The sequence below is a fragment of the Roseovarius azorensis genome (assembly GCF_900109455.1).
Classification (GTDB): Bacteria; Pseudomonadota; Alphaproteobacteria; order Rhodobacterales; family Rhodobacteraceae; genus Roseovarius; species Roseovarius azorensis.
Genome location: NZ_FOAG01000002.1, coordinates 273,318 through 330,342, shown reverse-complemented (window position 1 = coordinate 330,342; position 57,025 = coordinate 273,318). Strand labels below are relative to the sequence as shown.

Sequence of the window (57,025 nt, the reverse complement as noted above, 5' to 3'; positions counted from 1 at the left end):
CGGCAGCGATCCGTCTGCTGGACGATCAGCAGCGCGTCGTCGCGCAGGTCGGGGCGGTCGCTCAGCTCGTCGGCCAGTTCGGCGCTGGTCAGCTTGATCGTCGCGAGCGGCGTGCCCAGCTCATGTGCCGCCGCCGCCACGACGCCACCCAGATCGGTCAGTTTCTGTTCGCGGGCCAGCGCCATCTGTGTTGCTTGTAGGGCATCCGACATCGCCTGCATTTCCTGCACGATCCAGCGGGAATAGACCCCCAGAAACAGCACCGCGATCACGATTGCCACCCAGTTGCCAAAGCGGAACATGTCCGGCACGCGCAGAATGACGCCCTCTTTGGTCGTGAGCGGCAGGTAGAACTGCATCAGCAACGTCACGATCATGATCGCCATCGCCCCCAGGAACGCGGTCGAGCGCCCCGAGAGCGCCGAGGCCGAAACCGTGACCGGCCCGACGATCAGGATCGAGAACGGATTGTGCATGCCGCCGGTGAGATAGAGCAGCATGCCCAGTTGCAGCATATCGAACAGCACCACCAGAAAGGTGTCCTGTTCCGAGAGCCGCTTGTTCTCGGCAAAGACAAGCCCGGCAACCAGATTGCTGACCACCGAAACGCCGATCACCAGAAAACACAGGCCGATTTCCAGATCGAGGCGATAGACCCGTTCCGCGACCACCAGCGCCGCGGCCTGTCCGACAATCGCCCACCAGCGCAACACGACCAGCGTCCGCAGCCGGATCCAGTTGCCGCGTTCGCGGGATTTGAACAGACCCGGGGAATACTCACTCATTTGTGCTATTGTGTCCCATTGCGTGCAGCGGAAGGGATGTTAGATACTCCGAAAGTTGCATCCAACGGACCCGAACGCAAGGAAATCCCCATGACCCGTCTGATCGCCATTGCCGCCGCCGTCATCGTCTTTCTCGGTCTGGGGGTGACCTATCTGTTGACGACAAGGGACGACGACGGAGACCAGTTCGCCCAGTGCCGCGCCTCGAATGTGGCGGGGGGTGCCGGGCTGATCGGCGGGCCGTTTACCCTGGTCAGCGAAACCGGAGAGACGGTGACCGAAAAAGAGGTGATCGACCAGCCCGCGCTGATCTATTTCGGCTATACGTTCTGCCCCGATGTATGTCCGCTGGACAACGCCCGCAATGCCGAGGCGGTGGAAATCCTCGAAAGCCGGGGCAGCATCGTCAAGCCGGTCTTTATCACCGTCGATCCCAAGCGGGACACGCCCGAGGTGATGGCGGAATTCACCGATTACCTGCACCCCCGGATGCTGGGCCTGAGCGGCAGCGAGGAACAGGTGCGTGCCGCAAGCAAGGCCTATCGCGTGTTTTATCAGGCGCATAAGCCCGCCGAGGGACAAGAGGATCTGTATCTGGTGGACCATTCCACCATGACCTATCTCAGCCTGCCCGAGCATGGTTTTGTCGAGTTCTTCCGCCGCGATGCGACCGCAGAGCAAATGGCGGACAGCGTTCAGTGTTTCACTGATGCAGCCTGAAATATTGCGTTTGTTTGACGCAGCGACAGGCGCGGGCTAGAACAAATCCAGATGCGCGCAACACGAGGGGCGGCTGGCTGTGAACGCACAGGACATAGGCGAGGACAAATCGCTTCTTTTGGTCGATGACGACGAACCGTTCCTGAAACGGCTGGCCAAGGCCATGGAGAAACGCGGATTTGAGGTCGAGACCGCCGGGTCGGTCGCAGCCGGTCGTGCGATTGCCTCGGCCCGACCGCCGGCCTATGCGGTCTGTGACCTGCGGCTCGAGGATGGCAACGGACTCGACGTGGTCGAGGTCATCCGCGCCAAGCGCCCCGACAGCCGGATCGTGGTCCTGACCGGTTATGGCGCGATTGCCACGGCTGTGGCGGCGGTCAAGATCGGAGCGACGGATTACCTGTCCAAGCCCGCCGACGCTACCGACATCACCAATGCGCTGCTGGCCAATGGCGCCGATCTGCCGCCGCCGCCGGAAAACCCGATGAGCGCCGATCGTGTCCGGTGGGAGCATATTCAGCGCGTTTACGAATTGTGCGACCGCAACGTCAGCGAGACCGCAAGACGCCTCAACATGCATCGCCGCACCTTGCAGCGCATCCTGGCCAAGCGATCGCCACGCTAGGCGGTCCGGTCCCGCGCGGCATCCCTGCAACGATCCGGGCAATGCCCCATTGCCGGACGCAACAAATATTGTGTTAAAAGGCTTGAAATAGTCTTAGACGGTCAAAAACGTCTGACAGGGGGCAGTGTATTTGGGTTTGTGGCAGTCATACCGGATGCGTCTGCGGCGACGGCGGGCAAAGGTCCGCGCCTTTCGCAAACATTTCGCGCTGCGTCCGGTTGTCGATCGGACCGCTGGGATTCGTCCGGGAGATGTGCTGCTGTTTTCCACCCTGCGCGACGAGCATATCCGCCTGCCCTATTTTCTGCGCTACTACCGCAATCTGGGCATTTCGCATTTTCTGATCGTCGACAATGACAGTACCGATGGCGGCGCCGAATACCTTGCGGCGCAAGAGGATGTGTCGCTCTGGACGACGAAATCCAGCTACAAGCGGGCGCGGTTCGGTGTCGACTGGCTGAATTGGCTGCTCCAGAAATACGGTCACGGGCACTGGACGCTTGTGGTCGATGCGGACGAGTTTTTCATCTATCCGTTCTGCGATACCCGGCCCATCCGGGCGCTGACCGACTGGCTTGATACCTCTCAGGTCAGGTCGTTTGGCGCGATGCTGCTCGACATGTATCCAAAGGGCCGGATCGACGCGGTGCCCTATCAGGCAGGACAGGATCCGATGGAAATCGCCGCCTGGTTCGATCCGGGCAATTACGTGATCGAGAAGAACCGACTATACGGCAATCTGTGGATTCAGGGAGGTCCGCGGGCGCGGGTGTTTTTCCCCGACAACCCGAAAAAGGCGCCTGCCCTGAACAAGACGCCGCTGGTCAGGTGGGATCGCCGCTATGCCTATGAAAGCTCTACCCACATGCTGTTGCCGCGCGGCCTGAATCTGACCTATGACGAGTGGGGCGGGGAAAAGACCAGCGGTATTCTGCTTCACGCCAAGTTTCTCGACACTTTCACCGCCAAGGCGACCGAGGAACTGACCCGCCGGCAGCACTATTCCGCCAGCGTCGAATACAAGGCCTATGCCGAGGTCGTGCGCCACAATGCCGAACTTTGGTGCAAATGGTCGGAGAGATATATAAACTGGCGGCAATTGGAAATCCTCGGGCTGATGTCCAAGGGGAACTGGGCATGAGGGAAGGGCAGTAAGCGCATGAGCCTGGGCATCATCCTGCTGGTTCATACCGCCTTTCATCGCGCCGAACAGGTGGCGCGGCATTGGGCGGCTTCGGGCTGTCCGCTGGTGATCCATGTGGATCGCGCCGTGCCGCGCAAGACACATGACGCCTTTGTGCGTGCACTGTCGGACCTGCCTGATATTCGGTTTGCCCGGCGTCATCGCTGCGAATGGGGCACCTGGGGTCTGGTGGCGGCGACACAGGGCGCGGCGGAGATCATGCTGGATCAGTTCGCCGATGTGCGTCATGTCTATCTGGCGTCCGGCTCTTGTCTGCCGCTCAGGCCGGTGCAGGAGCTGATTGATTACCTCGCCGCGCGTCCACATACCGATTTCATCGAATCCGCTACCATCGCGGATGTACCCTGGTCGATCGGGGGCCTGGATGAAGAGCGTTTTACCCTGCGGTTTCCGTTTTCCTGGCGCAGGAACCGTTATCTGTTCGACAAATACGTGGCGCTGCAACGGCTGTTGCGGTTCAGGCGGCGTATTCCCAACGGCATAGTCCCGCATATGGGCAGCCAGTGGTGGTGCCTCACGCGGCAGACGCTATCGGCGATTTTGCAGGATCCCGAGCGCGCCACCTATGATCGCTATTTTTCCAGGGTCTGGATCCCGGACGAGAGCTATTTCCAGACCCTCGCCCGGCACTTTTCCCGACAAATCGAGAGCCGTTCGCTGACGCTGTCGAAATTCGACTATCAGGGAAAGCCGCATATTTTCTATGATGACCATTTGCAGCTTCTGCGCCGGTCGGATTGTTTTGTCGCGCGCAAGATATGGCCTTTTGCGGATCGTCTGTATCAGGCGTTCCTGACCGATCAGGCGGGAGCGATGAAGCGGACAGAACCCAGTCCCGGCAAGATCGACCGCATTTTCGCCAAGGCGGTCCAGCGGCGCATGCGCGGTCGTCCGGGCCTCTACATGCAGAGCCGCTTTCCGGTCGAGGGGCGCGAGAATGGTCTGACCTGTGCGCCTTATTCCGTATTCGAGGGGTTTGGCGACCTGTTCGAGAATTTTGCGTCCTGGCTGGCCCGGATGACCGGCATGCGGGTGCATGGCCATCTCTTTGCGTCCGAGCGTGCCGAATTTTCCGACGGGCAGACGGTGATGAATGGCGCGCTGAGCGACAGCGCCGCCTTGCGCGACTATAATCCGCGCGCGTTTCTCGCCAGCCTGATCTGGAACACGCGCGGCGAACGCCAGTGCTTTCAGTTCGGTCCGCGCGATAATATCAAGCAGATCGAGTGGTATATCGCGAAGGATCCCAATGCGCAGATTTCCGTGATAACCGGAGCCTGGGCGGTGCCACTGTTCAAGTCCAGCGCCAATTTTGCCGATATCCGGCGCGAGGCGGCGAGATTGCAGCAGATCGAGGCTGAGCATCTTGAGGTGCTGCGGTCGCGATGGACCGGGGCGCGGGTACGAATCTGGAGCATGGCCGAGTTCATCGAGGCCCCGATGGAGCCGCTGCAAACCATCATCGACGAGATCGGACAACAAAACCTGCGCGGCCCCGCCGAGGCGCCGCGCATGGCCGATCTGACCGGCTTTGGCCAGTTTCTGCAGAACCTCAAGAACCAGGGCATGCATCCCTATCTGATGGGTGATTTTCCGGTGGAACAGGGGCGGCACGACGCGTGGCAGAACAAGCGCAAGCCTTACCTTGTGCGGTAACCGCTGATGACAGGCCCATTTGATTATTTCGTGATTTTCGCGGAAATGCGAACCGGGTCGAATTTTCTCGAGACCAATCTCAACGCTTTTGACGGTATCGAATGCCATGGCGAGGCGTTCAATCCGCACTTTATCGGCTATCCGAACCGGAGCGAATTGCTGGGACTCACGCAGGCGCAGCGCGACGGGGATCCCGCTCGCCTGATCGGGGCGATCAAGGGACAATCGCGGGGGATCGGCGGTTTCCGGTTCTTTCACGATCACGATCCGCGCGTTCTTGACGTTGTGCTCGACGATCCGCGCTGCGCCAAGATCATCCTGACCCGCAATCCGGTGGAAAGCTACGTGTCATGGAAGATTGCGCAGGCCACCGGGCAGTGGAAGCTGACCAACATCAGGGGCCGCCGAGACAGCAGGGCGCGGTTCGATACGGCGGAGTTCGAACAGTATGTCGCGCGTCTGCAAGGGTTTCAGGTTCTGTTGCTCAACCGGATGCAGGCCCGTGGGCAGACCGGATTTTACCTGGACTATGAGGATTTGCAGAGCGTCGAAGTGATGAACGGTCTGGCACGGTATCTGGGCTGTGCGTCGCGGCTCGATACGCTTGATCTGTCGCTCAAGCGGCAGAATCCCGGCCCGCTTTGCGACAAGGTCTCGAATTTCGACGAGATCGAGCGCGCCCTTGCCGGGCTTGATCCGTTCAACCTCGGTCGCACCCCGAATTTCGAACCGCGTCGAGGGGCGGCGGTGCCGGGGTTTGTTACGGGCGCGCAGGCGGCGCTGCTCTACATGCCGGTTCGCTCCGGGCCAGAGGCGGAGGTGCGGCGCTGGCTGGCAAGTCTTGACGGTGTGCCGGAAGAAACATTGCCCACCAAGCTCAATCAGAAGGCGCTGCGCCAATGGATGCGGCGCTCGCCTGGGCACCGCCGTTTCACCGTGCTGCGTCATCCGGTGGCGCGGGCCCATGCAGCGTTCTGCGACAGGATTCTCCTGACCGGGTCCGGATGCTATCATGACATCCGCAAGACGCTGCGGAAATCCCACAAGCTGCCGATCCCGAAGGGCGATCCGGATCACAGTTATGACCGCGCCGCGCATCACGCGGCATTCCTGGCATTCCTGGCATTTCTCAAGGCCAATCTTGCAGGGCAGACGGCAATCCGGGTCGATCCGCATTGGGCCACGCAGGCGGCCGTGATCGAGGGGATGGCGCAGTTTGGTCCGCCTGACATGATCCTGCGCGAGGAAGATATGCCCGACAACCTGATGATGCTTGCCCGTCAGGTGGGTTATGCCAATCCGCCGGCCCCGCCGAAACCGGCAGAGGACCGGCCCTTTGCCCTCGCGGACATCCATGACGCGGACATCGAGCGTCTGGTGCGCGACATATACCAGCGCGACTACACGATTTTCGGATTCGGGGCGTGGCGGTGACGCGTCAGGCGGCCTGTGCCGCCTGCGCCTCGGTCACGATGGTATAGAGCGTCATGGGATCGCTGTTCGAGCGCAGCTTGGCGCAGAGGGATGCGTCGCGCAGCGTGCGCGATACCAGCGCCAGCGCCTTGAGGTGTTCGACCCCTGCATCAATCGGGGCAAAGAGGGCAAAGGCCAGATCAATCGGCTGACGATCCACCGCATCGAAATCTATCGGCCTTTCCAGAAGCGCCAGAACGCCGACCACCTGATCAATCCCCTCGATTCGGGCATGTGGCAGGGCAACGCCATGGCCCACGCCGGTCGGCCCAAGGCTCTCGCGTTCCAGAAGCGCCTCGACAGCGGTGGCGTGCGGCACGCCGTAGGCGGATTCGGCAATCGCGCCAAGCTCCTGCATCAGGCGCTTCTTGCTGGTGGTGCCGGACAATACGCGCACGGCCTCGGGCTTGAGGAGCATAGGTAATTCCATACGTTCTGACAGTAAGACCGGCACGTTCCGCGCCGGTCACCCCATGTTACGGATCAATCCAGCCGATATTGCCGTCATCCCGGCGATACACCACATTGACCACATCTTTTCCTTCATTCCGAAAGACCAGAACAGGTGCTCCTGCCAGCTCCATCTGCATGACCGCCTCGCCAACCGAGAGGGACGGAATCTTGGTTTCCATCTCGGCCACGATGATCGGTTGCAGGCTGTCGGGCTCTGATTCCGTGTCCTCGCCATCCGACGCGAGGATATAGGAAGAAGCACCGAAGAGTTCAACAGGCTCTTCGCGGTCGCGATGATGGTCCTTGAGTCGCCGCTTGTAGCGGCGCAGCTGTTTTTCCATCTTTTCGCGGCAACCCTCGAAGGCGGCATAGATTTCATGCGCCCTGGCGCTGGCCTGTGCCGTCAGGCCGGTGGAAAGATGCACAACGGCCTCGCAGATGAATTCGCTGGCGCTTCGTGAGAAAATGACCTGTGCATCGGTTGGTCGCTCGGCATATTTTGCCACAGCGGTGCCGAGTTCCTCCTTCACATGCGTTTGCAGGGCCTCGCCAATATCAATCTGTTTTCCACTGATTTGATAACGCATCTCGCCTCCTTCGTTTGACAAACCGCGGACAAGCGGGGCGCGCCTGCGCCGCTGACTTCGCTAGTCCCGGATGCTGATATCCGACATTTGTTGAAATTGTCCCAAGACAGGCCCTTGCCGCGGGGGCCATTCAGAGAACAGCACGAGATCAACGCATGTCATGCCTAATTGACGCGCTTTCCGCGTGGCTTGTCAATCCGGTTTGAAGATGAGGGGCATGGATTCGCCATCCGCGGGATTCCGTCATGATATGCGGAAATTATCCCCGAGGTAGACGCGCCGCACGTTCTCGTTTTCCACCACATCGGTCGGACTGCCGGACATCAGAACCTTGCCATCGTGCAGGATATAGGCGCGGTCGACGATTTCCAGCGTCTCTCGCACATTGTGATCGGTGATCAGCACGCCAATGCCGCGTTTCCTGAGATCGGATACCAGATGCCGGATATCGCCGACAGAGATCGGATCGACCCCGGCAAAGGGTTCGTCAAGCAGCAGATAGCGCGGTTCTGCCGCCAGACAGCGCGCAATCTCCACCCGCCGCCGCTCGCCCCCCGAGAGCGCGAGGGCGGGTGCCCGGCGCAGATGCTCGACGGAAAAATCCGACAGCAACTCCTCCAGCCGCTCGCGCCGCTTGTGGCGGTCACGCTCGGAAATATCGAGGATCGCCATGATGTTATCCTCAACCGACAGGCCACGGAAAATCGACATCTCCTGCGGCAGATAGCCGATACCCAGCTTGGCCCGTCGATACATCGGCAGGCTGGTCACGTCACGGCCATCAATCCGGATATGCCCGCCCTCGGGATGGATCAGCCCGGCAATCGCATAGAACGTCGTGGTTTTCCCCGAGCCGTTCGGTCCCAGAAGCGCCACCACCTCGCCCTGCCTGAGCGAGAGCGAGACATCGCGGATCACGACACGCTTCTTGTAGCTCTTGCGCAGGTTCTCGACTTGCAGGCCAGGGGCGTCGCTGTCATGTGCGAGGACGAGATTGAGCCGGTTCATTCGCTGCGCCCCGGTTGCAGGACAGTCCTGACCCGGCCGCTGACCTGTGCCGTGCCTGCGTTCAGATCGACCGACATCGTCTCGCCGGTGATCGCATTGTCCGACTGAATGAGCAGGACATCGCCGCGCAACTCGATCATTCCGCTGACGATGTTGTAATCGGCGCGCCTTGCCTCCGCCGCATCGGTGCCGCTGACCAGCGTCACGCCGTCAGTGGCCTCGAGCGCCGCGATGCCGCTGCGGTCGGCGAGATAGACGACCAGCACCCGCGGCGCGCTTAGCCGCATCCCGCCCTGCGCGATGACGACATTGCCGGTGAAGAGCGCGGTATTGTCGTTCTGATTGACGCTCAGATTGTCCGATGTCACCTCGACCGGCAGGTTACGATCAGCCTGCGCGCTGCCAAAGGCCACCTGCGCCCCTGCCAGGGCCGGCAGACAGATCGTCAAAAGCCCGAGGGCAAACATTCCGAAATGTCGCACTGGTATCATTCCCCCGTTTCACCCGGGCGGTATATCAGTTTGACACCCCCGGTGAAAAGCAATTCCGGCGTACCGGCCCCGGCGTCGTTATGCAATAGCATCTGCCCGGCGGTCAGATCGCCAAGAGGGCCGGTAGCGATGACCTGGCCGGGCGCTTTGGCATAGACCTCATCGAGCCGCGCATGCAGTTGTTGCGTGTCGATCACATAGCCTGTCGAGGTTGTGATATGCACGTGCCCCTGAAGTAGCGCAGTCATTTTCCGTTGCTGCATATCGGCGTGATCCGAGGTGATGTCGATCACCGTGCCCGCAGAAAGACGCAGCTGCGCCTTGATATCCGTGGCGCTCAGGTGCTCGGGCGACGTGCGATCCGGTAGCGCGTTCGCTGCAGCGAACAGGATCTCGTCGCCCTGCCCGGTAACCCCGGCAAAACGGGGATTGGTCGCTCCCAGATCCTGTGCCCGCTGTCCAAGGTCAATGTCTGTCACCATGGCGGACCTGCTCGGATCAACCGTGCGGGAAATGAGAAACAATGTCGACAACAGCCCAAGCGCGGCCAGCGGCAGGATGATCTTCATCCCCGTCACGATCTGCGAATAGAGGTTATCCGCGCGCGCCATAGTCAATGTGCGAAAATGTCGATCTCGGGCCAGCCCGCAAGATCGAGTCGGGCCCGGGCGGGCAGAAAGTCGAAACAGGCCTGTGCCAGTTCTGTCCGGCCTTCGCGCGCAAGCTGCGCATCCAGCCCCTCGCGCAGACGGTGCAGATAGAGCACGTCCGATGCGGCATAATCGAGCTGCGCGGCGGTGAGCGTTTCCGCCCCCCAGTCCGAGGTCTGCTGCTGCTTCGAGATATCGACGCCCAGCACCTCTTGCAGGAGGTATTTCAGGCCGTGCCGGTCGGTATAGGTGCGGATCAGCTTGCTTGCGATCTTGGTGCAATAAACCGGGGCCGCAAGCGCGCCAAAGGCGTGATAGAGTGCCGCGATATCGAAGCGCCCGAAATGAAACAGTTTCAGCACGTCCGGGTTTTCCAGCAGTCGCGCCAGATTTGGCGCGCTGGTCTGTCCTCTGGCCACCTGCACCAGATGCGCATTGCCGTCGCCGCCCGAGAGCTGTACCACGCAGAGCCGGTCGCGATGCGGGTTGAGGCCCATCGTCTCGCAGTCGATCGCCACAACGGGGCCAAGATCCAGCCCATCGGGCAGGTCGTTCTGATAGAGATGGTTTGCCATCGGAAATCCTTGTGCCCGGTGCGGGGCGTGAAATTGGGCGAATTGCCCCGTGATTAGGTGTTTTTGCCAGCTCCCTCAACCCGGATTTAGGTCTGCCGCCGGGGTAAAACCAGCCCTGCCGTTCCATTCGCCCGCCAAACCGGCTTGCGGTTGGAACGGGCCTCGGCCACAAAGTGCCGAAAAGACGAGAGAGGAGCCCGCCCCGTGACCAACAGCCATGAAACCGCGAACCGCGCTGCCGACCATCTGGCGCGGCGTCTGCATGAGGCGGGATGCCGGCACGCCTTTGGCATGCCGGGCGGCGAGGTTCTGACGGTGATGGATGCGTTGGCGCGGGCCGGGATCAGGGTGACGCTGGCGCGGCACGAGAACGCCGCCGCCTTCATGGCCGAGGGCGTCTGGCACCGCACCGGCGCGCCGGGGATTCTGATCGCCACGCTGGGGCCGGGGGTGCTGAACGGTGTGAACGCCATTGCCAACGCCCATCAGGACCGGGTGCCGCTGATCGTGATTTCCGGCTGTGTCGATGCCGATGAGGCGCTGACCTATTCGCACCAGATCCTCGATCACGAGGCGGTTCTGGCGCCGATCACCAAGGCCACGTTTCGTCTGACCGCGCAGGGCGCGGACATCATCGCCGACAAGGCGGTGGGCATCGCCACCGAGGGCCGCCCCGGCCCGGTGCATATCGACGTGCCGATTTCCATCGCCGATATGCGGGTGACACCGCCCCGCCTGCGCCGCCGCCCCAATGCCGCCCCGATGGTTCCCGCCGCGCCGCAAGAGGCCCGCGACTGGCTGGCCGCCGCCGAACGCCCGGTTATGATCGTCGGGCTTGATGCGGTGAACGAGGGCGCAGGAGCCACGATCACAGAGGTGGCCGAACGCCTGAACATTCCCGTCATCACCACCTACAAGGCCAAGGGGATCATCCCCGAGACGCATCCGCTGGCGCTGGGCGGCGCGGGCCTGTCGCCGCTGGCTGATGGTCTGCTCGTGCCGCTGGTGCAAAAGGCCGATCTGATCCTCTGCGTGGGGTATGACCCGATCGAGATGCGGCCCGGCTGGCGCGAAATCTGGGATCCGGCAGAGGTCAGGGTGATCGACATCGCCGCCGAGCCCAATCACCAGTACATGCACCAGGCGACGATGAATATTGTCGGCGCTTGCGCGCCCTCGCTTGCGGCCATTGCCGAAGCTGTGACGCCCCGCGCCACCTGGCCGGGCGGCGAGGTGGCGGAGGTGCAGGCCGCCCTCGCCCTCGCCTTTCCGCGCGACGATGACTGGGGCGCTGCCGCCGTCATCGCCGAGGCGCGCAGGGTTCTGCCCGAGGATACCATCGCCACGGTGGACAGTGGCGCGCATCGCATCCTCTTGTCGCAGATGTGGACCAGCCATATCCCCCGCGCCCTGCTGCAATCCACCGCGCTCTGCACCATGGGTTGTGCCGTTCCGCTGGCCATGGGTGCGAAACTTGCCACGCCCGACGCCACCGTCGTCAGCTTTTCCGGCGATGCCGGGTTCCTGATGGTGGCGGGGGAATTGTCCACCGTCGCCGAACTGAAACTGCCGGTGATCTTTGTCGTGTTTGTCGATGCCAGCCTTGCGCTGATCGAAAAGAAACAGCGCGAGCGGCAGATGGTCAATCTCGCTGTCGATTTCGGCCTTCACGATTTCGCTGCGATCGGGCGCGCTTTTGGCGGGCATGGTGTGCGGGTGACGAACCGTGCCGAGTTGCGCGCAGCCCTTGAGGCGGCGCAGAAGGCCGACACCTTTACCGTCATTGCCGCCGAGATCGACCGCGGCTCTTATGACAACCGTATCTGAGGAGATGCCCATGCCCGGCCCATTGGATGGTCTCGTCGTTCTCGACCTCAGCCGGATTCTGGCCGGTCCCACCTGCACGCAGCTTTTGGGCGATCTGGGGGCCGAGGTGATCAAGATCGAGAGCCTTGCAGGGGATGACACCCGCACATGGGGGCCGCCCTTTGTGCTGGATGCGCAGGGCGCGCCCACCGATCTTTCCGCCTATTTCATGTCCTCGAACCGCAACAAGAAATCCGTGGCAGTGGATCTGACCGACCCGGAGGTGCAGAGGATGCTGCACGATCTGGCAGGCCGCGCCGATGTGGTGATCGAGAATTTCAAGCCCGGCGGTCTAAAGAAATACGGGCTGGATCACGAGACGCTCTGCGCCATGTATCCCGGCCTCGTCTATTGCTCGATTACCGGTTTCGGCCATACCGGGCCGAACCGCGACAAGCCCGGCTATGATCTGATGGCGCAGGGCTATGGCGGCATCATGAGCATTACCGGCGAGGCGGGGCGTGAACCGATGAAGGTGGGTGTGGGCGTGGCCGATGTGGTTTGCGGGCTCTATGCCGCCACGGGCATCCTTGCCGCGCTGCGCCACCGCGATGCCACCGGCGAGGGGCAGCATATCGACATCGCCCTTGTCGATGCCACGATGGCCTGGCTGGTCAATCAGGGGCTGAATTACCTGACCTCCGGCGTCTCGCCCATGCGCGCGGGCAATGCGCATCCAAATATCGTGCCCTATCAGGTTTTTGCCACCTCGGACGGGTATGTGATCGTCGCGGTGGGCAACGACAGCCAGTTTGCGCGGCTCTGCGATTATCTGGGACAGCCCGGCTGGGCCGGCGATCCGCGATTTGCCACCAACACCGCACGGCTCAGGCATCGCGAGACACTGGTGCCGATGATTGCGGGGCAACTGGCAGCACGCACGATGCAGGATGTCATCGACGGGCTTGAGGCGCGCAAGGTGCCGGTGGGTCCGGTGAATACCGTCGAACAGGCGCTCGAATCCGATCAGGCGCAAGCGCGCGGCATGACGATCACCCTGCCCGCGCCCCAGACCGCGGCGGGCGAGGTGCGGCTGTTGGGCAATCCGCTCAAGTTCTCGCGCACGCCGGTCAGCTATCGCTCTGCGCCGCCGTCCACCGGGGCGGATACCGAGGCGGTGCTGTCGCGGTTGAAACGGGATCTGTAACCTCGGCTCTCGGGCAAGTGATTTGCCGCGACTCGGGCGATGGCGTAGCCCTCCGCATGTAACCGGAGGGCTATTTGATGCAGCGATTTACAGGACTTCTCAGCATTTTTCTTTTCATTTCCAGCGCTGCCCATGCGCTTGAGCCGCGCGCGGGATGGGTCGTGCATGACACGGACAAATCCTTTGACGAACTGGTCGAGGCGGTGCGCGAGGCGGTTACGACCGCGCCAATCGCCATCGTCACCCAGGCCAGCGCCTCGGACGGTGCGCGCGCGCAGGGGCACACCATTCCAGGCAATCGCATCTTTGGGCTGTATCGCAACGACTATGCGCGCCGGATGCTCGCGGCCAGCGTTGCCGCCGGGATCGAGGCACCGATTCGTCTCTATGTGACCGAGGATGTCGACGGAACCGCCAGCCTCAGCTACAAAACGCCCACCACCGTCTTTGCCCCCTATTTCGACGAGGGTGGTGATGCGCTTCGCGAACTGGCCGCCGAACTGGACAGCGTTTTCGCAGCAGTTTCAGAATCTGCGCTTGCCGACTGAAATTCGGGCAAACATGACGCCCGGCAGATCACCCTGAGCGGGTTCGTGCCGAAGCGCCATCGCGATAAACGCGCATATCTGCCCCTGGCACGTCACTTTAGTTAAAGTCTGGATAACGTATTGGTGAGGTTCGCTGCTGTGTTGTTGCTGGGGTCATAAATAGCGGGCTAGCTGACTAGAAACTATCGCCGAAAGGATATCGGGTCATGCGTAACGATCAATTCGGGTATGAGATAACCGTATCATCCCCCGCCGCCGCCGAGGCCTGGGACAAGATGGTGCTGGCGTTTCTCGCCCATGCCGCGGCAACGCCCGAGTATCTGGGCAAGGTGCTGGCGGCGGCCCCGGATTTCGCCATGGCGCATGCCACCAAGGGGCTGTTCTTTCTCATGCTGGGTCGGCGCGAGCTGATCGACACGGCGCAGGATGCCTATGCCGCAGCGCTTGCCGCCGCGGATCGCGTCGTTCCGACCTCGCGCGAAATGGGGTATGTCCGCGCGCTTGGCGCCTGGCTGGGGGGGCGCCCGTCCGATACGGTGCGCGAGATGGAGGCCGTTCTGGCCCGCTGGCCCGAGGATGCGCTGGCGATGAAGATCAGCCATGCCACCCGTTTCATCCTTGGCGACGCCAAGGGCATGCGCGCCTCGGTCGAGGCGCTCTTGCCTGCCTATGACGCAAAGAACCCCGCGCGCGGCTATCTTTTCGGCTGTCACGCCTTCTGCCTCGAGGAAACCGGCGAATACGTCCGTGCCGAAACCGCCGGTCGGCTCGGGCTCAGCCTTGCGCCCGACGATGCCTGGGGCCTGCACGCGGTGGCGCATGTGTTCGACATGACCGCCAACGCCCGCGCCGGGCTGAACTGGCTGGCGGGGCGCGAACATGCCTGGGCGCATTGCAACAATTTCCGCTATCATGTGTGGTGGCACAAGGCGCTGATGCATCTCGATCAGGGCGAGATAGACGCGGTGCTTGATCTTTACGATAACGAGGTGCGCCGCGATCACACGGACGATTTCCGCGATATCTCAAACGGCACCTCGCTGTTGATGCGCCTCGAACTCGAAGGGGTCAACGTGGGCGACCGTTGGGAGGAGCTTGCCGAGATTTCCGGGCGGCGGACAGAGGACGCCTGCCTGATCTTTGCCGATCTGCATTATCTCATGGCGCTTATCGGTGGACATCGCGACATGGCGATCAAGCGGATGATAGATCGCCTGCACCGCGACGCGAAACAGACCAATGTTTCCGAGATGATGGCGCGCATGGCAAATCCCGGCCTGTCCGCGGCGACGGGGCTTGAGGCCTTTGGCGAAGGCGACTACAAGACCGCGTTCCTGAACCTCGGGAGAGCGAGGCGGTCGATGCAACTGGCCGGAGGCAGCCATGCGCAGCGCGATGTATTCGAGCGACTCACGATCGATTCCGCGATCCGTGGCGGTTTCCTCGACGAGGCGGAGAGCATATTGCACGAACGCACGACGCAGCGCGCGGGTCGCCTTGATGGCTATGCCAGCAGCCGCCTTGACCTCATCGCCAGCTCTCGTGGCGACTGGAACGAGGCTGACCGCCTGCCTGCGGAATAGGCGCGCACATATTACAAGGGAGCCGACACCGCATGACGAGTGTTGCTGATCCGGCCATGACCCATCGCCGCCCGACCGAAGCCGCTGCCGCGCCCGTCGCATCGACCCGCGATATCCGTCTGGATTTCTTTCGTGGGCTGGCGATGTTCATCATTCTGGTCGCGCATACGCCGCGCAATTTCTTTACCAGCTGGATACCCGCGCGCTGGGGATTTTCAGACGCGACCGAGATCTTCGTTTTCTGTTCCGGCATGGCCTCAGCCATCGCCTTTGGCCGCAGCTTTGACCGGGCGGGCTGGGCGCTGGGCACCGGGCGCGTGGGCTATCGCGTCTGGCAGGTCTACTGGGCGCATATCGGCATGTTCTTTGCCATCGCCACGATGCTTGCGGCGTTTGATATCTATGGCAATTTCGACAAGGCCTATATCGGCACTCTGAACCTGTCGAAATTCTTTGCCGATCCGGGGCCGCAACTGGTCGGGCTGTTTACGCTGACCTATGTGCCCAACTATTTCGACATCTTGCCGATGTACATGGTCATCCTTGTGATGATGCCGATGATGGTGGCGCTCAGCCGCGTCAATCTCTGGGCGGTGGCGGGCGCCATGGGGCTGATCTGGCTGTTCGCGCAGCGCGCGGTGCTGGAGGCGCTGGGTCTCGAGGCATGGCACCTGGGATTTCCCGCAGAGCCGTGGTCGGACCGCAAATGGTTCTTCAACCCCTTCGGATGGCAACTGGTGTTCTTCACCGGCTTTGCCTTCATGCGGGGCTGGCTGCCGAAGCCGCCGGTCAACAAGGTGCTGATCGCGATTGCCGCCGCGATCGTGATCGCCAATATTCCGCTGTCGAACATCGGTGTCCGAGAATTCGGCTTCGAATGGGCGCGTGACTGGCGTATCGCCAACCGGGGTTTGTTCAATAAATCGGATTTCGGCATTCTGAGGTATGTACATTTTCTTGCGCTTGCCTATCTCTGCTGGACGGCGGCGGGCGACGGTGGTAATCGGCTCCGGGCCGTCGGAAACGGCTTTATCGCACATGTGTGGGGAGTTCTTCTCAAAATGATTCTGAAGGTCGGGCAGCAGTCGCTGGCGGTCTTCGTCTTCTCCATGGTATTTGCCCGGTTTTCGGGATTTGTCATGGACCAGATCGGACGCAATACCTGGAACATGACGCTGGCGAACCTGATCGGGTTCGGGGCGTTGATCGCGGTGGCCTATACCGTGGCCTGGTTCAAATCCCATCCGTGGCGGGGGGCTAAATGATCCGCCGTGATGTGCTGAAATCGCTTGCCGCCCTTGTGCTCTGGCCGGGAATGATCCGCGCCGGGGCGGGAGAACCCTTTTCCGAGGCGGCGCTGCACGACCTCGCGCGTGAAATAGCGGGCAGGCCCTACGCAGAACGGCCCTTCATCCCGCAGGCGTGGCGTGATCTGACCTATGACCAGTATCGTGGCATCCGTTTTCTTACGGAGAGGGCGATCTGGGCAGGTACGGATACAACGCTGGAATTCGATCTTTTTCCGCCCGGTCTCTATTTTCCGCATACGGTCGAGGTGAATATGGTCGAGGACGGCATGTCCCGCACGTTGCCCTTCGATTTCTCGCTGTATGACAGGCACGAGATCGTGCCCGACCTGCCGGTTGACGCCGGGCTGGGCTATTCCGGCATCCGCCTGCGCGCCGAGATTGAAAGGCCCGGATTCTTTCAGGAATACGCAGTTTTTCAGGGTGCCAGCTATTTTCGTGTGATCGCGGCCGATCTGGCCTATGGTCTGTCCGCGCGCGGGCTGGCGGTGAACACCGCCGCACCCGAAGGCGAGGAATTCCCCGACTTTACCCGCTTCTGGATCGAAAAGCCCGCACCCGGCGTCACCTCGCACAAGGTGCATGCCCTGATGGAAAGTCCCTCTGTAACCGGCCTCTATCACTTTACCCTCACCCCGGTCGGCGACACCACCGAGGTGGAGGTGCGCTGCACGCTGTGGCCACGCAACGAGCTGGCCAATGTCGGCATCGCACCGCTCACCTCGATGTTCTATTTCGACGAGACCAACCGCAACCGCTTTGACGATTTTCGCCCGGCGGTGCATGACAGCGACGGGCTGTCGATCCTCAACGGCAATGGCGAGATGCTCTGGCGGCCGCTCGCCAATCCCCGGCATGTACAGGTCTCGAGCTTTGTCGACAACAACCCGCAGGGGTTTGGCCTGGCGCAGCGCGAGCGCCGCTATTCCGATTTCCACGATCTCGAGGCGCTCTATCACAAGCGCCCGAGCCTCTGGATCACGCCGGGCGAGGGTTGGGGGCGTGGTGCGGTCACGCTGGTCGAAATCCCGACCGACAAGGAAATCTACGACAACATCGTCGCCTACTGGCGCCCGCGCGAGCCGCTGGCTGCGGGGAGCGAGCACGACTTCAGCTATCGAATGACATGGACCGACCGCATCGCGTCCAAGAAACCCGTGGCACAGGTCCTCAACACCCGAATCGGCAAGGGTTTCGCCCATAACGAGCGCAAGCTGGTGGTGATTGATTTCGCCCCGCATGAGGCGCTGCCCAAGGATTATGACGATCTGGTCGTCTACGTGAACTCCAACCGGCTCGAGGTGTCGGAGGGTCTTGTCCAGCGCAACCCTGAAACCGGCGGGCCGCGCCTGGCGTTTTCCTTTGATCCGGGCGAGGTGACGGCGGCGGAGATGCGCGCGCAGCTGTTTTATCAGGGGCGCGGCGTTTCAGAAGTGTGGCTTTACCGATGGACGGCCTGACGCTTTTCCCCGGTGCGGCGCATATGCCGCCGCCCAGCCCTCTGGCCAACCCGGTCCAGAGCCTGTGGCAGCCGTACAGGGATCCGAATGCACCGCATTGGCGGCCTGTGCTGCAAATTTGGTGGCGGCGCGCGGCGGCCTTTCTGCCGGCTGTGCTGACCACGGCTGTGCTGGGTTGGGTGTTTGCGGACTGGCTCTCGACCGGAGGCATGTGGTGGCTGGAATGGGGGCTGCTGGCGCTGGTGGTGGTCACCTTCTTCTGGATCGCGCTGTCTGTCGGCACGGCGACACTGGGCCTGGCCTGTTACATGATGCGCAAGCGCCGCCATCTTCGCATTTTCGCACCGACGCGGGTGGCGCTGCTGGTGCCGATCTACAACGAGGATACCGCCGAGGTTTTTGGCAATGCCTGTGCGATGATGACGGCGTTGCGCAGCGCCGGAACCGCGCATCATTTCGAACTGTTCATCCTGTCCGATACGCAGGATGCCGGTATCGCCATGGCCGAGAGCCGTGCCTTTGCCACGCTGCGCGCGGCCCTGCCGCTTGATACGGCCGTGTGGTATCGCAGACGTGTTCAGAACACCGGGCGCAAGGTGGGCAATATCGGTCAATGGCTGGAAAACTGGGGCGCGGCGTATGAGGCGATGATCGTGCTCGACGCCGATAGCCTGATGAGCGCCGAGGCGCTGATTGCCCTGACCGATGAAATGGCCGCCGATCCCACCGCCGGCCTTATCCAATCCGCGCCGATGGTGATCGGGTCCGACACGCTCTTTGGCCGGATGCAGCAGTTTTCAGCCGCGGTTTACGGCAGGCTCCTGTCCGAGGGGTTGGCCGGGTGGACCGGCTCCGAGGGCAATTACTGGGGCCACAACGCCATCCTGCGCACCCGCGCATTTGCGGATTGCGCCGGGCTGCCGCGCATGCCGTCGCTGACCGGTGAGGGCGGTCTGATCCTGAGCCACGATTTTGTCGAGGCGGGCCTGTTGCGGCGTGCCGGGTGGGCCGTGCGTTTCATGCCCGCGATCACCGGCAGCTACGAGGAACCGCCCGCGACCCTGATCGACTATGCGCTGCGCGACCGCCGCTGGTGTCACGGCAACCTGCAGCATCTGAGCCTGCTCACCACGCGCGGTTTTCACGCCGTCTCGCGCTTTCACCTGTTTCATGGCGCGATGAGCTATCTGCTGTCGCCTGCCTGGTTCGGCCTTCTGGTGATCTGGGCCCTTCTCGGCAACGGGCCTGACAGCGTGATCACCTATTTCTCGGACGAAAATCCGCTCTATCCGGTCTGGCCGGAAATGAGCCGGGTGAGTTCCGTTCTGATCCTGCTGTTCATGTATGGCATGCTGCTTGCGCCCAAGCTGATGGGGGCCGTGGCGCTTGGCCTGACGGATGTGCGCATCGAGCGGTTCGGGGGCGGCCTGCGCTTTGTGCTGTCGCTCGTCGTGGAAATCCTGCTGTCGATTCTGTTTGCGCCCATCATGATGGTGCAACAGGTGGTCGCGGTGCTGCGCACCATGATCGGTATTCGCCCGATCTGGTCCCCGCAGGCGCGCAAGGGGGGCGATTACAGCCCGCTGACGGTGCTGAAATTTCACGCGCTGGAAACCGTGAGCGGCGTTCTGCTGATGGCGGGCATGGCGGGGGGCGTGGTCTCGCTCTGGCTGTTGCCCATCGCCACCAGCCTGATCGCTGCCGTGCCGTTGTCGATGCTTTCGGGTCTGCGCCTGAACGACTGGCCGGGTCTGCAGTATATCATGGCGACGCCGGACATGGTGGCCACCCCGCCAATCCTGCAACTGGCGCGTTCGCACCGTGTTCTTTTCCGCGCTACAGAACACCCGCTGATCGCGGCGGAATAGGCGCGACGACGCTTGTTCAGACCAGCCGGTCGTGGGGATCTTTCCCGGCAAAGAACGCATCGAGATTGTCGAGCGCGCGAAATCCCATGGCATCACGGGTGGTGCGGGTGGCACTGCCGATATGCGGCAGCATGAAGATGTTTTCGTGGCTGGCAAAGGCGGGATTGCCGCCCGGTTCGACCGCAAAGCAATCAAGGCCCGCCGCCGCCAGATGGCCTGACTCTATTCCCGCCAGAAGTGCGGGTTCATCGACCAGCGCGCCGCGTGCCGTGTTGACCACAACCGCGCCCCTCGGCAGGCGTGCGATGCGGTCGGCATTCAGGAACTGCCGCGTCTCGGGCGTGGCGGGACAATGCAGCGACAGGAAATCCGAGATTTCCAGTAGGCTGTCCACATCCTCGTGAAACACGGCGCCTGCCTCATCCTCGGGGCGCAGGCGGCTGCGGTTGTGATAGTGGATCTCCATATCGAACCCCCGCGCCTTGGCGGCGAAGGCCCGGCCCACCCGGCCCATCCCGACAATGCCCAGACGCGCCCCGGTCACTTGTTTGCCCACCATGAAGGAAGGCGACCAGCTGTCCCACTGTCCCTGTCGAACAATCCTGTCACCACGCACCGCATGTCGCGCCGCGCCCAGCATCAGGAGCATCGCGATCTCTGCCGTGGCATCCGACAGAACATCCGGCGTGTTGGTGACGACGATCCCGGTCTTCCTGAGCGCCGCCAGATCACAATGATCCACTCCGACCGAATGGTTGGCCACGATCCTGAGGCGGGGATCCAGCCGCGCAACGACGTCAGCGCTGAAATGCTCCGAGTGACAGGGGATCATCCCGTCCACCTTTGCACTCATCGCCACGATCTCATCGGCGCTGCCGGGGGTGTCGTTCTCGTTCAGGATGACATCATAATCACGTCGCGCCCGTTCGAGTGTCGCGTCCGACAGACGGCGGGGAATCCAGATAACGGGCCGATCCGGCATATCAGTCCTTGTTCTTGCTGGAGGTCACGAAATCATAACCCGCCAGAGATGCCGTGAACAGGACCACAACCCACAGATCAAGCGATCCGATCTTGTTGGCAAGTATATAAAGGAACGCGGCGAGGACCGCGAATGCGAAAACTGCCAGGAGCCTGTTCATGTCATCATCCTTTTCTCAATTCCCGGCCTCAGCCAGCCAGTTCTGAAACCAGTTTGCAGTCCGAAGAAGCCGCGCGTCATTGCCGCGCGCGGCGACCATCTGCACGCCCATCGGTAGTCCGTTCTCAGCGGTAAACGCGGGCACCGTCACCGCAGGCGTGCCGGTCAACGTCCAGAGCCCGTTGAAGATGGCGTTGCCGGTAAATTCCAGCCCCTCGGGCGCGGGTCCGGTGGCGGCGGGGCAGAGGATTGCATCGCAGCGCTCGAATATCTCGCCCAGCCCGGCATAGAGCACATCGGGCCAGTCAAGCGCCGCCAGATAATCGCGCGCCAGGATAGCGTTGCCCTTGGTCAGCGCCTCTTGCGTGCGGGTCCCGAGCGCATCCAATTCCCGTGCGTAGCGATAATAATACCGCGCCATTTCCGCGAAATTGATCCGCTCGCGAATCTCGGCCGCCTGATCAAAGGCGTTCGGCAGCGGAACCTCGAATACCTGATCGCCCAGCGCTTCGACGAGTTCGTCGAATGCGGCGTGCAGTTGCGGATCGGCAGCATCCCATCCGGGGGGCCTGACAAAGGCAAAGACCGGCCTGAGCGGCGGCGCGGAGGTGGCCAGCCGCAAGAGCGGCGGTACAGGTTCCGGCGATGTCGCCGGATCGCCGGCATCGTGGCCAAAAAGCACCTCTGCCAGCAGCGCGGCATCGGCAGCGGTGCGGGCAAAGACCCCGACCGTGTCCAGCGTCGGTGACTGCATCAGGACACCCGAGCGCGGAATCGCGCCAAAGCTGGGCTTGAACCCGGCGACGCCACAATAGGACGCGGGCCGGATCACCGATCCTCCCGTCTGCGTGCCCACTGCGAGCGGCACCATACCGTCAGCCACCGCCGCCGCAGAGCCGGACGACGAGCCGCCGGGCGTATGCGCCGGATTGTGGGGGTTGCGCGTCTCGCCGGCCTGCATATAGGCCAGTTCTGTCGTGACGGTCTTGCCCATGATCACGGCGCCCGCCGCCTTGAGCCTTGACACGATTGCCGCATCCTTGACCGGCACGCGACCCTGATCCAGCGGACAGCCGTTCTCGGTCGGGATCTTGGCGGTATCTATGACGTCCTTCAACGCCACGGGCAGGCCATGCAGCGGTCCGATGGCGCGTCCGGCCTGCCGGTGCGCATCCAGCGCCCGGGCCTGTTGTCGGGCGAAATCGGCGTCGAACCATGCCCACGCCCGGATTTCCGGATCGCGCGCCGCTATGCGCGCGATACAGGCCTCGGCCAGTTCAAGCGCGGTGAGCGCGCCGTTTGCCAGACGCTCACGCAGCGCGCAGGCGTCCAGCGTCAGGATGTCGACCTTACCTGCCATACATCAACTCTGGCAGATAGAACACGATCTGCGGGTAGATGTACATCAGCGCCATCGAGATGAAGACGCAGAGCAGGAACGGCATCACGCCTGAGAATATCTGCGTCAGCTTGATTTCTGGCGGCGCGATTCCCTTGAGATAATAGGCCGACATTGCCATTGGTGGCGTCAGGAAACTGGTCTGCAGGTTGAGCGCCACCAGGATACCAAAGAACAACGGGTCGATCTGGAAGAACTGTAGGAGCGGCAGAAAGATCGGCACGAAGATGATGATGATCTCGGACCATTCCAGCGGCCAGCCCAGCAGGAAGATGATCAGCTGTGCCAGCAGGAGGAACATCAGCGGGCTGAGATTGAGGCTCTGGACGAACTCGGAAATCACGTGTTCGCCACCCAGGTACGAGAACACCGCCGAGAAGGTATAGGAACCAACGAAGAGCCAGCACACCATCGCCGTCGTCCGCACCGTCAGATAGACGCTCTCACGCATCCGCTGCCATGTCATCGCGCGATAGACGAAGGCCAGGAAAATCCCGCCAAGCGCCCCGATCGAGGCCGCTTCGGTGGGGGTTGCAAGACCAAAGAGGATCGAACCCAGAACCGCGAGGATCAGAAAGGCCAGAGGCACGAAGGATGTGAAGATCATGAACAGAAGCCTGAGCGCAGGCACATCCGGCACCTCTTCCTTCGAGGGCCGTGGCGCAACCGAAGGCTGCAGGATCGACCTCCCGATCACGTAAACCAGATAAAGCCCCACAAGCGTCAGGCCGGGCAGGAGCGCCGCCGCATAAAGCCGTACGATGGACACACCCGAGGCCGCCGCATAGACGATCAGCATGATCGACGGTGGGATCAGAATGCCCAGCGTGCCGCCCGCGCAAATGATGCCGCTGGCAAACGAAGGGTTATACCGCGCCTTGAGCATCGCAGGCAGCGCGAGAAGTCCCATCAGCGTCACCACCGCACCCACGATGCCCGTGGCCGTGGCAAAGAGCGCGCAGGTGATCAGCGCCGCGACGCCCATGGATCCCGGCATGTTCTTGGCCGCAACATTCAGCGTCGAGAACAGACGGTCCACGATATTGGCGCGTTCTACGATATAGCCCATGAAGAGAAACAGCGGAACGGCGGTCAGAACCTCGTTCGACATCACCGTATAGGTCTGGTTTATGAAGAGATCGAATATTCGATTGTTGAAAAACCCCTGAAGCCAGAGGCTGATCTGATCCCAGGAACCGGCCTCCTCCGCCAGCCGGTCAAAGCTGCGCCACATGCGGCGCGCATCGAAATAGGCATAATAGCCGAAACCGATCCCCATCGCCATGAGCGTGAATGCAATCGGAAAGCCAAGAAAGACAAAAATCAGGAACAGGCCCAGCATCATCAGGGCGACTTGAGGATCGGTCATGGATGGGCGTCCTTTTCGGCCTCTGCGGCCTTTTTCATCAGAAGATCTTCTGTCTCGAACACGTCTTCATCGGCGGGCAGCCATTCATTGGTGCGCATCGCCAGAAGGCAGCGGCAAACCTGGGCCATGCCCTGAATGAACAGCAATAGCCCGGCGGCCACAAGCACGGTCTTGAACTGGTAGATCGGCACACCGGCTGGGCTGTTGACCGATACTTCTCCATAGGACCAGGACCGCGCGGCATACTTCCAGCCTGTGAAAATCAGCGCGGTCACGCCGGGAAAGAAGAACAGGATATATAGCGCGAGATCGACCTTGGCCTGATTACGCGGCTGCCACAGACGATAGAGAAAGTCGCCCCGCACATGCCCGCCGCGTGACAGGGTGTAGGCGCCGCCCATCATGAACAGCGTGCCGTACATGATGAATGACACATCCAGCGCCCATGCGGTCGGGCTGTTGAAGACATAGCGCACGACCACCTCATACCCGGTGCCCACCGCCATCAGGACGATCAGCCAGGCAAAGCCCTTGCCGAACCACGCCGACAGGTTGTCGGCAAAGCGAATGAACCCAATCAATCTAGCCCCCTATTAGTTGGAAATCGGCCCCGGCGACACTCGCGCCGGGGCCTTCGTTCGGTCTGGATCAGATCGCCTTTACATCTTCAGCTTGCCGGGGAAGAAGTGATTGTAGGCCAGCGCCAGATCGGGCGAGTTCATCAGTTCATAGTAACCGACTTTCTCGATCCAGTCGCGCTGGCTGTCCATGACACGTTTCATGAATTCATCTTGGCTCAGATCTTCGATCAGCTGATCCCAGGCCTTGAGCTGTGCCGACAGGATATCCTGCGAGGTGCGGTGCACGGTGACGCCGAACTCTGTCTCGATGCGCTCGAGGTCGTTGGAATATTCCTTCATCGAGAGCGCTGTGTTCGACGTCGAGGCGGCCTCGACGCCATACTTCAGGATTGCCTGCAGGTCTTCGTCGAGATCGTCGAAGAAATCCTTATTGAAGAGAAACTCGAAGCTCTCAGATGCCTGATGGTAGGACGACAGGTAGTAGTGTTTCGCCACGTCGGGCGAGCCAAAGCGCAGGTCCGACGAGGGGTTGTTGAACTCGAAGGCGTCAATCACGCCGCGTTCCATCGCGGGCACGATTTCACCGCCCGGAAGCTGGGCCACCGACATGCCCATCGCCTGCAGCAGGTCGGCCGCAAGACCAACGGTGCGATACTTGAAACCGTTCAGATCGGCAGCCGTGTTCACCTCGTTCTTGAACCAGCCAAAGGGCTGCGCGGGCATCGGAAAGCCCATGAAGCCATAGACATCGAGCCCGAGAATGTCCTGAGTCAGTTCGCGATAGAGCTCCGCGCCGCCACCCTGATAGAACCAGCCCAGCATGGTGTTGGCATTGCCGCCCCACACGGGTCCGGTGCCAAAGAACGATGCACCCTTGTGCTTGCCGTACCAGTAGACCGGAACTGTATGGGCGGCATCAAGCACACCGTCATTGACCGCATCCATCACCTGGAACGCTGCCACGACGGCACCTGCCGGCAGCAGGTCCACACGAATGCGTCCACCCGACATCTGCTCAACACGGTCGATGTATTCGCGTGCAAAGTCCATCCAGATATCCGAGGCAGGCCAGGATGTCTGCATTTTCACAACGATTGGCGATTGCGCCAACACCGCCGGGGCGGCCAGCGTGCCTGCTGCTGCAACGGGGCCGGCAATCGCCGCACGCCGCAAAAATGACCGCCGGTCCAGTTTTGCCTTGTCTGTCATAATTTCCTCCCAATTCCTTATTTCAGTGTCAGGTCACACTCGGATGGCGTGCCGAGAATAGCCGCATAGGCGATTCGAAGCCATGCAATGCGCCATGCCACCGGATGTTAATCGTTCCGGCACCAAAGACAAGCAATTTGGTAAGAAAGATTGACCACCTTGGGCGAATTCTCTGTGGCAGGACCGATTTCGCCAGAGTTCGTCACTTGTGATCCAAACTGTCACACGACATCAACCGAATATAAGGGAATTTGCGGTAGAGGCGGTTCCGCGCCCGAACACAAGGGACGGGACGGACCGCACGTTACGGGGTACGGTTGAGCGTCACTCAGATCTGACCCGGCATTGCCTTCCGTGAGATTGTGCATTTAAGTCCCCTCCGGCACAGTTTGTCGGCAACAGCCGTATCATCGGAAACGCAGGGAGCAGGAAAATGGCACGCACGGTTATCATCGAAAAGGCAGGCGGTCCTGAGGAGTTGAAGCTGGTTGATCTGGACGTGGGCGAACCGGGCCCCGGTGAGATCCGCATCCGACACAAGGCCTGCGGCCTGAATTTCATCGACGTATATCAACGCAGCGGCCTTTATCCGCTGTCGCTTCCGCATGCGCTTGGCATGGAGGCGTCAGGCATCGTCGAGGCCGTGGGCGAGGGGGTGACGCATCTCAGACCCGGTGACCGGGCCGCCTATGCCGCGACACCGCCGGGCGCCTATTGCGAGGCGCGCGTCATGCCCGCCGCGCAGGTCTGCCCCCTGCCGGATGACATCTCGTTCGAGGATGCGGCCTCGATCATGTTGCAGGGGATGACGGTGGAATATCTCTTTCACCGCGTCTGGCCGCTGGAGGCGGGTCAGACGGTGCTCTTTCATGCCGCCGCCGGTGGGGTCGGTTTGCTGGCCTGTCAATGGGCGCGGTCCGAGGGGATCACGCTGATCGGCACGGCGGGGACGGATGAAAAGTGTCGGCTTGCGCTGGAGAATGGCGCGTCGGCCTGCATCAACTATCGTGACAGGGATTTCGTGGCCGAGGTCAAGGCGCTGACCAACGGTGCGGGCGTCGATGTGGTGATGGACGGTGTCGGCAAGGACACGTTCACGGCGTCGCTGGATTGCCTCAAGCCGCTCGGGATGATGATGTCCTTTGGCAACGCCTCCGGCCCGGTAGAGCCGGTGAGCCTGCTGACGCTGGCCGCCAAGGGATCGCTCAAGCTGACGCGCACCACGCTTTTCACCTTTCTCGCCGATCACGCGCGCTGTCAGGACATGGCGCGCCATCTCTTCGACAAGGTCGAGAGCGGCGCGGTCAAGGTCAATATCGGGCAGACCTTTCCTCTGGAACGGATCGCCGACGCGCACCGCGCACTGGAAGCGCGGCAGACGACCGGATCGACGATCCTGACGCTCTGAGGGGCCGGATCGTCGCTATCGCATGTGCCCCGTTCGTGCATCGGGCGGGGCGCAAGGACCATGACGGGATTGAAACACGGCCCCTTGAGGAAAGGGGGGTGGTGCCCAGGAGAGGCACCAAGCTATTGTTTTTACGTGTTTTTATTTGTCCGCTTTTGCCAATATCCCCCTTAAAACTTGGGTGAACATGCCCAACTGTGTCTTGCCTTGTCCGGCCCTATCCACTAGCTTAGGGTGGATATTTAGGGGGATACGAAATGCGGGCAAAAAACAGACTGACGGCGGGCTTTCTGAAATCGCCTCCGGTGGGCAAGCATTGCGACGGTGCCGGGCTGTGGCTGGTGCAGCGCGAAGATGGCGGGGCGCAATGGGTGCTGCGCGTGACCGTTCACGGGCGGCGGCGCGAAATGGGCTTGGGTGGTTATCCATCGCTCGGGCTGGCGGAAGCGCGCAAGATTGCCGGGCGCTGGCGCGATGTGGCGGCGGCGGGCCGTGACCCGGTGAAGGAACGCGAGAAAGAGGAACGGGCCGCGCGGCGCGAGGATATATCGCTGGCAATCCTGACCGCTGATGCTTTCGAAGCCCGCAAAGCCGAATTGAAAGGCGATGGCACGGCGGGGCGGTGGCTTTCGCCCCTGACCCTTCACGTTCTGCCAAAGCTGGGCAAGTTGCCCGTCACTGACCTTGACCAACGCGACATTCGCGACACATTGGCCCCCCTCTGGCATACCAAAGCCGACACGGCGCGGAAGGCATTGAACCGGCTTTCAATCGTGCTGAAACATGCGGCGGCGCTGGGCCTTGATGTGGATTTGCAAGCGACCGACAAGGCAAAGGCGCTGCTGGGGAAATCGCGGCATGTGGCAAAGAACATTCCCGCGATGGCTTGGGCTGATGTGCCGGGCTTCTATGCCAGCCTTGAAGAACCAACCCCGACGCATCTTGCCTTGCGGCTTCTAATCCTGACCGGGGTGCGCTCGAACCCGCTGCGCCATATCCGGCTTGACCAAATCGAAGGCGACGTGTGGACCGTGCCAGCCGACGCCATGAAGGGCCGCAAGGGCGCAACCGAAGCTTTCCGCGTGGCCCTGTCGCGTGAAGCCCTGCGCGTCATCGACCTTGCACGCCCGCACGCCCGCAACGGCTTTCTGTTTCCGAACAATCAGCAAGGCGTGATTAGCGACATGACGCTTTCGCGGCACATGGAGCGGCGGGGGCTGGAAGCCCGCCCTCATGGCTTCCGCACAAGCCTGCGCACATGGCTGGCCGAAGCAACCGACGCCCCGCATGAAGTCGCAGAGGCGATGCTGGCGCATGTGGTGGATGGTGGCGTGGTGCGCGCCTATCGCAGAACCGATTTTCTGGAACAACGGCGCAAGCTGGCTGAACGCTGGGCCGACCATGTGACCGGCGGCGCTGGGCAGGTGGTGAAGCTGGCAGGGGCGCGCTGATGGCTCGATTTGAGCCAAGAGCAGCGGCGTTTCTTGAGTATGGGTGAAGCTGGCAGGGGCGCGCTGATGGCTCGGGACAGAACTGACGGATCGCCACCCAACTTTCAGGAGGCTGTCTCGGCATCGCTGACCCGGCTACAAAATAACCGGATTGGAGAGGTTAAGCATTTTACACGTTCGTTAATGACTCTGAACCTTGCAAGCCAAGCAGAACGTTGGTCCTTGAACGACATGCAGTTAGGAACGCGTAGCCTTTTTGGGATGAAGGTGGGCGAAGAAGCTGATTACATTCCGCAACTTATCAAGGCAGCGGAATGGCACCCAGTGGCTTTCGAAGCGGCGGGGATTTTGGCGGCCCGGTTTCTCAAGAGGCAAGAAACTATGCCTGATGATTTGAGGGTTTGGGCTATGGAAGCGCTTAGTGGAAAGGAAAAGCCACCAATGCCTAAGAATGAAAGAAAAGGGATTCAGGGAGAAACTTGGTGGCGTGATTTCTATGTTTGGAGCGCTGTATGCGACCTTGTGGAAGAAGGAATGTACCCAACCCGAAACGCTGCGAGCGCACCGCATAGCGCTTGCGATGCTGTTGCAGCCGCAATGAAAAAACTTGGTTTAAATCCAATGTCTTATAGCGCCGTCTATAGCATCTGGCGCAAGTATCAGAGAATGGATGACCGTTCTTTGGATTAGCTCTGTTAATTCCAGATACGACCAGCAAGACACAAACCGTCACCTTTGCACCATCCAAGACCAAAAAGGATGGTTCAAAAATGCAAACCTATCTCACCCTGACCGAATTGCGCGCTAAGCTTGGCGGGCGTTCACGCTCTGCGATTTATCTCGACCTCGCGGCGGGCCGACTGCCCCAGCCGATCAAGTTGGGCGGGCGGCTTTACTGGCCCGAGGGCGACGTTGACGCCCATCTGCGCGATATGCGCGACAAGGCCGCTTGATATGGGCGGCGGGCAAGGATTGACCCGGAACCTGCGCCAACAGGAACCGGGCCGGGGAAGCCGTCAAGCGAATGCGGCGGGCACCCCGAATATAGCACAAGGCAAGGGCCGCGCAAAGCGGGCTGGCCTGTATCACGTCACGCCCAGCGCGGGCGAACCCTTTAACATTGTCGTATCTGGCCGCGATGCTTGGGCACTCGAAAGGCTTATGGCGGCGGGCTGGAAGGGATGCACACCAATTTGCGAACCTGCGCCAAGGTGGTCTGCATATGTTTTCAATCTGCGCGAATTGGGCGTGGAAATTGAAACCCTGACCGAGAAGCACGGTGGCGAATTTTCAGGCTGGCATGGGCGCTACATGTTGCGCTCTGATGTGCGGAAAGGTGGTGCTATATGACCCGGCATCACCTCGCAACCTTCGCGGCAATCCTCGACCCCGCAACGCTGGCCGCGCTTGGGCTGGCAGGGGCGCGCATCTGGGGGGCGCTGGCATGACTGATGCACGCGACCTAACACAAGCGCTGGGCGGGCGCTGGCATGGCCGCTACGGCGCTGCGCCTTGCCCTATTTGCCAGCCGGAACGCAAACGCACACAAAACGCCCTGACCCTTGCTGATGGGCGCAACGGGCGGCTGGTGCTGGATTGCAAGAAAAGCGCTTGCGCCTTTCTCGACATACTGGCGGCGGCTGGGCTGCACTCGGGGGATTATTCGCCCCCCGATGCTGCAATCCTTGCCCAGCGCGAACGCGAAGCCAAGGCTGAAGCCGTGAAGCGGGCGGAACAAGCGAAGCGGCTTTGGCTGGAAGCCCAGCCGATAGGGGGCACGGCGGCGGAAGCTTATTTGCGCGGGCGGGGTATCACCTGCCCATTGCCCCCGACCCTGCGCTTTCATGCGGCCTGCTGGCACGGGCCGACTGCAAAGCGCTACCCGGCAATGGTGGCGGCAGTGCAAGGCGTGGGCATGGCCGCTGTGCATCGCACCTACTTGCGCGCTGATGGCTCGGGCAAGGCTGCAATCGAACCTGACAAGCTGATGCTGGGGGCAACCGCTGGCGGCGCTGTGCGGCTTGCTGATGGGCCTTCGCGGCTGGTGATAGCGGAAGGCATTGAAAGCGCGTTGTCGCTGCTGTGCGGGCTTCTGAATGGCCCAGCAATGGTATGGGCGGGCCTTTCAACTGCTGGCCTGCGCGGGCTGCGCCTTCCGGCACAAGCGGGGCGGCTGACAATCGCAACCGATGGCGATGGGCCGGGCCGTGAAGCCGGGCACGCTCTTGCAGATCGGGCGCACGGTTTGGGCTGGCAAGTTTCAATTCTCGACCCCGGAACCGGGCGCGACTTTAACGACATTTTGCAGGAAAGGGCGGCGGCATGAACGCGCAACCCCATATGAAAGAAACCGCATATGCGCCCGAAGGGCCGGAGCCTCTGGTGCGCGAAATCGCCCCCGGTGCAGCCTATCCGGTGCAAGCGCTCGGGCCGCTGCGCCCGGCTGTGGAAGCGGTGCAAGGCGTGACACAAGCCCCCGTAGCAATCCCGGCGCAATCTGCGCTGGCGGTGGCTTCGCTGGCGGTGCAAGGCTTTGCCGATGTGGAAACACTTGGCGGGCCTCGCCCGACGTCACTTTATGCGCTGACCATAGCGCGAAGCGGCGAACGCAAAAGCGCTTGCGACGCGCCCCTTATGACTGCGCTGCGCGCCCATGAACGCGAACAAGCCAAAGCCCAGCGCGAAGCAATGGAAAGCTGGCGCAATGCACACGCGCTCTGGAAGGGGGCACGCGACAAGATACTTGCCGAAGCCAAATCCGGCAAAGGTGAAAAGCGCACGGCGGCGCAAGCTGACCTAGAAGCGCTCGGGTCGGAACCCGAAGCCCCGCCTTCCGCTGACCGAACCGTGACCGAACCGACCTTTGAAGGGCTGACAAAGCTTTTCGCGCACGGACAACCGAGCCTTGGGCTTTTCTCGGATGAAGGCGGGCAATTCCTGGGCGGGCACGCCATGAACTCGGAAAACCGGCAAAAGACGCTGGCCGCTTTCAATGACCTTTGGCAAGGCAACCCTATAAGGCGCACGCGCTCGGGCGATGGGCACGCGACGCTATTCGGGCGGCGGCTGGCGGTGCATCTGATGGTGCAACCGACTGTGGCGCGGGGCTTCATGGCTGACCCGCTGGCGGCGGATACAGGCTTTCTGCCCCGCTTTCTGATATGTGAACCGCCCAGCGCAATCGGAACCCGGATGCAGGCGAACGCGCGGTGCGATGAAATGGCGCTGGCAAGCTTCGCGGGGCGGCTGCGCAATATTCTCGACACTCCCCTGCCAATGGACCCGGAAACCCGCGAACTGGAACCGCGAACGCTGCAACTGGCACCGGAAGCCCGCGCGCTGCTGGTGGCGTTTTCCGACGCTATCGAGGCTGCGCAAGCCCCCGGTGGCGACTTGGTGCATATCACGGGCACGGCTTCCAAGGCGGCGGAACAGGCTGCGCGTATCTCTGGTGTGCTGACGCTCTGGCGCAACCTTGACGCTGTGAAGGTGCAGGCGGGCGACATGGCCGATGCAATCGACCTTGCGCAATACTACCTTTCCGAAGCTTCACGACTGGCAAGAGCTGCTAGTGTATCGGCTGAAATCGATCGGGCCGAAGCCTTGCGGCGGTGGCTGCTGGAAAGCTGGCCGGAAGCCGAAATCACGGTGCGCGATGTAGTGCGGTTAGGGCCAAACGCCTTACGCGAAAGCCCGAAGGCAAGGGCAGCGCTGGGCATGCTCGAAAAGCATGGGTGGCTTGTGTCGCTGGAAGCTGGAACCTTGGTGCGAGGTGCAGCGCGTGCCGAAGCCTGGCGCATCGTGAAAGGGGCGGGCGATGTGGTGTGATGCACGCGCCAAGTTGGCGGAAATTGAGGGGCAACCCCCTGCGACTTCTGCGACAACTGCGACACAAGCTCAGGCTGCGGCCCCCGTGTCGCAAATGTCGCAAGTGTCGCAAGCCTCTAACGCCCGGAAACCCACTTTTCGTGTCGCAAATGTCGCGGTTGTGGCGACGCCCTAGCCAAGCGCAAAGCCCGATAAACCCGCTCTGGCAACCTACGGCGAAAGCCTCGGCGGATAGGTAGGCGCTAACCCAGACGGGGCGGTTATATCGCTTGACGGATGGCGCGCACATTGGGAGTGTTAAACGTTGCTCGCGAATGGTGGCGGTGGTGCATGACGTCATTAGGTGTTTGGATATGAAAAATAACCAAAAAATTGTAATGTCGGTTGCTGTATTCATTACTATTAGTTTAGGGCTAAGCACTATGAGCCGGGCAAGTTCTGTATGCTTTCAAAACGAATATCTGAAACTTGTGGCGGACCGCATTAATTACACAGGTGATATCGATTTTGAGTTTTTAGATAATCTTGAGTTTTTAGATAATGAAAGAAAAAGAGCGCGTAGTGTGAAAGATGCAATAGTTAACATATACGACGACTTCATGGACTTGGCGCTAGAGGAAGAAAGCGTGGAAGTTGCATTTGAAAAGTTTTTTGATGTTCATTGGAATATTGAGGCATATCACGCTGGGATACCCGGTTATGACTTAGTGCCAGTGGCACTTCGCGAATGTCTTAAATGGATTTGGGAATAAGACACGCAAATTGCGTTTTCCTGTTCAGCGTCGTTATTCTTCAATAACTTTGCTATATTGTAGATCTATGACCATTAAAACACGCATCGCCAGATTGGAACAATCCCGCCCAGCGCGCGGGTCTTGCATGCCGGACCTCGATCTGCCCCCGGACATATGCACCCGCATCGCGGCTGCGCAAGCGGCGGGCACCTTTCCGCAAAGCCTGCCCGACGCTGACCTTCTGGCAATCCTTAACGCCCATGACGCAGCACGGGGGCAGCCATGACCAGCCGTAAATTCGGGCGAAATACGGATGGCACATTCGGCCCCGGCAACCCCGGAAAGCCAAAGGGCACCCGCCACAAGGCCACACAGGCGGCGCTGGCGCTGCTGGATGGCGAAGCTGAATCCCTGACCCGCAAGGCGGTGGAACTGGCGCTGGGTGGCGATGGCGCTGCGTTGCGCTTATGCCTTGAACGCATCGCGCCGTCCCGGCGTGACGCCCCGGTGCAATTCGACCTGCCCAAAATGCAATCGGCGGCCGATGCCGCCAAGGCGGCGGGAGCGGTGCTGGTGGCGGTGGCGGATGGCGACCTTACCCCGCAAGAGGGCGCGCACATTATGGCACTGGTGGAAACCTACCGGCGCACGCTGGAAACGACCGAACTGGAAGCCCGCTTGGCGGCGCTGGAAGGCGATGCTGCATGACCCTGCACAAGCGACTTGACCGACTGGAAGGCAAGCGGGGCGCGGCGGGCGCTGGACCTTCCGTCATTTTGATTTGCGACGCTGTGACGGGCGAACCCGGCGGGGCGCTGCTAATGGGCGGTGGCGGCTTGACCCGTGAAGCTGGCGAATGTGCCGAAGCCTTCATGGCGCGGGCAACGGCTGGGGCTTCACTGGCGTTTCATTTGCCCGAAACTGGGCGCTGACTTCGCGGCTCGAGTGTCAGGTTAAGCGCGGCACATAGGGTGTATAATTGGGGGGATACGGTCAACGTGCCAACCTAATTTCCCAATATAATTCAAACACTTACCATAAAAATATGGTGCCCAGGAGAGGACTCGAACCTCCACGGCCTTGCGGCCACTGGCACCTGAAGCCAGCGCGTCTACCATTCCGCCACCTGGGCAGGTGTCGTGAGGCAGGCGTTTATCGCCCGGCCCCGGCCATGTCAACGCCGATTTCAGCCAAAGTGATGCAACCACCATATCGTCTTGTCCCGACGGTCCCGGAGCGCTAGGAAAGGCGGCGAAGGCGCAGAGTCCGGAGAGCATCATGTCCAAGCTTGTCACCATTTACGGCGGATCGGGATTCGTGGGGCGCTACATCGCGCGGCGCCTGGCCAAGGCGGGCTGGCGGGTGCGCGTGGCGGTGCGTCGCCCGAACGAGGCGATGCATGTCAAACCCTATGGTGTCGTCGGTCAGGTCGAGCCGGTGTTCTGCAACATCCGTGACGACGCCAGCGTGCGCGCCGTGATGCAGGGGGCCGATGCAGTGGTCAATTGCGTCGGCACCTTCGACCGCAAGGGGCGCAACAATTTTCAGGCGGTGCAGAACCAGGGTGCCACCCGCATCGCGCGGATCGCGGCGGAGCAGGGTGTCGAACGGCTGGTGCATCTGTCGGCAATCGGCGCGGATGCCGATGCGGCCAGCGCCTATGCGCGTTCCAAGGCCGAGGGCGAAGCCGGTATCCTTGCCCATTTTCCCGATGCGATGATCCTGCGGCCTTCGGTGATCTTTGGGCCCGAGGATCAGTTCTTCAACCGCTTTGCCGGGATGTCGCGTCTGGGACCGATCCTGCCCGTGGTGGGCGGCGACACGCGGTTTCAGCCGGTCTATGTCGATGACGTGGCTCGGGCGGCGGCAATGGGTGTCATGGGGCAGGCTGTGCCGGGCATCTATGAATTGGGCGGCCCCGAGGTGGCAACGTTCCGCAATCTGATGCAGATGATGCTGCGGGTGATCCGCAGGCGGCGGCTGATCGTCAACATTCCCTTTGGCATGGCTACCGCCATGGGTTGGGGGATGGAACTGATCCAGACCATCAGCCTGGGCCTGATCCCGCCGCAGATCACCGTCGATCAGGTCCGTAGCCTGCGGGTGGACAATGTCGTGTCGGACGGGGCCAAGGGATTTGCCGATCTGGGCATCACGCCCGTCGCGCCCGAGGCGGTGCTGACTGACTATCTGTGGCGTTTCCGCCCTTCGGGCCAGTATGAGGCGATCAAGGAATCGGCGAGCAAACTGCGCCCGCACTGACCGTCAGCCATAGGCAATCGCCAGAAGGGTCACGCCGAGGATCATGCGGTAGATCACGTAAGGCGTGAAACTGACCCTTCGCAGCAGCCGCATCATCACGCTCAGTGTCAGGAGGGCGGAAATGAATGCAAAGACAGCCGCGATCGCACCGTCGCGCAGGAGCGCAAGATTGGCCTCCAGCGCGGCCTCGCCGCCAAGAAACACGGCGCTGGCGATGATCGTGGGCACTGACATCAGCATGGAAACCCGCGCCGCATCTTCGCGCGCATAGCCCAGGAATCGTGCGCCGGTGATCGTGATGCCGGAACGCGACGTGCCGGGAATGAGCGCGATCGCCTGCCAGACACCAATCACCATCGCGTCGGTCATGTTCCAGTCTGTGCTGGACTTGCTGTTTTCGCCGACCTGATCCGCCCAGTAGAGCAGAGCCCCGAAGATCAGCGTTGTCCAGCCGATCACGGTCATTGAACGCAGACTGACATCCAGTCCGGTGAGCTTCAGCAGAAGGCCAAAGGCAACGGCCGGAATCGACGCGACCAGCAAGAGCAGCGCCAGGCGTGAGCCAGGCGTATCGGCGCGTCCCGTCATCAGGCGGGGCAGGCCCATGATCGCGCTGCGCATGTCGCCCCAGAAATAGATCAACACCGCCAGCAGGGTGCCGACATGCACGGCCACGTCGATCAACTGTCCCTGATCCTGGAACCCGGCGACGTGTGGCAGGAGAATCAGGTGCCCGGACGAGGAGATCGGCAAAAACTCGGTGATCCCCTGTACGATAGCCACAAGGAAAATATGAAAAAGTGCCATAATATGAATCCTGCCTGCATTTTGCAGAAGCTATAAACCATTGTGTTTCAATGGCAAAGTTGAATATATATCCGAATCGGATCCATTATATTTCGATTTTATCAACGAGCCGGGCGATCTGGAGAGAATTATTTGACAATAGGTCATAATTTATGACTTTTAATGAGGGGGGGAATACGATAAACAGTTGCTGCGGAACTGACTCGGGAGGGAATGCCGTGGCGAAACAGCCCATGCTGAAATTCGTGACCGTGGGACGGGACATGCCCGAAAAGCGCAGTGCAGAGGCGCGGCGGCGGGATTTTCACGAGATCTATGCCGAGTATGCCGATACCAAGGCCAAGGAACAGGCGGCGCGGTGCAGTCAGTGCGGCGTGCCGTATTGCCAGAGCCATTGCCCGCTGCACAACAACATCCCTGACTGGTTGCGTCTGACGGCAGAGGGTCGGCTGAAGGAAGCGTATGAAATCAGTCAGATGACCAATACTTTCCCCGAGATCTGCGGGCGTATCTGTCCGCAGGACAGGCTGTGCGAGGGCAACTGCGTGATCGAGCAATCGGGTCACGGCACGGTGACGATTGGCGCGGTCGAGAAATACATTACCGACACGGCCTGGGACGAAGGCTGGGTCGAACCGATCAAGCCGGTCAGAGAACGTGTTGAATCTGTTGGGATAATCGGTGCCGGTCCCGGCGGTCTCGCGGCGGCGGATGTGTTGCGGCGGGCCGGGGTGCAGGTCACGGTCTATGACCGCTATGACCGGGGCGGCGGATTGCTGACCTATGGGATTCCCGGTTTCAAGCTGGAAAAGGACGTGGTGATGCGCCGGGTCGAGCAGCTGGAGCAGGGCGGGGTTGAATTCGTGCTGAACTGCGATGTCGGCACGGATATCAGCTTTGACGAAATTCGTAACAAACACAATGCAGTAGTGATCGCCACCGGGGTCTACAAGAGCCGTGATCTGGAGGGTCCGGGGGCCGGTGCGGACGGTATCGTGCGGGCCATCGACTATCTGACGGCGAGCAATCGAGTGGGATTTGGCGACCAAGTGCCGGAATTCGAGAGCGGCGCGCTGAGCGCCGAGGGCAAACAGGTTGTTGTGGTTGGCGGCGGCGACACCGCTATGGATTGTGTGCGCACGGCGATCCGGCAGGGAGCGAAATCCGTGACCTGCCTCTATCGCAGGGACCGGGACAACATGCCGGGCAGTCAGCGCGAAGTGGCCAATGCCGAGGAAGAAGGCGTTGTATTCGAATGGCTTAGCGCGCCAAAGGGGTTTCTTGGTGATCCGGTGAGCGCGGTCAGGGTACAAAGGATGCGCCTTGGCGCGCCGGATGCGACGGGCCGCCAGAGCCCGGAATCCATCGAAGGGTCCGAATATGACGCGCCCGCCGATCTGGTGATCAAGGCGCTGGGATTCGAGCCGGAGGATCTACCAACCCTCTGGAATCAAAAGGAATTGGAGGTCACCCGCTGGGGCACGATCAAGGCCGAGTTCACAACCGGGCAGACCGCGATGGAGGGGGTTTTCGCCGTGGGCGATATCGTGCGCGGGGCCTCGCTGGTGGTCTGGGCGATCCGTGACGGACGCGATTCCGCCGCGGCGATCCTCGATTATCTGAACGCCGCACAGGCGGTGGCCGCGGAGTAAAAAGTGGACAGCATGTTCAGTGTGTACGCGGGTTTGGTACGCAAGGGGACGTGCGAGGCGACAAGACGACAAGGTCCGGGTCATGCCGAGATAGGGCACCATGACTGACCTTCATCGTAACGAAAGGGTTAACACCGATGACGACATATGATGCCGACTGGGCCGCGCGGGAAGAGGCCAGGCGCAAGTGGCTGGCCGAGAACGGGATGTATGCCGAGGAAGAGGAACATTCCTCTTGCGGCGTGGGCCTTGTCGTGTCGGTCAACGGCAAGCCGAGCCGCAAGGTGGTGCAGGCGGGCATTGATGCGCTCAAGGCGATCTGGCATCGCGGCGCGGTCGATGCCGACGGCAAGACCGGCGATGGCGCAGGTATCCATGTGCAGATCCCGGTGCCGTTCTTTTACGATCAGATCCGCCGCACCGGGCATGAACCGTATGAGGATCGGCTGATCGCTGTCGGACAGGTGTTCCTGCCGCGCACCAATTTCGGGGCGCAGGAGGTCTGCCGCACCATCGTGGAAACCGAAGTGCTGCGTATGGGGCATACGATCTATGGTTGGCGGCATGTGCCGGTCGATGTGACCTGTCTGGGTGAAAAGGCCAATGCGACCCGGCCCGAGATCGAGCAGATCCTGATTTCCAACGCCAAGGACATCGACGAGGAAACATTCGAACGCGAACTGTATGTCATCCGCCGCCGCATCGAAAAAGCGGTCGCAGCGGCCGGGATCGCCGGGTTCTACATGGCGAGCCTCAGTTGTCGCAGCATCATCTACAAGGGGATGATGCTGGCCGAACAGGTGGCGGTGTTCTATCCCGATCTGATGGATCCGCGGTTCAAGAGCGCCTTTGCGATCTATCATCAGCGCTATTCGACCAACACATTCCCGCAATGGTGGCTGGCACAGCCGTTCCGCATGCTGGCGCATAACGGCGAGATCAACACGCTCAAGGGCAACACCAACTGGATGAAGAGTCATGAAATCCGCATGGCAAGCGGCGCGTTTGGCGATCTGGCCGAGGATATCAAACCGATCATCCCGCAGGGGTCATCCGACAGCGCGGCGCTTGACGCGGTGTTCGAGGTGCTGGTGCGCGCCGGGCGCAACGCGCCGATGGCGAAAACCATGCTGGTCCCCGAAAGCTGGTCGAAACAGGCAGAGGAACTGCCCGTCGCCTGGCGCGACATGTATTCCTATTGCAACTCGGTGATGGAGCCCTGGGACGGGCCTGCCGCATTGGCCATGACCGACGGGCGCTGGGTCTGTGCGGGGCTGGATCGCAACGGGCTCAGGCCCATGCGCTATGTGGTCACTGGCGATGGCCTGGTGATTGCCGGGTCCGAGGCCGGGATGGTGCCGATCGACGAAGCAAGGATCAAGGAAAAAGGCGCGCTTGGCCCCGGTCAGCTGCTGGCCGTGGACATGGCCGAGGGGCGGCTCTATCACGACGCCGAAATCAAGGACAAGCTGGCCAATGCCCAGCCGTTCGGCGAATGGGTCGGCAAGATCAACGAGCTGGACGAAAAGCTGGCGGTCGTCAGCGAGGCGCCGATCTTTACCGGCACGGAGCTGCGCCGACGGCAGATCGCCGCGGGCTACAGCATCGAGGAGCTGGAGCAGGTTCTGGCGCCGATGGCCGAGGATGGCAAGGAGGCGATTGCCAGCATGGGCGACGACACGCCAAGTGCGGTTCTGTCGCGTCAGTATCGCCCGCTCAGTCACTATTTCAGGCAGAATTTCAGCCAGGTGACCAATCCGCCGATCGACAGTTTGCGCGAATACCGGGTGATGAGCCTGAAAACCCGGTTCGGCAACCTCAAGAACGTGCTGGATGAATCGAGCGCGCAGACCGAGATCCTCGTGCTGGAAAGCCCCTTTGTGGGCAATGCGCAATGGCAGGAGATGATCCGCCAGTTCAACGTCGATGTGACCGAGATCGACTGTAGTTTTGTCCCCGGTCCCAACGCGCTGCACGAGGGGCTGGAGCGGATCCGGGCCGAGGCGGAGGATGCGGTGCGTTCGGGCACCGGGCATCTGGTCCTGACCGATCAGCATCAGGGCGAGAACCGTGTCGGAATGCCGATGATTCTGGCAACATCGGCGGTGCACAGCCACCTGACGCGCAAGGGGCTGCGCACGTTCTGCAGTCTCAACGTCCGTTCCGCCGAATGTATCGACGCGCATTATTTCGCGGTGCTGATCGGCGCAGGCGCCACGGTGGTCAACGCCTATCTGGCCGAGGACAGCATCGCCGACCGGATCGCGCGCGGGCTGATCGACGGCAGCCTGACCGAGGCGGTGGCGCGCTATCGCGCGGCGATTGATCAGGGCTTGCTCAAGATCATGTCCAAGATGGGGATCTCGGTGATTTCCAGCTATCGCGGCGGTCTGAATTTCGAGGCCGTGGGCCTGAGCCGCGCGATGTGTGCGGAATATTTCCCCGGCCTTACCAGCCGGATCAGCGGCATCGGCGTCAGCGGCATTCAGGCCAAGACCGAAGAGGTGCATGCCCGCGCCTGGCGCGGCGGGCAGGATATCCTGCCCATCGGCGGGTTCTACAAGGCGCGCAAATCCGGCGAGACCCATGCCTGGGGCGCGCAGACCATGCACATGATGCAGATGGCCTGCAACAAGGCAAGCTATGAGCTGTGGAAGCGGTATTCGGCGGCGATGCAAGCCAATCCGCCCATTCATCTGCGCGATCTGATGGCGATCAAGCCGCTGGGCAAGGCAATCCCCATCGAGGAGGTCGAGAGCGTGACGGCGATCCGCAAGCGGTTCGTCACACCCGGCATGAGCCTTGGCGCGCTCAGCCCCGAGGCGCACAAGACGCTGAATATCGCGATGAACCGGATCGGCGCGCGCTCTGACAGCGGCGAGGGCGGCGAGGATCCGGCGCATTTCTCGCCTGAACCGAATGGCGACAACCCGTCGGCAAAGATCAAGCAGGTGGCCTCTGGCCGGTTCGGGGTGACGGCGGAATATCTCAACAACTGCGAGGAACTGGAAATCAAGATCGCGCAGGGCGCCAAGCCCGGCGAGGGCGGTCAGTTGCCGGGGATGAAGGTGACCAAGCTGATCGCGCGGCTGCGGCATTCGACTGAAGGTGTCACGCTGATTTCCCCGCCGCCGCATCACGATATCTACAGTATCGAGGATCTGGCGCAGCTCATCTATGACCTCAAGCAGATCAACCCGACCGTCAAGGTCTGCGTCAAGCTGGTGGCGCAGTCGGGCGTGGGCACGATTGCCGCCGGGGTCGCCAAGGCCAGGGCGGATGTGATCCTGATCTCTGGCCATAATGGCGGAACGGGCGCGTCGCCCGCGACATCCATCAAGTATGCCGGTCTGCCGTGGGAGATGGGCCTGACCGAGGCGCATCAGGTGCTGAGCATGAACAACCTGCGCGAACGGATCACGCTGCGCACCGATGGCGGGCTGCGCACCGGGCGCGACATTGTCATGGCGGCGATGATGGGGGCCGAGGAATACGGTATCGGCACCGCCGCGCTGATTTCCATGGGCTGTATCATGGTGCGTCAGTGCCAGTCGAACACCTGCCCCGTGGGCGTCTGCACGCAGGACGAGGCGTTGCGCGCCAAGTTCACCGGCAGCGCCGAGAAGGTGGTGAACCTCATCACCTTCTACGCGCAGGAGGTGCGCGAGATTCTGGCCAGCATCGGGGCGCGGTCTCTGGATGACGTGATCGGACGCGCGGACCTGCTGACGCAGGTGTCGCGTGGTTCGGCGCATCTGGATGATCTCGATCTCAACCCGATGCTGATCACGGTCGATGGGGCCAAGGATCAGCGCTATGATCGGCTGAAACCGCGCAACGAGGTGCCCGATACGCTGGACGCGGAGATTGTGCGCGACGCGCAACGGTTCCTGAACGACGGCGAGAAGATGCAGTTGCATTACGCGGTGCAGAACACGCACCGGACCGTGGGCACGCGGGTGTCCTCTCACATCGTGCGCAAGTTCGGGATGCGCAACAGCCTGCAACCCGATCACCTGACGGTCAAGCTGACAGGGAGTGCGGGGCAATCGTTGGGCGCGTTCGCCGCGCCGGGCCTCAAGATCGAGGTTTCGGGTGATGCCAATGACTATGTGGGCAAGGGCCTGTCGGGCGGCATCGTCGTGGTGCGTCCGCCGATGGCCAGCCCGCTGGTGGCCGCCGAGAACACGATCATCGGCAACACGGTGCTCTATGGTGCGACCGACGGCTATCTCTTTGCCGCGGGGCGCGCAGGCGAGCGCTTTGCCGTGCGCAACTCGGGCGCCAAGGTGGTGATCGAGGGCTGCGGCAGCAACGGCTGCGAATACATGACCGGCGGGGTCGCCGTGATCCTGGGCGATATCGGGGCCAATTTCGGCGCGGGCATGACCGGCGGCATGGCCTATGTCCACGATCCCGAGGGTCGCGCGCCGACGCTTGTGAATGGCGAAACACTGGTGCGTTGCGCTGTAACAGAGCCGCATTGGGAGGCCGAGCTGAAAGGCCTGATCGAGCGGCACCTGGCCGAGACCGGCAGCCGCAAGGCGCAGGATATCCTGCAATACTGGGACCGGGAACTGCGCAACTTCATTCAGCTCTGCCCGAGGGAGATGCTGGACAAGCTGGAGCATCCGCTGGGTGCCGAGCCAAAGGCGATTCCGGCGGAATGACGGATGCGGGCCGGGCATCTGCCTGGCCTGCCCGCAATGCCGTGCGAAAGGCGGGTTTTGCCCGCCAATCGCAGGCGCTATAGCTGGGCCATGGCACGCGCGCGCAAATCCTCATCCGCTCGGGGCAGGGCCCGAATCAACCCGCTGGCGTGGCTGGCGCGGTGGGGGTTGCGGCTGTCGGTCATATCGGTTCTGGTGGTTCTGGGGGTGATCGCCGCGCATCGCGAGATCGATCCGCCGCGCACCTTCTACATGGGGCAGGAGGCGCGGCGTCTGGGCGGAATCAGGCACGACTGGGTGCCGACCGAGCGGATTGCGCCGGTGATGGCGCGGTCGCTGGTGGCGGCGGAGGATGCCAATTTCTGCCAGCATTGGGGCTTTGACATGGCCGCCATTCGCACCGCGATTTCCGAAGGATCGGGGCGCGGGGCCTCGACCCTGAGTCAGCAGGTGGTCAAGAACGTCTATCTCTGGCATGGCCGCAATTGGGCGCGCAAGGCGCTGGAGGCGGTGATGACGCCGGTGGTCGAGACGTTCTGGCCCAAGCGGCGCATCATCGAGGTCTATCTGAACGTGGCCGAATTCGACGAGGGGGTTTTCGGTGTAGAAGCCGCGGCAAGGCACTATTTCGGTGTCAGCGCACGAGATCTGAGCGATGTGCAGGCCGCGCGACTGGCGGCGGTCCTGCCGGGACCCAAGGACCGCTCGGCCGCCAACCCCACTGCCGCGCTGCGCAAGCGGGCGGCCGGTATCCTCGACGGCGCGGCCACGATTCGCCGCGACGGGCGCGCCGCCTGTTTCGAGGATTGAAAACCGCCCGCAAAGGGGGCATTGAGGGACAATTCACTGACGAAGGTAAATTGCCCGATGGCCAGGCTCTATCATGTTCCACTGTCACCCTTTTGCCGCAAGGTGAGGCTGAGCCTTGCCGAAAAGCGGATCGAGTGCGAACTGGTCGAGGAACGCTACTGGGAGCAGGATCCCGATTTCATGCGCCGCAATCCGGCGGGCAAGGTGCCGGTGCTCAAGATCGACGGCAAGACCATGGCCGAGAGCGCCGCAATCTGCGAATACCTTGAGGAGAAATATCCGGAACCTTCCCTGATGCCGAAAGCCGCCGATGCGCGCTACGAGGTGCGTCGGCTGGTGGCGTGGTTCGACGACAAGTTTCATCACGAGGTGACCGGCAAGCTGCTCTATGAGCGGGTCAACAAGAAGGTAATGAAACAGGGATTTCCCGACAGCCGCAACGTCAAGGACGGGGCAAAGGCGATCAAGTATCACCTTGATTACATGGCCTGGCTGCTGGATCATCGCCGCTGGCTGGCGGGGGATGTGATGACGCTGGCGGATTTCGCCGCCGCCGCGCATCTGAGCGCGCTGGATTACATCAGCGATGTGGACTGGACCCGCAGCGAGGCGGTCAAGGACTGGTATGCCAAGATCAAGTCGCGCCCTGCCTTTCGCGGCATTCTGGCCGATCAGGTGCCGGGATTCCCGCCGCCTGCGCATTATGCCGATCTGGATTTCTGAGACAGGCGGCACCCCCCGGAGCATGGGGAGAGATGGAAAACGGGCTGAAACAGAGACTGGTTGAACAGGCGCGGGCAGAGGGATTCGATGCCTGCCGGCTGTGCCGTCCCTGGGACGTGGGGCATGTGCCGGAGCGGCTGGCGGCGTTCCTGGGGCACGGCTATCACGGGCAGATGGGATGGCTGGCGGAGCGCAGCCATTGGCGCGGCGCGCCGCAGGTTCTGTGGCCCGAGGCGCGCACGGTGATCGTGCTGGGCGAGAGCTATACGCCCGAGGACGATCCGCTGGCCGTGCTGGGGCAGAAGGATCGCGGCAATATCTCTGTCTATGCGCGGGGGCGGGATTATCACGACACGGTCAAGAAGCGGCTGAAGCGGCTGGCGCGGTGGCTGATCGCGGAAGGCGGCGGCGAGGTGAAGGTGTTTGTCGATACAGCCCCCGTGCCCGAAAAACCGCTGGGTCAGGCGGCGGGGCTGGGTTGGCAGGGCAAGCACACCAATCTGGTCAGTCGCGATCTGGGCAGCTGGTTCTTTATCGGGTCGGTGTTCACGACGCTGGAACTGGAGACTGATCCGGCGGAAAGCGATCATTGCGGGTCATGCCGGGCCTGTCTGGACATCTGCCCGACCGATGCCTTTCCGGCGCCCTATCGACTGGATGCGCGGCGCTGCATTTCCTATCTGACGATCGAGCATGACGGGCCGGTGGACGAGGCATTGCGCCCCCTGCTGGGCAACCGGATCTATGGCTGCGACGATTGCCTGGCGGTCTGTCCCTGGAACAAGTTTGCTGTCGCGGCGCGCGAGGTGAAATATCACGCACGCGAGGATCTGATCGCGCCGCGGCTGGCGGAACTGGCGGCGCTGGATGATGCGGCATTCCGGGCGCGGTTTTCGGGATCGCCCATCAAGCGGATCGGTCGGAACCGATTTCTGCGAAATGTGCTCTATGCGATCGGCAATTCGGGCGATATGTCGTTGCGGGAGGTGGCGCAGCGGCATTGCGGCGACCCGGACGCGACCGTGGCGGATGCGGCGCGCTGGGCGGTTGGCCGACTGGCCTGAGGCGGTCAGAGAGAAAGGCGGGCGCATGGCGTTGTTGTTGGGCGTGGATACGGGCGGCACCTATACGGATGCGGTGCTGATCCGCGACGAGCGCGACGTGGTGGCAAGCGCCAAGGCGCTGACCACGCGGCACGATCTGGCGCTGGGTATTGGCGAGGCCGTGGCCGCGGTTCTGGCGAAAAGCGGGGCGGATGTGGCGGACATCGGACTTGCCTCGCTGTCGACCACGCTGGCCACGAATGCGCTGGTCGAGGGACAGGGTGGGCGCGCCGGTCTGGTCTATATCGGGTTTGGCCGGGCGGATTTGCAGGCGAATGGCCTGGCCGAGGCGCTGGGTGGCGATCCGGCGATCGTGCTGGGTGGCGGGCACAATCATGCGGGCGGTGAAGCGGCGGCGCTGGATAAAGAGGCGCTTCTGGCCTGGCTGGCGGCGGATACCGGGGCCTCGGCCTATGCGGTGGCGGCGCAGTTCGCAACGCGCAATCCGGGGCATGAACTGGCGGCCGCAGAGATGATTCGCGCGGTGACGGGCAAGCCGGTGAGCCTGTCGCATCATCTGTCGGCAAAACTGAACGGGCCGAAACGGGCGCTGACGGCGCTGCTCAATGCGCGGCTGATCGGGATGATCGCGCGGCTGATCGACAAGGCCGAGGGCAAGCTGCGCGATCTGGGCATTGACGCGCCGCTGATGGTGGTGCGCGGTGACGGCGCGCTGATTTCGGCGGATCAGGCGCGGGAGCGGCCGATCGAGACGATCCTGAGCGGTCCGGCGGCAAGCATCGTCGGCGCGCGCTGGCTGACCGGGGCGGATCATGCGCTGGTGTCGGATATCGGCGGGACGACCACCGATGTCGCTGTGCTGCGCGCAGGCAAGCCCGCGATCGACCCCGAGGGCGCACGGGTCGGGCCGTGGCGCACCATGGTCGAGGCGGTGGCGATGCGCACCTTTGGTCTGGGTGGTGACAGCGAGGTGAATGTGCGCGACGAGGGTCTGGAGGGCGGTATCAGCCTGGGTCCGCGCCGGGTGGTGCCGGTGAGCCTGATGGCAGCCGAGGCCGGCGAGGTGGTGCATGCGGCGCTGGAGGCGGCGTTGCGCGCAAGCGCGCCGGGGGAACATGACGCGCGGTTCGTGCGCGCGGTGCCGGGGATCGAGGCCGGGGGGCTGGCGGAGCGCGAGGCGGCGCTGCTGGAGCGGATCGGCGCGGCGGTCTGTCCGGTGGGGCAGGTGCTGCGCACCCGCATGGATGGCGCGGCGCTGACCCGGCTGGTGCGGCGCGGATTGGTGCAGGTGGCGGGGGTGACGCCCTCGGATGCCGCGCATGTTCTGGGGCGGCTCGATGCCTGGGACACCGAGGCGGCGCGCATGGCGCTGGAACTGGTGGCGCGCAAGCGCACCGGATCGGGCAACCGGGTGGCCGAAGGACCCGAGGCGCTGGCGCAGATGATCGTGGACCGGCTGACCTATCAGACGAGTCTGGCCTTGTCAGAGACTGCTTTTGCCGAGGAAGAGGTGGATTTCGGCCTGCCGCCCGCGGCATTGGCGGCGCATGTCCTGATGCAGAAGGGGCTGGACCGGCATCACGGTCTGGTGCGGATCGAAAGCGGACTGGCGGTGCCGGTGATCGGGCTGGGGGCCTCGGCGGCGAGCTATTATCCGGCGGTGGGCGCAAGGCTGGGCGCGCGGATGATCCTGCCGGAACACGCGGGCGTGGCCAATGCGATCGGTGCGGTGGTCGGGCGGGTGACGATCCGGCGGGGCGGCACGGTGACATCGCCGTCAGAAGGCAGATACCGCGTGCATCTTGAGACCGGACCAGAGGATTATGCGGCGTCCGAGGTGGCGATGGCGGCGCTGGAGGATGTCCTGAGCGCCGAGGCTCGCAGAGAAGCCGAGGCAGCAGGGGCGGTTGATATTCATGTGACCGCGCGGCGCGAGGTCAGGGAGGCGCAGGCCGAGGCAAGGCGGGTGTTTCTGGAGGCGGAAATCGTGGTAGAGGCGAGTGGACGGCCACGGATCGCTGTATAAGGGATTTGGGGGCGCTGCCCCCGTCGCCGCAAGCGGCGACTCCCCCGAGGTATTTTCGGCCAGATGAAAGGGAGGGTGGCATGACGGCAGCGGATCGGTTTGACGCGGACATGGCGGGGTGGCTTGAGGGTCTGCGCGAGGAGGGACTTTACAAGTCCGAGCGGGTGATCGCCTCGATGCAGGCGGGCGAGGTCCGGCTGGCGGACGGGCGCGAGGTGGTGAACCTCTGCGCCAACAACTATCTCGGGCTGGCGGATAACGCGCAGGTCATCGCGGCGGCACATGCGGCGCTGGATCGCTACGGGTTCGGCATGGCGAGCGTGCGATTCATCTGCGGCACGCAGGAAGAGCACAAGGCGCTGGAGGCGCGGATCGCCGGGTTTCTGGGCAAGCAGGATGCAATCCTTTATGCCGCCGCCTTTGATGCGAACACGGGCCTGTTCGAGACGATCCTGGGGCCGGAGGATGCGATCATCTCTGACGCGCTGAACCATGCCAGCATCATCGACGGCGTGCGTCTGTGCAAGGCGCAGCGGTATCGCTATGCCAACCGGGACATGGCCGATCTGGAGCGGTGCCTGAAGGAGGCGGCGGGCGCGCGGCACCGGCTGATCGCCACCGACGGCGTGTTCTCGATGGATGGGTATTACGCACCGCTCGACGAGATCTGCGATCTGGCAGAGCGCTACGATGCGCTGGTGATGGTGGATGACTGTCACGCCACCGGGTTTGTCGGGCCGACCGGGCGCGGCACGCCCGAGCGGTTCGGGGTGATGGATCGGGTCGATATCCTGACCGGCACGCTGGGCAAGGCGCTGGGCGGTGCCTCGGGCGGGTATACGGCGGCGAGCGCGCGGGTGGTGGACTGGCTGCGGCAGCGGTCGCGGCCCTATCTCTTTTCGAACACGCTGGCGCCGGTGATCGCGGGGGCATCGCTCAGGGTGTTCGACATGCTGGAGGATGGGGCGGAGCGGCGGGCGCGGCTGTGGGAGAATGCGGATTATTTCCGCGAGGGGATGGGCGCGCTGGGGTTCGAGCTGTTGCCCGGAGAGCACGCGATCATCCCGGTGATGCTGCGCGATCCAAAACTGGCGCAGGAGATGGCGGCAAGGTTGAATGACCGGGGTGTCTATGTAACGGCGTTCAGTTTTCCGGTGGTGCCCAAGGGGCAGGACCGGATCCGCACGCAGATGAGTGCCGCGCTGAGCCGCGACATGCTGGACCGGGCAATCGGGGCGTTTGGCGCGGTGGGGCGCGAGTTGGGGGTGATCTGATGCAGAACGAGATGAAGGCGCTGGTGAAACTGCGACCCGAGCCGGGGCTGTGGATGGATTATGTGCCGGTGCCCGAGGTGGGGCCGGGCGATGTGCTGATCAAGGTGAAGAAATCCGCGATCTGCGGCACCGATGTGCATATCTGGAAATGGGACGAATTCAGCGCGAAAACCGTGCCGGTGCCGATGGTCGTGGGGCATGAATTCGTGGGCGAGATCGTCGATTGCGGGCCTGCGGCGGTGAAATACCGCATCGGGCAGCGGGTCAGCGGCGAGGGGCATATCGTCTGCGGCACCTGCCGCAACTGCCGCGCCGGGCGCGGGCACCTGTGCCGCAACACCAGGGGCGTCGGGGTCAACCGCCCCGGCAGCTTTGCCGAGTATCTGTGCATCCCCGAGAGCAACGTGGTGCCGATACCGGCGGATATTCCCGACGAGATCGCGGCGATTTTCGATCCCTTGGGCAATGCCGTGCATACCGCGCTGAGTTTCGATCTGGTGGGCGAGGATGTGCTGGTCACCGGCGCCGGGCCGATCGGGATCATGGGGGCGCTGGTGGCGCAGAAGGCGGGCGCGCGCAAGGTGGTGATCACCGATATCAACCCTTACCGTCTGGATCTGGCGCGCCGGATGGGCGTGCAGCATGTGGTCGATGTGGGCACCGAGCAGTTGCGCGATGTGATGGCCGCGATCGGGATGACCGAGGGGTTCGACGTGGGGCTTGAAATGTCCGGGGCCGCGCCCGCGATGCAGCAGATGATCGCACGGATGAACAATGGCGGGAAACTCGCGCTGCTGGGGATTGCGCCGACGGAATTTGCGGTGGACTGGAACGCGGTCATTTTCAAGATGCTGCATATCAAGGGCATCTATGGTCGCGAGATGTACGAGACCTGGTACAAGATGATCGCGTTGGTGCAATCGGGGCTGGATGTATCGGGCCTTGTCACCCACCGGATCGGGATCGACGATTTCGAGAAAGGGTTTGCCGCGATGATCTCGGGGGATTCGGGCAAGGTGGTGATGGACTGGTAAGGCTCGGCGCGCGTATTTGATTTTCTGCGACTCGTCCCATCTGATAGCATGGATGACGCAACAGGAGACATGCAGCGTGACCGCATATCGCAAAGACCCCGACAGAATAGCAGCACTCTCGCCCGAGGAATACCGGGTGACGCAGAAGAACGGCACCGAACGCCCCGGCACCGGCAAGTATCTGCACAATCACGAGCCGGGGATTTACGTGGACGTGGTGAGCGGCGAGCCGCTGTTTGCCAGTTCCGACAAGTATGAATCGGGTTGCGGCTGGCCGAGTTTCACGAAGCCGATCGAGCCCGCGCATGTGAAAGAAATCAACGATTTCACCATGGGCATGATCCGCACCGAGGTGCGCAGCCGCGATGGTGACAGCCATCTGGGCCATGTCTTTCCCGACGGGCCGCGCGACCGGGGTGGCCTGCGCTATTGCATCAACTCGGCAAGCCTGCGATTCATTCATCGCGACGACATGGAAGCACAGGGATACGGCGCGTATCTCGATCAGGTGGAGGACGTGAGATGACCGAACGGGCGGTATTGGCGGGGGGCTGTTTCTGGGGCATGCAGGATCTGATCCGCAAGCTGCCGGGCGTGATCTCGACCCGTGTGGGCTATACGGGTGGCGACGTGCCGAATGCGACCTATCGCAACCACGGCACCCATGCCGAAGGCATCGAGATCATGTTCGATCCGGCCAGGATCAGCTATCGGCGGTTGCTGGAATTCTTCTTTCAGATCCACGACCCGACCACGGTGAACCGGCAGGGCAATGATATCGGCATCAGCTATCGCTCGGCGATCTATTACGTCGATGAGGCACAAAAGGCCGAGGCGCTGCGCACCATCGCCGATGTCGAGGCAAGCGGATTGTGGCCCGGCAAGGTGGTGACCGAGGTCGAGCCGGCGGGCGATTTCTGGGAGGCGGAGCCGGAGCATCAGGACTATCTGAAACGGTTTCCGCAGGGCTATACCTGTCATTTCCCGAGGGCCGACTGGGTATTGCCGCGCAAGGAGGCAGAAACCGACGCCTGAGCCGGAACAGAGACTGAATTGACAGCCAGAGGGGCAAAGGACCCGATAGAATGCGCCCCCTGACCGGCATCGCGCTCAAGCTCATCTCGGTGATGCTGTTCATCACCATGTCCTCGCTGATCAAGGCGGTGGCGGATCATGTGCCGCCGGGGGAATCGGTATTCTTCCGGTCGTTCTTTGCGATTCCGGTGATCCTGGTCTGGCTGGCGCTGCGCGGCGATCTGCGCACCGGGCTGAGGGTGCGCTCGCCGATGAGCCATTTCTGGCGCGGTTTCGTGGGCACGGCGGCGATGGGGATGGGGTTTGCCGCGCTGGGGCTCTTGCCGCTGCCCGAGGTAACGGCGCTGAGCTATGCCGCGCCGCTATTGGTGGTGATCTTTGCGGCGATGTTCCTGAACGAGCAGGTCGGCGCATTCCGCATCGGCGCGGTGGCGCTGGGTCTGATCGGGGTGCTGATCGTGCTGGCCCCGCGCCTGACGGCGCTGAGCGGGGCTGTGGTCGAGACCATGCAGGCGGTGGGCGCGATGCTGGCGCTGACCGGCGCGATCTGCGCGGCGCTGGCGCAGATCTATGTGCGCAAACTGGTGCAGTCCGAGGAGACGAGCGCCATCGTGTTCTATTTCTCGGTCACCGCGACGCTGTTGTCGTTGCTGACCATCCCGTTTGGCTGGGTCATGCCCTCGGGGCCGGAATTCGGGCTGCTGGTTCTGGCCGGGCTGCTGGGCGGGCTGGGGCAGATTTTCCTGACCTCATCCTATCGCTTTGCCGATGCCAGCGTGGTGGCGCCGTTCGATTATGCCTCGATCCTGTTTGCGCTGGGTATCGGCTATTTCATCTTTGACGAGGTGCCGACCGGCGCGATGCTGTCGGGGGCGGCGCTGGTGATCGTGGCGGGCATCATCATCATCCTGCGCGAGCGGCAGCTGGGCATCCGGCGCAACAAGGCGCGTGCGGCACGGACGCCGGAATAGGGCGGGGTATTCGCGTGCTGTGGAGGGTGAGGGCGCTACGCGCCTTGTTGCGCGCGTGTGGCAAACTCAACCTTCGCAGCAATTCTGCCGCACCTCTCGTCACCCCCCGGTCAGCGTTGCAATCGCGTAGGGTGGCCAGAGCATCGCGCGCCGCAACCGGCCCAGGGGCCAGCGGCGGGGCGGCTTGCGCAGGATTTCGGGATAGGGATGGCGCGGCGTGCGGTCCATCGCCAGATCGGCGAGAAGGGCACCGGCATAGGTGCCCATCGACACGCCGTTGCCGTGGTAGGACAGCCCCGTAAAGGCCCCCGGCATGTCGGGGATCGGCCCGGCATAGGGCGTGAGATCCGGGGCCAGCGACAAGAGGCCATTCCAGCTGTGCGGCGTCTCGACATGCGCCCATGCCGGGAACATTGCCTCGAAATGCCGCCGGATGGTGCGGTGCATCCGGGCATCGAACCGGGGCGAGCTGAACAGCCCGCCGCGCATGCCAAAGAGCAGCCGGTTGTCGGGCATCAGCCGGAAATAATGCAGGAAAAAGCGGTGGTCATAGCACATCTGGCGGCTGGTCCAGCCCTGCGCGGCAAGCTCGTCATCGGTCAGCGGGCGGGTGACGATCACGTTGGATTGGGTCGGGATATACCGTGCGCGCATCCAGTCGGGCAGATCGTCCGAGGAATAGCCGTTGGTGGCGACGATCAGGCGGCGGGCGATGATCCGCGCCTGTGGCGTGGTGAGGTGGAACCACCCGTCCTGCCGGATCGCGATGACAGGCGAATTGGCATGGATGCACGCGCCCGCACGGGTGGCGGCCTGTGCAAGGCCAAGGGTGTATTTCAGCGGGTTGAGGGCGATGCCGATGGGCGTGGTGAGGGCGGCGTGGAACGGGCCACGCATGCCCATCCGGGCCAGTTCAGAGCCTGAAATCAGGGTTGGTGTCACGCCGTAGTCGGATTTGATGCGCGCGGCGCGGTCCGGGAAACCCTCGGCCGCCCTTGACGTATGCGCCAGCACGGTTTCGCCCTCGGAATGGGTATCGGCGCTGATCGCGTGATCCGCGATCAGGGATTTCACCGTGGTGACCGCCTCGATCTCGGCGCGGCGGTAGGCGCGGCGGGCGTCTTCGCCATGCATCCTGCGCAGCATCGCGTCAGAGGCGGCAGAGCCGCCCAGGCAGCAAAAGCCGCCATTGCGCCCGGAGGCGCCCCAACCGGGTGTCTCGGCCTCGAATACGCGCACATCCTGACCTGCCTCGGCCAGATGCAGCGCGGCGGACAACCCGGTATAGCCCGCGCCGATCACCGCCACGTCGCAGGTTATCTGCCCCTCGGCGGCAGGGTGGTCGGGCAGCGGCGCGGTATCGTTCCAGTAACACCGCGCGCGTGGGCCGTTCCCGTAGGTATGGGCCGGAAAGACCCGCCTCATGCGTGCACGGCGGCGCGTTCGTCGGCCTGCTGGCGCAGGCTGGCGCGTTTGGTGATCAGCGAGGCGGTGATCACGCCCACCGCCACGATGCCGATCATGATGGTGGAGAGCGCGTTGATCTCGGGACTGACACCCAGCCGGATCGACGACCAGATCTTGATCGGCAGCGTGGTGGCCGAGGGCCCGGCGGTAAAGCTGGCGATCACCAGATCGTCCAGCGAGAGCGTGAAGGCCAGAAGCCAGCCCGAGATCACCGCAGGCGCGATGATCGGCAGGGTGACGAGGCGGAAGGCGTCGAAATGCGAACAGCCCAGATCAAGCGCCGCCTCTTCCAGCGAGCGGTCGAAGGTGACCAGACGCGAGGACACGACGACCGAGACGAAGCACATCGAGAATGTCGTATGCGCGAGGATGATGGTGAAAATTCCCCGGTCCAGCCCGATGCCGATGAACAAGAGCAGCAGCGAAAGGCCGGTGATCACCTCTGGCATCACCAGCGGCGCGTAGATCATGCCGGAAAACAGCGTCCGCCCGTAGAACCGCCCGGCGCGCACCAGCACGAGGGCAGCCATGGTGCCAAGGATCGTGGCGATGGTCGACGAGGCCAGCGCCACCTTGAGCGTGACCCAGGCCGCATCGAGAAAGGCCTGGTTCTGCACAAGCGTGCCATACCATTTTGTCGAGAATCCGGCCCAGACCGTCACCAGTTTCGATTCGTTGAAACTGTAGACGATGAGGATGATCATCGGCAGGTAGAGGAATGCGAATCCCAGCGTCAGCGAGGTGGTGTTGAACCATGTGAGACGTCTCATTGGTCGGCCTCCCGGCTTTTCTGCTCGTTCATCTGAAAGAGCACGATGGGCACGATCAGGATCAGCAGCAGCACCACGGCGACCGCAGAGGCGACGGGCCAGTCGCGGTTGTTGAAGAATTCCTCCCAAAGCACCTTGCCGATCATCAGCGTCTGCGAACCGCCCAGAAGTGAGGGGATGACGAATTCGCCGATCACCGGGATGAACACCAGGAAACACCCCGCGATGATGCCGGTTTTCGACAACGGCACGGTGATGAGCCAGAATGCCTTGACCCGCGAACAGCCCAGATCCTCGGCCGCCTCAAGCAGCGATCCGTCCATCCGTTCCAGCGCCGAATAGATCGGCAGGACCATGAAGGGCAGGTAGGTATAGACGATGCCGATATAGACCGCCGTTGGCGTGTTGAGGATGGTCAATGGTGTGGAAATCACCCCGAGCCAGAGCAGAAGCTGATTGAGATAGCCCTCGGTCGAGAGGATCCCCATCCACGAATAGACCCGGATCAGGAACGAGGTCCAGAACGGCAGGATCACCAGCATCATCAGGGTCGGGCGCCAGTGATCGGGCGCATTGGCCATGCCGTAAGCGATGGGATAGCCCACGAAAAGCGTCATCAACGTGGCAAGAAAGGCGATCTGAAGCGAGGAAATGTAGGATTTCCAATAGAGATCGTCGGTGGCGAGAAAGCGGAAATTGTCAAAGTCCAGTGCGCTGAAGAATGCCCTGATCCCCTGCCAGCCCGCTGAAAGATCAAGCGTCGGCGTATAGGGTGGAATCGCAAGTGCGATGTCACTGAGGCTGATTTTCAGGACGATCAGGAACGGCACCAGAAACAGCGCCAGAAGCCAGGCGCAGGGCAGGGCGATCAGGGCAAAGCGGCGCATCACGTCACCCTTTCAGCAGCACGGCGGCGGTGTCGGTCCACGACAGCCAGACCGTGTCTTCCCAGCTGAAGTCGCGGCGCGAGAGGCGGCGGGTATTGGCCGCCTGCGCCTTGATCATCTGGCCGTTGGGCAATTGCACATGATAGGTCGAGAGATTGCCCAGATAGGCGATGTCGATGATCCTGCCCTGCACGGTATTGGTGCGATCGGCGGGCTTTTCCGCTGAAATAGAGACTTTCTCGGGGCGCAGCGCCAGATAGCAGGTCTGACCGTTGTCAAGTGCCGCGTCGGTCTCGGAATGGAGGGTGGGCTGGCCCTCGGCAAAGGCGATGTCATAGCCATTGCCGCGCTTGTGTGCCTTGCCGGGGATGATCGTCACCTCGCCGATGAAATCGGCCACATAGACCGAATTGGGCATCTCGTAGATATTGGCAGGGGTGTCGGCCTGAATGATGCGGCCGTGATCCATCACCGCGACGCGGCTTGCCACGGTCATCGCCTCTTCCTGATCGTGGGTGACGATAACGAATGTGGTGCCGGTCTTTTCCTGTATGTCCATCAGCTCGAATTGCGTGGCCTGCCGCAGCTTGGCGTCGAGCGCGCCCATCGGTTCGTCCAGCAAGAGCAGCTTTGGCGCCTTGGCCAGACTGCGGGCGAGCGCGACGCGCTGACGCTGGCCGCCGGAAATCTGGTGCGGCTTGCGCCTGGCGAACTGTTGCAGGCGCGTCAGTTTGAGCATCTCGTCGACACGGGCGGCGATCACGTCCTTTGGCTTGCCGTCGCGCTTGAGACCAAAGGCGATGTTTTCCCAGACCGACAGGTGCGGAAACAGCGCGTAGGACTGGAACATCATGTTGACCGCGCGCTTGTTGGGCGGGATCGGGGCCATGTCCTGACCGCCCAGAAGGATCGTGCCCTCGGTCGGTTTCTCGAACCCGGCGAGCATGCGCATCATCGTGGTCTTGCCACAGCCCGAAGGACCGAGAAGGGCAAAGAATTCGCGTTCGTAAATGTCGAAGGTCTGGTTGTCGATTGCGGTAAAATCACCGAAACGCTTGGTTACACCCTTGAATTGAATGAGCGGCTTTGCCTCTGGATCGTTCCAGGGTTCAAAAACAGTCTGTGCCATACCAGTTCCCGGCCATATCTGAAAAAGCCCGCGCAGGCGATGTCCTGCGCGGGCGGGCGTCCTGTGCGGTCAGGTGCCAGACTTGATCTTGGTCCAGAGCCGGGTCACCACCCGCTGCACCTGGGCGTCGTAGGGCGTGGTGGTGAACAGGTTGTCGATCGCCTCTGCCGAGGGGTAGATCGCCGGATCGCCGATCACGTCCTCGGCCAGGTATTCCTGAGAGGCGAGGTTCCCGTTGGCGTAATAGACATAGTTCGACGCGGCGGCCATGTTTTCGGCATCCATGATGAAATTCAGGAATGCATGCGCGCCGTCGGGATTGGGCGCATCGACCGGAATCGCCATCTGGTCGAACCACATCTGCGCGCCTTCCTTGGGCGCGTTATAGGCGATTTCGACGTCATTGCCGGCCTCTGCCGCGCGATCACGCGCCTGCAGGATATCGCCCGACCAGCCAACCGCGACGCAGATGTCGCCATTGGCCAGCGCGTTGATATATTCCGAACTGTGGAATTTCTGGATATAGGGACGCACGGCCATCAACACCTCTTCGGTCCTGCCAATCACGTCCGGGTCGTGGCTGTTGGGATCCTCGTTGATGTATTTCAACGCCATCGGGATCATCTCGGCGGGCGCATCCAGGAAATGCACGCCACATTCGGCCAGCTTCGCCATGTTGGACGGGTTGAGCACCAGCTCCAGACTGTCGATCGGCGCATCCTCGCCAAGGATCTCGGTGACCTTGCCCACATTCACGCCGATGCCGGTGGTGCCCCACATGTAGTTGATCGAATAGGCGTTGTCCGGGTCGTACTGCGCGGTCCGGCTGCTGACCACGTCCCACATGTTCTCGTGATTGGGCAGCTTGGACATGTCGAGTTTCTGAAATGCCCCCGCCTGAATCTGACGTTGCAGGAAGGTGCCCGACGGCACAACCACGTCATAGCCAGAGCCGCCCGCCAGCATCTTGGTTTCCAGAACCTCGTTGCTGTCAAAGACGTCATAGACCAGCTTTAGCCCGGTTTCCTCTTCGAATTTGGTCAGCAGGTCCTCATCAATGTAATCGGACCAGTTGTAGACCCGCACCTCCTGCGCCTGCGCGGCAAATGCGCCGAGCGCCAGTGCGGCGGTGGTGGTCAGTATAAGATTTCGCATAATGATCTCCCGTTGGTCTGCTGTGGTCTGTTGTTTCTCGCCCCGTGCGGAATTTGATCAAAAAAATCCGCACAACGCAATATGGTAATGTTTTCATGCAGGCGCTAAACTCGCAAGACCAGACATTGAGAGCTACGGTTGAGGCGCCCCGCAGATGAACAAG

Annotated in this window: 54 protein-coding genes and 1 tRNA gene (2 of these 55 only partly in view); 35 read left to right on the top strand and 20 right to left on the bottom strand. The window is 62.2% G+C overall.

Features of this window, described 5'->3' with window-relative positions:
• On the bottom strand, positions 1–785 hold the 5' portion of the coding sequence (gene regB, locus BSG08_RS04885; RefSeq protein ID WP_093032914.1) for a sensor histidine kinase RegB. 610 nt of this gene lie to the left of the window's left edge; 785 of the gene's 1,395 nt are visible here — the first part of the coding sequence; its start codon is at positions 783–785; its stop codon lies off the left edge, out of view.
• Positions 786–875: 90 nt separating this feature from the next.
• Here regB and BSG08_RS04880 point away from each other — a divergent pair, with 90 nt between their 5' ends.
• The 5 genes from BSG08_RS04880 (at position 876) to BSG08_RS04860 (ending at position 6,424) form a co-directional block, all read left to right on the top strand.
• Positions 876–1,505 (top strand): SCO family protein, encoded by a 630-nt coding sequence (locus BSG08_RS04880; RefSeq protein ID WP_093032911.1) that lies wholly within the window; start codon positions 876–878, stop codon positions 1,503–1,505.
• Positions 1,506–1,578: 73 nt separating this feature from the next.
• The gene (locus BSG08_RS04875; protein ID WP_093032908.1) at positions 1,579–2,130 is read left to right on the top strand and encodes an ActR/PrrA/RegA family redox response regulator transcription factor; all 552 of its coding nucleotides are present in this window, start codon (positions 1,579–1,581) and stop codon (positions 2,128–2,130) included.
• A 154-nt stretch (positions 2,131–2,284) separates the two neighbouring features.
• A complete protein-coding gene (locus tag BSG08_RS04870; protein WP_093032904.1) occupies positions 2,285–3,271 on the top strand; it encodes a glycosyltransferase family 2 protein in 987 nt (328 codons plus the stop codon).
• Positions 3,272–3,289: 18 nt separating this feature from the next.
• Complete coding sequence (locus BSG08_RS04865) at positions 3,290–4,990, top strand: DUF5927 domain-containing protein (protein ID WP_093032901.1); 1,701 nt, start codon at positions 3,290–3,292, stop codon at positions 4,988–4,990.
• A gap of 6 nt (positions 4,991–4,996) precedes the next feature.
• Entirely contained in the window at positions 4,997–6,424 is a 1,428-nt protein-coding gene (locus BSG08_RS04860; protein ID WP_093032898.1) for a sulfotransferase family 2 domain-containing protein, read from the top strand.
• Positions 6,425–6,428: 4 nt separating this feature from the next.
• Here BSG08_RS04860 and BSG08_RS04855 read toward each other — a convergent pair whose 3' ends face one another.
• The 6 genes from BSG08_RS04855 to BSG08_RS04830 all read right to left on the bottom strand — a co-directional run bounded on the left by BSG08_RS04855 (position 6,429) and on the right by BSG08_RS04830 (position 10,227).
• Entirely contained in the window at positions 6,429–6,893 is a 465-nt protein-coding gene (locus BSG08_RS04855) for a PTS sugar transporter subunit IIA (RefSeq protein WP_093032895.1), read from the bottom strand.
• Positions 6,894–6,939: 46 nt separating this feature from the next.
• The gene (gene hpf / locus BSG08_RS04850; RefSeq protein WP_093032893.1) at positions 6,940–7,503 is read right to left on the bottom strand and encodes a ribosome hibernation-promoting factor, HPF/YfiA family; all 564 of its coding nucleotides are present in this window, start codon (positions 7,501–7,503) and stop codon (positions 6,940–6,942) included.
• Between the two features lie 243 nt (positions 7,504–7,746).
• A complete protein-coding gene (gene lptB / locus BSG08_RS04845) occupies positions 7,747–8,511 on the bottom strand; it encodes an LPS export ABC transporter ATP-binding protein (protein ID WP_093032890.1) in 765 nt (254 codons plus the stop codon).
• Positions 8,508–9,002, bottom strand: a complete 495-nt coding sequence (locus BSG08_RS04840) for an LptA/OstA family protein (protein ID WP_093032887.1) — start codon at positions 9,000–9,002, stop codon at positions 8,508–8,510. The genes lptB and BSG08_RS04840 overlap by 4 nt, the downstream gene beginning before the upstream one ends.
• Positions 8,999–9,613 (bottom strand): LPS export ABC transporter periplasmic protein LptC, encoded by a 615-nt coding sequence (gene lptC / locus BSG08_RS04835; protein ID WP_093032884.1) that lies wholly within the window; start codon positions 9,611–9,613, stop codon positions 8,999–9,001. The genes BSG08_RS04840 and lptC overlap by 4 nt, the downstream gene beginning before the upstream one ends.
• A 2-nt stretch (positions 9,614–9,615) precedes the next feature.
• Positions 9,616–10,227, bottom strand: coding sequence for a ribonuclease D (locus tag BSG08_RS04830; RefSeq protein ID WP_093032881.1), 612 nt, complete (start codon positions 10,225–10,227; stop codon positions 9,616–9,618).
• 204 nt (positions 10,228–10,431) lie between these two features.
• Between BSG08_RS04830 and BSG08_RS04825 the strand changes: the two genes are divergently transcribed.
• From BSG08_RS04825 to mdoH, 7 genes are all read left to right on the top strand, one after another.
• Positions 10,432–12,054 (top strand): thiamine pyrophosphate-binding protein, encoded by a 1,623-nt coding sequence (locus BSG08_RS04825; RefSeq protein WP_093032879.1) that lies wholly within the window; start codon positions 10,432–10,434, stop codon positions 12,052–12,054.
• Positions 12,055–12,064: 10 nt separating this feature from the next.
• Entirely contained in the window at positions 12,065–13,240 is a 1,176-nt protein-coding gene (locus BSG08_RS04820) for a CaiB/BaiF CoA transferase family protein (RefSeq protein WP_093032876.1), read from the top strand.
• Between the two features lie 77 nt (positions 13,241–13,317).
• Complete coding sequence (locus BSG08_RS04815) at positions 13,318–13,788, top strand: DUF302 domain-containing protein (protein ID WP_093032873.1); 471 nt, start codon at positions 13,318–13,320, stop codon at positions 13,786–13,788.
• A gap of 206 nt (positions 13,789–13,994) precedes the next feature.
• Positions 13,995–15,371, top strand: a complete 1,377-nt coding sequence (locus tag BSG08_RS04810; protein WP_093032870.1) for a tetratricopeptide repeat protein — start codon at positions 13,995–13,997, stop codon at positions 15,369–15,371.
• 32 nt (positions 15,372–15,403) lie between these two features.
• Positions 15,404–16,636 (top strand): OpgC family protein, encoded by a 1,233-nt coding sequence (locus BSG08_RS04805; protein WP_093032869.1) that lies wholly within the window; start codon positions 15,404–15,406, stop codon positions 16,634–16,636.
• Positions 16,633–18,138 carry an OpgD/OpgG family glucan biosynthesis protein gene (locus BSG08_RS04800; protein WP_093032866.1) on the top strand — a complete coding sequence of 502 codons (1,506 nt, stop codon included), beginning with the start codon at positions 16,633–16,635 and terminating at the stop codon, positions 18,136–18,138. The genes BSG08_RS04805 and BSG08_RS04800 overlap by 4 nt, the downstream gene beginning before the upstream one ends.
• A complete protein-coding gene (gene mdoH, locus BSG08_RS04795; protein ID WP_175544692.1) occupies positions 18,126–20,006 on the top strand; it encodes a glucans biosynthesis glucosyltransferase MdoH in 1,881 nt (626 codons plus the stop codon). Before BSG08_RS04800 ends, mdoH begins: the two co-directional genes overlap by 13 nt.
• A gap of 16 nt (positions 20,007–20,022) precedes the next feature.
• Here mdoH and BSG08_RS04790 read toward each other — a convergent pair whose 3' ends face one another.
• From BSG08_RS04790 to BSG08_RS04770, 6 genes are all read right to left on the bottom strand, one after another.
• A complete protein-coding gene (locus BSG08_RS04790) occupies positions 20,023–20,988 on the bottom strand; it encodes a 2-hydroxyacid dehydrogenase (RefSeq protein ID WP_093032863.1) in 966 nt (321 codons plus the stop codon).
• Between the two features lies 1 nt (position 20,989).
• Positions 20,990–21,148, bottom strand: a complete 159-nt coding sequence (locus BSG08_RS19420; protein ID WP_175544691.1) for a hypothetical protein — start codon at positions 21,146–21,148, stop codon at positions 20,990–20,992.
• Positions 21,149–21,163: 15 nt separating this feature from the next.
• The gene (locus tag BSG08_RS04785) at positions 21,164–22,507 is read right to left on the bottom strand and encodes an amidase (protein ID WP_093032860.1); all 1,344 of its coding nucleotides are present in this window, start codon (positions 22,505–22,507) and stop codon (positions 21,164–21,166) included.
• The gene (locus tag BSG08_RS04780; RefSeq protein ID WP_093032857.1) at positions 22,497–23,915 is read right to left on the bottom strand and encodes a TRAP transporter large permease; all 1,419 of its coding nucleotides are present in this window, start codon (positions 23,913–23,915) and stop codon (positions 22,497–22,499) included. The genes BSG08_RS04785 and BSG08_RS04780 overlap by 11 nt, the downstream gene beginning before the upstream one ends.
• Positions 23,912–24,496, bottom strand: coding sequence for a TRAP transporter small permease subunit (locus BSG08_RS04775; protein WP_093032855.1), 585 nt, complete (start codon positions 24,494–24,496; stop codon positions 23,912–23,914). The genes BSG08_RS04780 and BSG08_RS04775 overlap by 4 nt, the downstream gene beginning before the upstream one ends.
• 78 nt (positions 24,497–24,574) lie before the next feature.
• A complete protein-coding gene (locus tag BSG08_RS04770) occupies positions 24,575–25,705 on the bottom strand; it encodes a TRAP transporter substrate-binding protein (RefSeq protein ID WP_093032852.1) in 1,131 nt (376 codons plus the stop codon).
• Between the two features lie 433 nt (positions 25,706–26,138).
• Between BSG08_RS04770 and BSG08_RS04765 the strand changes: the two genes are divergently transcribed.
• The 10 genes from BSG08_RS04765 to BSG08_RS19200 all read left to right on the top strand — a co-directional run bounded on the left by BSG08_RS04765 (position 26,139) and on the right by BSG08_RS19200 (position 34,058).
• A complete protein-coding gene (locus tag BSG08_RS04765) occupies positions 26,139–27,113 on the top strand; it encodes a quinone oxidoreductase family protein (RefSeq protein WP_093032849.1) in 975 nt (324 codons plus the stop codon).
• A gap of 257 nt (positions 27,114–27,370) precedes the next feature.
• Complete coding sequence (locus BSG08_RS04760) at positions 27,371–28,564, top strand: tyrosine-type recombinase/integrase (protein WP_093032846.1); 1,194 nt, start codon at positions 27,371–27,373, stop codon at positions 28,562–28,564.
• A 66-nt stretch (positions 28,565–28,630) separates the two neighbouring features.
• Positions 28,631–29,254: a hypothetical protein gene (locus tag BSG08_RS19205; protein ID WP_139274534.1), complete on the top strand. Its 624-nt coding sequence runs from the start codon at positions 28,631–28,633 to the stop codon at positions 29,252–29,254.
• A gap of 80 nt (positions 29,255–29,334) precedes the next feature.
• Positions 29,335–29,517, top strand: coding sequence for a helix-turn-helix transcriptional regulator (locus tag BSG08_RS04755; protein WP_093032843.1), 183 nt, complete (start codon positions 29,335–29,337; stop codon positions 29,515–29,517).
• Position 29,518: 1 nt separating this feature from the next.
• The gene (locus tag BSG08_RS19890; protein WP_425439260.1) at positions 29,519–29,914 is read left to right on the top strand and encodes a winged helix domain-containing protein; all 396 of its coding nucleotides are present in this window, start codon (positions 29,519–29,521) and stop codon (positions 29,912–29,914) included.
• 238 nt (positions 29,915–30,152) lie between these two features.
• Positions 30,153–30,890 (top strand): DUF7146 domain-containing protein, encoded by a 738-nt coding sequence (locus tag BSG08_RS04745; protein WP_245770593.1) that lies wholly within the window; start codon positions 30,153–30,155, stop codon positions 30,888–30,890.
• Entirely contained in the window at positions 30,887–32,392 is a 1,506-nt protein-coding gene (locus BSG08_RS04740; RefSeq protein ID WP_093032837.1) for a YfjI family protein, read from the top strand. The genes BSG08_RS04745 and BSG08_RS04740 overlap by 4 nt, the downstream gene beginning before the upstream one ends.
• 353 nt (positions 32,393–32,745) lie before the next feature.
• The gene (locus BSG08_RS04735) at positions 32,746–33,144 is read left to right on the top strand and encodes a hypothetical protein (protein WP_139274533.1); all 399 of its coding nucleotides are present in this window, start codon (positions 32,746–32,748) and stop codon (positions 33,142–33,144) included.
• Between the two features lie 264 nt (positions 33,145–33,408).
• The gene (locus BSG08_RS04730; RefSeq protein ID WP_093032831.1) at positions 33,409–33,834 is read left to right on the top strand and encodes a hypothetical protein; all 426 of its coding nucleotides are present in this window, start codon (positions 33,409–33,411) and stop codon (positions 33,832–33,834) included.
• The gene (locus BSG08_RS19200; protein WP_139274532.1) at positions 33,831–34,058 is read left to right on the top strand and encodes a hypothetical protein; all 228 of its coding nucleotides are present in this window, start codon (positions 33,831–33,833) and stop codon (positions 34,056–34,058) included. The genes BSG08_RS04730 and BSG08_RS19200 overlap by 4 nt, the downstream gene beginning before the upstream one ends.
• Before the next feature lie 114 nt (positions 34,059–34,172).
• On the opposite strand, the gene BSG08_RS04725 is transcribed toward BSG08_RS19200, so the two are convergent.
• Positions 34,173–34,258 (bottom strand) — tRNA-Leu (locus BSG08_RS04725).
• Positions 34,259–34,404: 146 nt separating this feature from the next.
• On the opposite strand from BSG08_RS04725, the gene BSG08_RS04720 reads away from it, so the two are divergent.
• Entirely contained in the window at positions 34,405–35,388 is a 984-nt protein-coding gene (locus BSG08_RS04720) for a complex I NDUFA9 subunit family protein (protein ID WP_093032828.1), read from the top strand.
• A gap of 3 nt (positions 35,389–35,391) precedes the next feature.
• Here the strand turns inward: BSG08_RS04720 and BSG08_RS04715 are convergent, their stop codons facing one another.
• Complete coding sequence (locus tag BSG08_RS04715; RefSeq protein ID WP_093032825.1) at positions 35,392–36,195, bottom strand: undecaprenyl-diphosphate phosphatase; 804 nt, start codon at positions 36,193–36,195, stop codon at positions 35,392–35,394.
• Between the two features lie 218 nt (positions 36,196–36,413).
• On the opposite strand from BSG08_RS04715, the gene BSG08_RS04710 reads away from it, so the two are divergent.
• The 11 genes from BSG08_RS04710 (at position 36,414) to BSG08_RS04660 (ending at position 51,454) form a co-directional block, all read left to right on the top strand.
• Positions 36,414–37,847: an NAD(P)-dependent oxidoreductase gene (locus BSG08_RS04710; protein WP_175544690.1), complete on the top strand. Its 1,434-nt coding sequence runs from the start codon at positions 36,414–36,416 to the stop codon at positions 37,845–37,847.
• Positions 37,848–37,984: 137 nt separating this feature from the next.
• Positions 37,985–42,517, top strand: a complete 4,533-nt coding sequence (gene gltB, locus BSG08_RS04705; protein WP_093032819.1) for a glutamate synthase large subunit — start codon at positions 37,985–37,987, stop codon at positions 42,515–42,517.
• Between the two features lie 90 nt (positions 42,518–42,607).
• The gene (gene mtgA, locus BSG08_RS04700) at positions 42,608–43,327 is read left to right on the top strand and encodes a monofunctional biosynthetic peptidoglycan transglycosylase (protein WP_093033322.1); all 720 of its coding nucleotides are present in this window, start codon (positions 42,608–42,610) and stop codon (positions 43,325–43,327) included.
• A gap of 57 nt (positions 43,328–43,384) precedes the next feature.
• Complete coding sequence (fzlA, locus tag BSG08_RS04695; RefSeq protein WP_093032816.1) at positions 43,385–44,050, top strand: FtsZ-binding protein FzlA; 666 nt, start codon at positions 43,385–43,387, stop codon at positions 44,048–44,050.
• Between the two features lie 32 nt (positions 44,051–44,082).
• Positions 44,083–45,114 (top strand): tRNA epoxyqueuosine(34) reductase QueG, encoded by a 1,032-nt coding sequence (queG, locus tag BSG08_RS04690; RefSeq protein ID WP_093032812.1) that lies wholly within the window; start codon positions 44,083–44,085, stop codon positions 45,112–45,114.
• Between the two features lie 25 nt (positions 45,115–45,139).
• Positions 45,140–47,140: a hydantoinase/oxoprolinase N-terminal domain-containing protein gene (locus BSG08_RS04685; RefSeq protein ID WP_093033319.1), complete on the top strand. Its 2,001-nt coding sequence runs from the start codon at positions 45,140–45,142 to the stop codon at positions 47,138–47,140.
• A gap of 80 nt (positions 47,141–47,220) precedes the next feature.
• Positions 47,221–48,414 carry a glycine C-acetyltransferase gene (locus BSG08_RS04680; RefSeq protein ID WP_093032809.1) on the top strand — a complete coding sequence of 398 codons (1,194 nt, stop codon included), beginning with the start codon at positions 47,221–47,223 and terminating at the stop codon, positions 48,412–48,414.
• 11 nt (positions 48,415–48,425) lie between these two features.
• The gene (tdh, locus tag BSG08_RS04675) at positions 48,426–49,448 is read left to right on the top strand and encodes an L-threonine 3-dehydrogenase (RefSeq protein WP_217649877.1); all 1,023 of its coding nucleotides are present in this window, start codon (positions 48,426–48,428) and stop codon (positions 49,446–49,448) included.
• A gap of 52 nt (positions 49,449–49,500) precedes the next feature.
• Positions 49,501–49,974 carry a peptide-methionine (R)-S-oxide reductase MsrB gene (gene msrB, locus BSG08_RS04670; protein ID WP_093032803.1) on the top strand — a complete coding sequence of 158 codons (474 nt, stop codon included), beginning with the start codon at positions 49,501–49,503 and terminating at the stop codon, positions 49,972–49,974.
• Positions 49,971–50,483 carry a peptide-methionine (S)-S-oxide reductase MsrA gene (msrA, locus tag BSG08_RS04665; RefSeq protein WP_093032800.1) on the top strand — a complete coding sequence of 171 codons (513 nt, stop codon included), beginning with the start codon at positions 49,971–49,973 and terminating at the stop codon, positions 50,481–50,483. Before msrB ends, msrA begins: the two co-directional genes overlap by 4 nt.
• Before the next feature lie 50 nt (positions 50,484–50,533).
• Positions 50,534–51,454 carry a DMT family transporter gene (locus tag BSG08_RS04660; RefSeq protein ID WP_093032797.1) on the top strand — a complete coding sequence of 307 codons (921 nt, stop codon included), beginning with the start codon at positions 50,534–50,536 and terminating at the stop codon, positions 51,452–51,454.
• A gap of 99 nt (positions 51,455–51,553) precedes the next feature.
• On the opposite strand, the gene BSG08_RS04655 is transcribed toward BSG08_RS04660, so the two are convergent.
• The 5 genes from BSG08_RS04655 to BSG08_RS04635 all read right to left on the bottom strand — a co-directional run bounded on the left by BSG08_RS04655 (position 51,554) and on the right by BSG08_RS04635 (position 56,862).
• On the bottom strand, positions 51,554–52,879 hold the full coding sequence (locus tag BSG08_RS04655) for an NAD(P)/FAD-dependent oxidoreductase (RefSeq protein WP_093032795.1): 1,326 nt from the start codon (positions 52,877–52,879) through the stop codon (positions 51,554–51,556).
• Complete coding sequence (locus BSG08_RS04650) at positions 52,876–53,691, bottom strand: ABC transporter permease (protein WP_093032792.1); 816 nt, start codon at positions 53,689–53,691, stop codon at positions 52,876–52,878. Before BSG08_RS04650 ends, BSG08_RS04655 begins: the two co-directional genes overlap by 4 nt.
• Positions 53,688–54,578 carry an ABC transporter permease subunit gene (locus BSG08_RS04645; RefSeq protein ID WP_093032789.1) on the bottom strand — a complete coding sequence of 297 codons (891 nt, stop codon included), beginning with the start codon at positions 54,576–54,578 and terminating at the stop codon, positions 53,688–53,690. Before BSG08_RS04645 ends, BSG08_RS04650 begins: the two co-directional genes overlap by 4 nt.
• Positions 54,579–54,582: 4 nt before the next feature.
• On the bottom strand, positions 54,583–55,707 hold the full coding sequence (locus BSG08_RS04640; RefSeq protein ID WP_093032786.1) for an ABC transporter ATP-binding protein: 1,125 nt from the start codon (positions 55,705–55,707) through the stop codon (positions 54,583–54,585).
• A gap of 69 nt (positions 55,708–55,776) precedes the next feature.
• Positions 55,777–56,862 (bottom strand): polyamine ABC transporter substrate-binding protein, encoded by a 1,086-nt coding sequence (locus BSG08_RS04635; RefSeq protein ID WP_175544688.1) that lies wholly within the window; start codon positions 56,860–56,862, stop codon positions 55,777–55,779.
• 154 nt (positions 56,863–57,016) lie between these two features.
• Between BSG08_RS04635 and BSG08_RS04630 the strand changes: the two genes are divergently transcribed.
• Positions 57,017–57,025: the beginning of a GntR family transcriptional regulator gene (locus tag BSG08_RS04630; RefSeq protein ID WP_093032780.1), read on the top strand. 687 nt of this gene lie beyond the right edge of the window; only the first 9 of its 696 coding nucleotides appear in the window; its start codon is at positions 57,017–57,019; the stop codon falls past the right edge of the window.

Bases quoted from the DNA above. Each gene is read 5' to 3' on its own strand.
- tdh (WP_217649877.1), top strand. From the start codon at position 48,426: ATGAAGGCGCTGGTGAAACTGCGACCCGAGCCGGGGCTGTGGATGGAT.
- BSG08_RS04720 (WP_093032828.1), top strand. From the start codon at position 34,405: ATGTCCAAGCTTGTCACCATTTACGGCGGATCGGGATTCGTGGGGCGC.
- BSG08_RS04830 (WP_093032881.1), bottom strand. From the start codon at position 10,227: ATGGCAAACCATCTCTATCAGAACGACCTGCCCGATGGGCTGGATCTT.
- BSG08_RS04650 (WP_093032792.1), bottom strand. From the start codon at position 53,691: ATGAGACGTCTCACATGGTTCAACACCACCTCGCTGACGCTGGGATTC.
- BSG08_RS04765 (WP_093032849.1), top strand. From the start codon at position 26,139: ATGGCACGCACGGTTATCATCGAAAAGGCAGGCGGTCCTGAGGAGTTG.
- BSG08_RS04735 (WP_139274533.1), top strand. From the start codon at position 32,746: ATGAAAAATAACCAAAAAATTGTAATGTCGGTTGCTGTATTCATTACT.
- BSG08_RS04785 (WP_093032860.1), bottom strand. From the start codon at position 22,507: ATGGCAGGTAAGGTCGACATCCTGACGCTGGACGCCTGCGCGCTGCGT.
- BSG08_RS04755 (WP_093032843.1), top strand. From the start codon at position 29,335: ATGCAAACCTATCTCACCCTGACCGAATTGCGCGCTAAGCTTGGCGGG.
- BSG08_RS04645 (WP_093032789.1), bottom strand. From the start codon at position 54,578: ATGCGCCGCTTTGCCCTGATCGCCCTGCCCTGCGCCTGGCTTCTGGCG.
- BSG08_RS04685 (WP_093033319.1), top strand. From the start codon at position 45,140: ATGGCGTTGTTGTTGGGCGTGGATACGGGCGGCACCTATACGGATGCG.
- BSG08_RS04790 (WP_093032863.1), bottom strand. From the start codon at position 20,988: ATGCCGGATCGGCCCGTTATCTGGATTCCCCGCCGTCTGTCGGACGCG.
- mdoH (WP_175544692.1), top strand. From the start codon at position 18,126: ATGGACGGCCTGACGCTTTTCCCCGGTGCGGCGCATATGCCGCCGCCC.
- BSG08_RS19420 (WP_175544691.1), bottom strand. From the start codon at position 21,148: ATGAACAGGCTCCTGGCAGTTTTCGCATTCGCGGTCCTCGCCGCGTTC.
- msrB (WP_093032803.1), top strand. From the start codon at position 49,501: ATGACGCAACAGGAGACATGCAGCGTGACCGCATATCGCAAAGACCCC.
- BSG08_RS04640 (WP_093032786.1), bottom strand. From the start codon at position 55,707: ATGGCACAGACTGTTTTTGAACCCTGGAACGATCCAGAGGCAAAGCCG.
- BSG08_RS04820 (WP_093032876.1), top strand. From the start codon at position 12,065: ATGCCCGGCCCATTGGATGGTCTCGTCGTTCTCGACCTCAGCCGGATT.
- BSG08_RS04655 (WP_093032795.1), bottom strand. From the start codon at position 52,879: ATGAGGCGGGTCTTTCCGGCCCATACCTACGGGAACGGCCCACGCGCG.
- gltB (WP_093032819.1), top strand. From the start codon at position 37,985: ATGACGACATATGATGCCGACTGGGCCGCGCGGGAAGAGGCCAGGCGC.
- lptB (WP_093032890.1), bottom strand. From the start codon at position 8,511: ATGAACCGGCTCAATCTCGTCCTCGCACATGACAGCGACGCCCCTGGC.
- BSG08_RS04805 (WP_093032869.1), top strand. From the start codon at position 15,404: ATGACGAGTGTTGCTGATCCGGCCATGACCCATCGCCGCCCGACCGAA.
- BSG08_RS04635 (WP_175544688.1), bottom strand. From the start codon at position 56,862: ATGCGAAATCTTATACTGACCACCACCGCCGCACTGGCGCTCGGCGCA.
- msrA (WP_093032800.1), top strand. From the start codon at position 49,971: ATGACCGAACGGGCGGTATTGGCGGGGGGCTGTTTCTGGGGCATGCAG.
- BSG08_RS04810 (WP_093032870.1), top strand. From the start codon at position 13,995: ATGCGTAACGATCAATTCGGGTATGAGATAACCGTATCATCCCCCGCC.
- BSG08_RS04780 (WP_093032857.1), bottom strand. From the start codon at position 23,915: ATGACCGATCCTCAAGTCGCCCTGATGATGCTGGGCCTGTTCCTGATT.
- BSG08_RS04770 (WP_093032852.1), bottom strand. From the start codon at position 25,705: ATGACAGACAAGGCAAAACTGGACCGGCGGTCATTTTTGCGGCGTGCG.
- BSG08_RS04870 (WP_093032904.1), top strand. From the start codon at position 2,285: ATGCGTCTGCGGCGACGGCGGGCAAAGGTCCGCGCCTTTCGCAAACAT.
- BSG08_RS04715 (WP_093032825.1), bottom strand. From the start codon at position 36,195: ATGGCACTTTTTCATATTTTCCTTGTGGCTATCGTACAGGGGATCACC.
- BSG08_RS04880 (WP_093032911.1), top strand. From the start codon at position 876: ATGACCCGTCTGATCGCCATTGCCGCCGCCGTCATCGTCTTTCTCGGT.
- BSG08_RS04760 (WP_093032846.1), top strand. From the start codon at position 27,371: ATGCGGGCAAAAAACAGACTGACGGCGGGCTTTCTGAAATCGCCTCCG.
- BSG08_RS04865 (WP_093032901.1), top strand. From the start codon at position 3,290: ATGAGCCTGGGCATCATCCTGCTGGTTCATACCGCCTTTCATCGCGCC.
- BSG08_RS04660 (WP_093032797.1), top strand. From the start codon at position 50,534: ATGCGCCCCCTGACCGGCATCGCGCTCAAGCTCATCTCGGTGATGCTG.
- BSG08_RS04855 (WP_093032895.1), bottom strand. From the start codon at position 6,893: ATGGAATTACCTATGCTCCTCAAGCCCGAGGCCGTGCGCGTATTGTCC.
- BSG08_RS04740 (WP_093032837.1), top strand. From the start codon at position 30,887: ATGAACGCGCAACCCCATATGAAAGAAACCGCATATGCGCCCGAAGGG.
- BSG08_RS19200 (WP_139274532.1), top strand. From the start codon at position 33,831: ATGACCCTGCACAAGCGACTTGACCGACTGGAAGGCAAGCGGGGCGCG.
- hpf (WP_093032893.1), bottom strand. From the start codon at position 7,503: ATGCGTTATCAAATCAGTGGAAAACAGATTGATATTGGCGAGGCCCTG.
- fzlA (WP_093032816.1), top strand. From the start codon at position 43,385: ATGGCCAGGCTCTATCATGTTCCACTGTCACCCTTTTGCCGCAAGGTG.
- BSG08_RS04800 (WP_093032866.1), top strand. From the start codon at position 16,633: ATGATCCGCCGTGATGTGCTGAAATCGCTTGCCGCCCTTGTGCTCTGG.
- BSG08_RS04860 (WP_093032898.1), top strand. From the start codon at position 4,997: ATGACAGGCCCATTTGATTATTTCGTGATTTTCGCGGAAATGCGAACC.
- BSG08_RS19205 (WP_139274534.1), top strand. From the start codon at position 28,631: ATGGCTCGGGACAGAACTGACGGATCGCCACCCAACTTTCAGGAGGCT.
- mtgA (WP_093033322.1), top strand. From the start codon at position 42,608: ATGGCACGCGCGCGCAAATCCTCATCCGCTCGGGGCAGGGCCCGAATC.
- BSG08_RS19890 (WP_425439260.1), top strand. From the start codon at position 29,519: ATGGGCGGCGGGCAAGGATTGACCCGGAACCTGCGCCAACAGGAACCG.
- BSG08_RS04680 (WP_093032809.1), top strand. From the start codon at position 47,221: ATGACGGCAGCGGATCGGTTTGACGCGGACATGGCGGGGTGGCTTGAG.
- lptC (WP_093032884.1), bottom strand. From the start codon at position 9,613: ATGGCGCGCGCGGATAACCTCTATTCGCAGATCGTGACGGGGATGAAG.
- BSG08_RS04840 (WP_093032887.1), bottom strand. From the start codon at position 9,002: ATGATACCAGTGCGACATTTCGGAATGTTTGCCCTCGGGCTTTTGACG.
- BSG08_RS04815 (WP_093032873.1), top strand. From the start codon at position 13,318: ATGCAGCGATTTACAGGACTTCTCAGCATTTTTCTTTTCATTTCCAGC.
- queG (WP_093032812.1), top strand. From the start codon at position 44,083: ATGGAAAACGGGCTGAAACAGAGACTGGTTGAACAGGCGCGGGCAGAG.
- BSG08_RS04730 (WP_093032831.1), top strand. From the start codon at position 33,409: ATGACCAGCCGTAAATTCGGGCGAAATACGGATGGCACATTCGGCCCC.